41 protein-coding genes (1 of these 41 running past the window's edge) are annotated in these 57,671 nt (G+C 47.0%); 21 read left to right on the forward strand and 20 right to left on the reverse strand.

The window, feature by feature from the left end; translation table 11 throughout:
• The first annotated feature begins 164 nt into the window (after positions 1 to 164).
• Complete coding sequence (locus tag ACEW9O_RS02780; RefSeq protein WP_373548594.1) at positions 165 to 1,058, forward strand: hypothetical protein; 894 nt, start codon at positions 165 to 167, stop codon at positions 1,056 to 1,058.
• A 120-nt stretch (positions 1,059 to 1,178) separates the two neighbouring features.
• Complete coding sequence (locus tag ACEW9O_RS02785; RefSeq protein WP_373548595.1) at positions 1,179 to 2,723, forward strand: long-chain fatty acid--CoA ligase; 1,545 nt, start codon at positions 1,179 to 1,181, stop codon at positions 2,721 to 2,723.
• A gap of 132 nt (positions 2,724 to 2,855) precedes the next feature.
• Here the strand turns inward: ACEW9O_RS02785 and ACEW9O_RS02790 are convergent, their stop codons facing one another.
• Both ACEW9O_RS02790 and ACEW9O_RS02795 read right to left on the reverse strand, forming a co-directional pair.
• A complete protein-coding gene (locus ACEW9O_RS02790) occupies positions 2,856 to 3,071 on the reverse strand; it encodes a PspC domain-containing protein (protein WP_320030447.1) in 216 nt (71 codons plus the stop codon).
• Positions 3,072 to 3,427: 356 nt separating this feature from the next.
• Positions 3,428 to 3,973, reverse strand: a complete 546-nt coding sequence (locus tag ACEW9O_RS02795; protein WP_373548596.1) for an RNA polymerase sigma-70 factor — start codon at positions 3,971 to 3,973, stop codon at positions 3,428 to 3,430.
• A 220-nt stretch (positions 3,974 to 4,193) separates the two neighbouring features.
• On the opposite strand from ACEW9O_RS02795, the gene ACEW9O_RS02800 reads away from it, so the two are divergent.
• Positions 4,194 to 5,201: a LacI family DNA-binding transcriptional regulator gene (locus ACEW9O_RS02800; protein WP_373548597.1), complete on the forward strand. Its 1,008-nt coding sequence runs from the start codon at positions 4,194 to 4,196 to the stop codon at positions 5,199 to 5,201.
• A 94-nt stretch (positions 5,202 to 5,295) separates the two neighbouring features.
• Here ACEW9O_RS02800 and ACEW9O_RS02805 read toward each other — a convergent pair whose 3' ends face one another.
• Positions 5,296 to 6,306, reverse strand: a complete 1,011-nt coding sequence (locus tag ACEW9O_RS02805) for a glutamine synthetase beta-grasp domain-containing protein (protein WP_373548598.1) — start codon at positions 6,304 to 6,306, stop codon at positions 5,296 to 5,298.
• Between the two features lie 102 nt (positions 6,307 to 6,408).
• Positions 6,409 to 7,509, reverse strand: coding sequence for a porin (locus tag ACEW9O_RS02810; RefSeq protein WP_373548599.1), 1,101 nt, complete (start codon positions 7,507 to 7,509; stop codon positions 6,409 to 6,411).
• 151 nt (positions 7,510 to 7,660) lie between these two features.
• On the opposite strand from ACEW9O_RS02810, the gene ACEW9O_RS02815 reads away from it, so the two are divergent.
• From ACEW9O_RS02815 to ctlX, 4 genes are all read left to right on the forward strand, one after another.
• Positions 7,661 to 7,951 (forward strand): hypothetical protein, encoded by a 291-nt coding sequence (locus tag ACEW9O_RS02815; RefSeq protein ID WP_373548600.1) that lies wholly within the window; start codon positions 7,661 to 7,663, stop codon positions 7,949 to 7,951.
• Between the two features lie 398 nt (positions 7,952 to 8,349).
• Positions 8,350 to 10,428, forward strand: a complete 2,079-nt coding sequence (locus ACEW9O_RS02820) for a ComEA family DNA-binding protein (protein WP_373548601.1) — start codon at positions 8,350 to 8,352, stop codon at positions 10,426 to 10,428.
• A gap of 113 nt (positions 10,429 to 10,541) precedes the next feature.
• A complete protein-coding gene (gene queD / locus ACEW9O_RS02825) occupies positions 10,542 to 10,898 on the forward strand; it encodes a 6-carboxytetrahydropterin synthase QueD (RefSeq protein WP_373548602.1) in 357 nt (118 codons plus the stop codon).
• 60 nt (positions 10,899 to 10,958) lie between these two features.
• Positions 10,959 to 11,894: a citrulline utilization hydrolase CtlX gene (gene ctlX / locus ACEW9O_RS02830; RefSeq protein WP_373548603.1), complete on the forward strand. Its 936-nt coding sequence runs from the start codon at positions 10,959 to 10,961 to the stop codon at positions 11,892 to 11,894.
• 91 nt (positions 11,895 to 11,985) lie between these two features.
• Here ctlX and ACEW9O_RS02835 read toward each other — a convergent pair whose 3' ends face one another.
• From ACEW9O_RS02835 to ACEW9O_RS02850, 4 genes are all read right to left on the reverse strand, one after another.
• A complete protein-coding gene (locus tag ACEW9O_RS02835; RefSeq protein WP_373548604.1) occupies positions 11,986 to 15,291 on the reverse strand; it encodes a carboxypeptidase regulatory-like domain-containing protein in 3,306 nt (1,101 codons plus the stop codon).
• Positions 15,292 to 15,664: 373 nt separating this feature from the next.
• On the reverse strand, positions 15,665 to 16,807 hold the full coding sequence (locus ACEW9O_RS02840) for a LysM peptidoglycan-binding domain-containing protein (protein ID WP_373548605.1): 1,143 nt from the start codon (positions 16,805 to 16,807) through the stop codon (positions 15,665 to 15,667).
• Positions 16,808 to 16,901: 94 nt separating this feature from the next.
• Entirely contained in the window at positions 16,902 to 17,555 is a 654-nt protein-coding gene (locus ACEW9O_RS02845) for a LuxR C-terminal-related transcriptional regulator (RefSeq protein ID WP_373548606.1), read from the reverse strand.
• 103 nt (positions 17,556 to 17,658) lie between these two features.
• Positions 17,659 to 18,867 carry a DUF4230 domain-containing protein gene (locus ACEW9O_RS02850; protein WP_373548607.1) on the reverse strand — a complete coding sequence of 403 codons (1,209 nt, stop codon included), beginning with the start codon at positions 18,865 to 18,867 and terminating at the stop codon, positions 17,659 to 17,661.
• A 75-nt stretch (positions 18,868 to 18,942) separates the two neighbouring features.
• On the opposite strand from ACEW9O_RS02850, the gene folP reads away from it, so the two are divergent.
• The gene (gene folP, locus ACEW9O_RS02855; RefSeq protein WP_373548608.1) at positions 18,943 to 19,785 is read left to right on the forward strand and encodes a dihydropteroate synthase; all 843 of its coding nucleotides are present in this window, start codon (positions 18,943 to 18,945) and stop codon (positions 19,783 to 19,785) included.
• 174 nt (positions 19,786 to 19,959) lie between these two features.
• Positions 19,960 to 26,808: a PKD-like domain-containing protein gene (locus tag ACEW9O_RS02860; RefSeq protein ID WP_373548609.1), complete on the forward strand. Its 6,849-nt coding sequence runs from the start codon at positions 19,960 to 19,962 to the stop codon at positions 26,806 to 26,808.
• Between the two features lie 459 nt (positions 26,809 to 27,267).
• Here the strand turns inward: ACEW9O_RS02860 and ACEW9O_RS02865 are convergent, their stop codons facing one another.
• Complete coding sequence (locus ACEW9O_RS02865) at positions 27,268 to 27,864, reverse strand: L-threonylcarbamoyladenylate synthase (protein WP_373548610.1); 597 nt, start codon at positions 27,862 to 27,864, stop codon at positions 27,268 to 27,270.
• A 50-nt stretch (positions 27,865 to 27,914) separates the two neighbouring features.
• Here ACEW9O_RS02865 and ACEW9O_RS02870 point away from each other — a divergent pair, with 50 nt between their 5' ends.
• The 3 genes from ACEW9O_RS02870 to rplS all read left to right on the forward strand — a co-directional run bounded on the left by ACEW9O_RS02870 (position 27,915) and on the right by rplS (position 33,149).
• Positions 27,915 to 30,260 carry a PKD domain-containing protein gene (locus tag ACEW9O_RS02870; protein WP_373548611.1) on the forward strand — a complete coding sequence of 782 codons (2,346 nt, stop codon included), beginning with the start codon at positions 27,915 to 27,917 and terminating at the stop codon, positions 30,258 to 30,260.
• Between the two features lie 89 nt (positions 30,261 to 30,349).
• Positions 30,350 to 32,617, forward strand: coding sequence for a PKD domain-containing protein (locus ACEW9O_RS02875; RefSeq protein ID WP_373548612.1), 2,268 nt, complete (start codon positions 30,350 to 30,352; stop codon positions 32,615 to 32,617).
• Between the two features lie 151 nt (positions 32,618 to 32,768).
• Complete coding sequence (gene rplS / locus ACEW9O_RS02880; RefSeq protein WP_373548613.1) at positions 32,769 to 33,149, forward strand: 50S ribosomal protein L19; 381 nt, start codon at positions 32,769 to 32,771, stop codon at positions 33,147 to 33,149.
• A 464-nt stretch (positions 33,150 to 33,613) separates the two neighbouring features.
• Here rplS and alaS read toward each other — a convergent pair whose 3' ends face one another.
• The gene (gene alaS / locus ACEW9O_RS02885; RefSeq protein ID WP_373548642.1) at positions 33,614 to 36,241 is read right to left on the reverse strand and encodes an alanine--tRNA ligase; all 2,628 of its coding nucleotides are present in this window, start codon (positions 36,239 to 36,241) and stop codon (positions 33,614 to 33,616) included.
• A gap of 441 nt (positions 36,242 to 36,682) precedes the next feature.
• Here alaS and ACEW9O_RS02890 point away from each other — a divergent pair, with 441 nt between their 5' ends.
• Both ACEW9O_RS02890 and ACEW9O_RS02895 read left to right on the forward strand, forming a co-directional pair.
• A complete protein-coding gene (locus ACEW9O_RS02890) occupies positions 36,683 to 37,666 on the forward strand; it encodes a M23 family metallopeptidase (protein ID WP_373548614.1) in 984 nt (327 codons plus the stop codon).
• Between the two features lie 163 nt (positions 37,667 to 37,829).
• A complete protein-coding gene (locus ACEW9O_RS02895; protein WP_373548615.1) occupies positions 37,830 to 38,573 on the forward strand; it encodes a LytR/AlgR family response regulator transcription factor in 744 nt (247 codons plus the stop codon).
• A gap of 4 nt (positions 38,574 to 38,577) precedes the next feature.
• Here the strand turns inward: ACEW9O_RS02895 and ACEW9O_RS02900 are convergent, their stop codons facing one another.
• Both ACEW9O_RS02900 and ACEW9O_RS02905 read right to left on the reverse strand, forming a co-directional pair.
• Complete coding sequence (locus ACEW9O_RS02900; protein ID WP_373548616.1) at positions 38,578 to 40,611, reverse strand: tetratricopeptide repeat protein; 2,034 nt, start codon at positions 40,609 to 40,611, stop codon at positions 38,578 to 38,580.
• 39 nt (positions 40,612 to 40,650) lie between these two features.
• The gene (locus ACEW9O_RS02905) at positions 40,651 to 42,678 is read right to left on the reverse strand and encodes an ATP-binding protein (RefSeq protein WP_373548617.1); all 2,028 of its coding nucleotides are present in this window, start codon (positions 42,676 to 42,678) and stop codon (positions 40,651 to 40,653) included.
• 403 nt (positions 42,679 to 43,081) lie between these two features.
• Between ACEW9O_RS02905 and gatB the strand changes: the two genes are divergently transcribed.
• The gene (gene gatB / locus ACEW9O_RS02910) at positions 43,082 to 44,530 is read left to right on the forward strand and encodes an Asp-tRNA(Asn)/Glu-tRNA(Gln) amidotransferase subunit GatB (RefSeq protein ID WP_373548618.1); all 1,449 of its coding nucleotides are present in this window, start codon (positions 43,082 to 43,084) and stop codon (positions 44,528 to 44,530) included.
• Between the two features lie 155 nt (positions 44,531 to 44,685).
• On the opposite strand, the gene ACEW9O_RS02915 is transcribed toward gatB, so the two are convergent.
• The 4 genes from ACEW9O_RS02915 to lpxD all read right to left on the reverse strand — a co-directional run bounded on the left by ACEW9O_RS02915 (position 44,686) and on the right by lpxD (position 48,619).
• On the reverse strand, positions 44,686 to 45,306 hold the full coding sequence (locus ACEW9O_RS02915; RefSeq protein WP_373548619.1) for an ATP-binding cassette domain-containing protein: 621 nt from the start codon (positions 45,304 to 45,306) through the stop codon (positions 44,686 to 44,688).
• Positions 45,296 to 46,105, reverse strand: coding sequence for an acyl-ACP--UDP-N-acetylglucosamine O-acyltransferase (lpxA, locus tag ACEW9O_RS02920; protein WP_373548620.1), 810 nt, complete (start codon positions 46,103 to 46,105; stop codon positions 45,296 to 45,298). Before lpxA ends, ACEW9O_RS02915 begins: the two co-directional genes overlap by 11 nt.
• Positions 46,106 to 46,107: 2 nt before the next feature.
• Entirely contained in the window at positions 46,108 to 47,499 is a 1,392-nt protein-coding gene (locus ACEW9O_RS02925; protein ID WP_373548621.1) for a bifunctional UDP-3-O-[3-hydroxymyristoyl] N-acetylglucosamine deacetylase/3-hydroxyacyl-ACP dehydratase, read from the reverse strand.
• Between the two features lie 85 nt (positions 47,500 to 47,584).
• The gene (gene lpxD / locus ACEW9O_RS02930; protein WP_373548622.1) at positions 47,585 to 48,619 is read right to left on the reverse strand and encodes a UDP-3-O-(3-hydroxymyristoyl)glucosamine N-acyltransferase; all 1,035 of its coding nucleotides are present in this window, start codon (positions 48,617 to 48,619) and stop codon (positions 47,585 to 47,587) included.
• Between the two features lie 88 nt (positions 48,620 to 48,707).
• Between lpxD and hemC the strand changes: the two genes are divergently transcribed.
• From hemC to ACEW9O_RS02955, 5 genes are all read left to right on the forward strand, one after another.
• Positions 48,708 to 49,610: a hydroxymethylbilane synthase gene (gene hemC, locus ACEW9O_RS02935; RefSeq protein WP_373548623.1), complete on the forward strand. Its 903-nt coding sequence runs from the start codon at positions 48,708 to 48,710 to the stop codon at positions 49,608 to 49,610.
• Positions 49,611 to 49,838: 228 nt separating this feature from the next.
• Positions 49,839 to 50,516, forward strand: a complete 678-nt coding sequence (locus tag ACEW9O_RS02940) for a uroporphyrinogen-III synthase (RefSeq protein ID WP_373548624.1) — start codon at positions 49,839 to 49,841, stop codon at positions 50,514 to 50,516.
• Positions 50,513 to 50,938 (forward strand): hypothetical protein, encoded by a 426-nt coding sequence (locus ACEW9O_RS02945; protein WP_373548625.1) that lies wholly within the window; start codon positions 50,513 to 50,515, stop codon positions 50,936 to 50,938. The genes ACEW9O_RS02940 and ACEW9O_RS02945 overlap by 4 nt, the downstream gene beginning before the upstream one ends.
• A gap of 38 nt (positions 50,939 to 50,976) precedes the next feature.
• Positions 50,977 to 51,918, forward strand: coding sequence for an aldose 1-epimerase (locus ACEW9O_RS02950; RefSeq protein WP_373548626.1), 942 nt, complete (start codon positions 50,977 to 50,979; stop codon positions 51,916 to 51,918).
• A gap of 14 nt (positions 51,919 to 51,932) precedes the next feature.
• Entirely contained in the window at positions 51,933 to 52,208 is a 276-nt protein-coding gene (locus ACEW9O_RS02955; RefSeq protein ID WP_373548627.1) for a hypothetical protein, read from the forward strand.
• Positions 52,209 to 52,315: 107 nt separating this feature from the next.
• Here the strand turns inward: ACEW9O_RS02955 and ACEW9O_RS02960 are convergent, their stop codons facing one another.
• The 3 genes from ACEW9O_RS02960 to ACEW9O_RS02970 all read right to left on the reverse strand — a co-directional run bounded on the left by ACEW9O_RS02960 (position 52,316) and on the right by ACEW9O_RS02970 (position 55,499).
• Entirely contained in the window at positions 52,316 to 53,239 is a 924-nt protein-coding gene (locus tag ACEW9O_RS02960; protein ID WP_373548628.1) for a tetratricopeptide repeat protein, read from the reverse strand.
• Positions 53,240 to 53,637: 398 nt separating this feature from the next.
• Positions 53,638 to 54,822: a sigma-54-dependent transcriptional regulator gene (locus ACEW9O_RS02965; protein ID WP_373548629.1), complete on the reverse strand. Its 1,185-nt coding sequence runs from the start codon at positions 54,820 to 54,822 to the stop codon at positions 53,638 to 53,640.
• A gap of 206 nt (positions 54,823 to 55,028) precedes the next feature.
• On the reverse strand, positions 55,029 to 55,499 hold the full coding sequence (locus ACEW9O_RS02970; protein WP_373548630.1) for a ribonuclease H-like YkuK family protein: 471 nt from the start codon (positions 55,497 to 55,499) through the stop codon (positions 55,029 to 55,031).
• 195 nt (positions 55,500 to 55,694) lie between these two features.
• On the opposite strand from ACEW9O_RS02970, the gene ACEW9O_RS02975 reads away from it, so the two are divergent.
• Positions 55,695 to 56,135 (forward strand): gamma-glutamylcyclotransferase, encoded by a 441-nt coding sequence (locus ACEW9O_RS02975; RefSeq protein ID WP_373548631.1) that lies wholly within the window; start codon positions 55,695 to 55,697, stop codon positions 56,133 to 56,135.
• An 82-nt stretch (positions 56,136 to 56,217) separates the two neighbouring features.
• Here ACEW9O_RS02975 and ACEW9O_RS02980 read toward each other — a convergent pair whose 3' ends face one another.
• Positions 56,218 to 57,671, reverse strand: partial view of a SusD/RagB family nutrient-binding outer membrane lipoprotein gene (locus ACEW9O_RS02980; protein WP_373548632.1) — the 3' portion only. Its footprint extends 112 nt past the window's final position; the window shows 1,454 of its 1,566 coding nt (coding positions 113–1,566); its start codon lies beyond the right edge, outside the window; the stop codon is at positions 56,218 to 56,220.

The following is a 57,671-nucleotide window of genomic DNA, read 5'->3' on the forward strand; positions in this document are numbered from 1 at the left end:
ATCCTTGATTTCATTGAGCTTATTAAGCGCTTCGTAACGTGAGGCCGCTAGGGCCAGAAATTCTTCCTTGCTCATCTTAATTGGCTTTGTACTCAAGATAAGCCTTTTTCAAATTGTCTGCGACAATTTGAATTACACCCACTCGACATAACGCATACCTAAAGGTGAGTGATTCAGAAGAAGTCCAACAAGAAAACGCCTTTATGAGATTTGTGTCTAATGACTTGATAATGAAAAGTGGCTATGATTTTGATTTTGTGTATTTTGAATATATGTTTTGTCTTATTAATAACGCATCATTTGATGAAGATCAATTGAGCTTGGAAAACCAAAGTTGGGAAAATTACAAAAGGAAAATCCAAGAATCAGAATTTCTGAAAATTGTCAATAAACTTCGCGGGTATATCTGGATGACGAATGAGGAGTTCAATGGATATTTCTCTAAGTTTAAATTACTCGCATTAGAAAATCAGCTTTTAGTAGAAGAGGTTATTCTAGGGATTAGCTTGATTTGTTATTTAGACGAAAGAATAGACTTAGTAATCAATAAAAGGCACCTCATTGATGAAATTTTAGATTTCCAGCTTTTGAATACTACTAAATTTGATTCAATAGAACAACTCCGTTTCGAAGATACTTTGGAGACTATCGGAAAGAAATATCCTGATGTTCAGAAGATACTTTATGATAAATTTAAAGCAGCGACAGGAGAACAGTACCGTACCAAGCTTTTAGAAAAAATAGATGACCTTGACACATGGAAAGACGAGAATATAATACGTTCATATGTTGGCCTACTTTCGGCTAATGAACTCATTGAGATTATTGAATCTAAAATTAAAGATCGTCATTTTCTAGATGTGTTTGATAGAAGTGTCAAGAATGCATATTCTTTCAAAGACCTGAACAAAATGTATTTTAGTGCACACATGGAAAAATTAGCCGAAATTAAAAGTTATTTGGAGCGCAATCTTGGAAGTAAGCAGTTAATTGACCTTAGTTGGTTCAAACTGCTCATAGAATCATTGAATACAGCATTATCAAACTTCACAAACTAAACCAACTGTCTCGTCCTAAAATAGCTTTACATAGAATATCCATACCTCCCCCACATCCCATTCCCCAATTTCCTCGTATATTCACCCAAACGATTCTGCCTACATCAAACTCTAGATCGCATGCTCAACCTATCTGTCCTGCTTGAAGACAGCGCGCGGCGCTATCCACAAAAAACAGCCTATATTTTTGGCGAAGTTCAACTCAGTTTTGCCCAGGTCAACGGGGCGGCCAACCAAGTGGCCAATGGCCTGCGGGCGCAAGGCATTCAGCCGGGTGACAAAGTAGCCCTTAGTTGTTTCAACTTGCCCTATTTTCCGATCATCTATTTTGGGATTTTGAAAGCAGGTGCGGTAGTGGTGCCGCTCAGTGTACTGCTCAAAAAAGACGAAATTGTCTACCACCTCAGCGACAGTGAGGCCAAAGCATACTTTTGTTTTGTGGGCACACCCGATTTACCGATTGGCCAGATGGGGCACCAGGCCTTTGGCGAAGTGCCCAGCTGCGATCATTTTTTCCTCATCATGCCGCAGCCAACGGACGCACCAGCGATACCAGGCGTGGCCACCCTGGGCAGTTTGATGGCCGGGCAATCCCCCGCTGGACAAGCTTATGCCACTGGTGCTGAAGATACCGCCATCATCATTTACACTTCGGGTACTACGGGCCGCCCTAAAGGTGCTGAGCTGAGCCATAATAACCTCCTGCAAAACGCCATCCTTTCAGCCGATTTGGTGGGCATTCAGCCTGCGGATACTTTGTTGATTGTGCTGCCGCTTTTCCACATCTTTGCGATGACGGTACTGATGAATGCGGGTTTGTACCGTGGTGCCAGCAGTGTGCTGTTGCCACGTTTTGATGCTGAGGCAGTATTCGGGCTCATGGCCAAACACAAGGTCAGTGTTTTTGCCGGGGTGCCTACTATGTACTGGGGTTTGCTGAACTACCGGGAAGAGAAATTCGACTACCCGAGCATCTCGGCCCAGCTGCGCATTGCGGTGTCGGGTGGTGCTTCACTGCCTGTACAAGTACTCAATGATTTTGAAGCCCGCTTCAATGTGCCGATTATTGAAGGTTACGGCATGTCGGAAGGCTCACCAGTAGTGACCTTTAACCATCCGGATCGCCCGCGTAAGCCGGGGAGCATTGGTACTCCCGTTTGGGGTGTCGAAGTGAAACTGTTAGACGACAAAGGTCAAACCGTGCCAGTAGGGGAGAAGGGGCAATTGCTTTACCGGGGCCACAATGTGATGAAAGGGTATTACCGCAAGCCAGATGCTACCGCCGAATCCCTGCAAGATGGCTGGCTACACTCGGGTGATGTGGCGATTCAGGACGAAGACGGCTATTTTTACATTGTTGATCGCACCAAGGACATGATCATTCGGGGCGGCTTTAATGTGTATCCACGCGAGGTAGAAGAGGTGATGATTCAACACCCGGCCATTTCGCTAGTAGCAGTGATCGGGATACCCAACGATGAATACGGAGAAGAAATCAAGGCCTGTGTGGTATTGAAAGACGGAGCCAGTGCCAGCCCGGAGGAAATCATACAATGGACCGGCGAACGGATCGCGGCCTATAAATATCCCCGGGTGGTAGAGTTGTTGGATGCGCTGCCGATGAGTGCTACGGGTAAAATTTTGAAAAAGGAATTGCGAAAATAAGGGGCGATAAAAAATAAGTGATCATTTTGCCAGAGGATTAGATGAGTAAACGTTTCATTTTAAGTGTCTTATCTAATCCTTTGGCTCAGAAAAAATGATAACTTATTTTTGCCCACTACTAAGGTGTTTGGGCTAAGACCAGAGCATATTCCGGCCCGCCTTGATGTACTTTTTGACATTCAACCAAAAAGCCATCACCAGGTATACGATGATTGGTGACCCTAAGGTAACGAAGGAAGCGTAGATGAAATACAAACGCACCCGATCAGGAGATAGGCCCATTTTTTGACCAACGTAACTGCAAACGCCAAAGGCGGAGCGGGCCAGGAGGGATTTGACTTCTTTCATAGCTGTTGCTTAAAACATGGTTAACCAAAAGAACATGCAAATTAACGCAATATCGGTAAAAAGGTTGTACAAGCCGGGTATTTTCAAGTGCAACAAGAAAGAAGTATTTTAACCAGAGCGACATTTTTTAGCAAAAAGAACACAAAGACAGCACAAAGGGCCCAAAGTTAGACGTTGACTAGGGGCGATAAAAAAATAAATGTTCATTTTGCCATAGGATTAGATAAGAAAACGGTTCAATTTAAGTGTCTTATCTAATCCTATGGCTTAGGAAAAATGAACATTTATTTTTGCCCCACTACCTAGGCTTTGTATCCTTTGTGCTGCTTTGTGCTGAAAATCAAAAAAGATGTAAGCTACAACATTTCAACTCGCAGTTGTTTGAGTGCTCGGGTCATTTGGGTTTCTACCGTTTTGATGGAAATGCCAAGGCGATTGGCTATTTCCTGGTACTTGAGGCCCTCGTGGCGACTCAATTGGAATACGGTACGACATTGTGGCGGCAAACGTAAAATTGCAGAGTCAATTTTTTGCTGGGTTTCTCGTCCGATTAGGGTATCGTAGGCATCAGGCCCGGGGCAGGCCTGATCGTAAAGACAGTCGTCGGAATTGTGTTGTTGTTTTTTGGACTGGCGCTGCATATCGATGGCCATATTGCGCACACTGGCGTAGAGGTAATATTTTGCGGAAGTTTTGATGTTGATTTGAGCGCGATTTTTCCAAATTTTGTAAAATACTTCCGATACGGCCTCTTCGGCAGCTTGCGGACTGTGCAGGTAGCGGGTCGCGAAGCTGCACAATAGTACGTATTGGTTTTTAAAAAGGGCCTCAAAACTGGCCGAATCGCCTTGTTCCAGGGTTTGCTTGAACAACGTTTCGATGTGGTGGTTTTGTGCAGCCATAATGAAGTCCGTTTAGGAATTCCGAAGTTTATTTGGAAAATATCCCCATTCCCTGAAGAATACTCGAAATTAGTTCAATTCGTGGTATTTGTTTTGGTAAATGGCGATAAAATGCCTCAAAAATGTATGTAAACGTTTACGGAACTTTTTAGACGGGTAGATAAATCCCCTTCCTTTTTCTGAATTTGAGTAATATTGTAGGATCAACAAAAGCCAAGCCATGCCGCAAGTCAGCATAAAGGACATCGCCCGGATGCTCAACATCTCGGTTGCCACGGTATCGCGGGCCTTGCACAATCGGTATGATGTAAAACCTGAAACCAAACAAAAGGTCTTGGAACTGGCTGAGCGCTTGAATTACCGGCCGAGCTCACACGCCATTGGGTTGTTGAAAAAACGTACCCACACGATTGGTTTGGTCGTACCTGAGATTGACAACCAGTTTTTTTCGGAAATCATCAATGGACTGGAAAATGTAGCGTACCAGCAAGGCTACAACGTGATGATTTTCCAATCCCAAAACATCTACGAGCGGGAAGTAAAAATAATCGATCAATTGATTGGTGCAAGGGTAGACGGGATAGCCATCTCGATTGGTAGTTCTACCCTGGATTTTAAACACCTTAACATGCTCAAAGACCTAGATATTCCCCTCGCGATGTTCGATCGGGCCAATGATCAGGTGTATGGCCATAAAATCATCAACGACAATTTTGAAGGTGGGTACAAAGCGGGTGAGTTTTTGATCAAAAGTGGTCGGAAGCGGATTGCCCATATTGCTGGACCCTCTACGCTGAAGTTGACCCGCTTGCGCATGCAAGGGTTTAAAGCCGCACTGCGGGATGCCCAGATGGAGCTGCGCCCGGAATACCTAGTGCATACTACTTTTCGGATGGAAGATAGTCATCAAACGGCGCTGGACTTGTTGCATCTGCCTGAGCCCCCCGATGCCATTTTTGCGGTAAGTGATTATGTTGCCTTGGGTGTGCTCAAGGCTGCGCGGGAGTTGAACTTGCATGTCCCAAATGATTTGGCGCTAATTGGATTCACCAATCTTGCAGTAGGCCCTTTATTAGAACCTCCGCTTACCACCATCAGCCAACAATCTTATGAAATGGGAGAAGAAACGGCCCGCATCCTCCTCGAAAACATCGAATCTCCAGACAAAGACTTCAAATTACAAACACGGATTTTTAAACCGGAATTGGTTATTCGCAATTCTGTGTGAGCTGACAGCTGATTGCTCATAGCTGATCGCTTAAAAAAAAGAAACCCGCTCCGGCGAACCAAAGCGGGCTAGTTGGCATATGTCTATGCAGGAACTAGAGCGAAGCAGATTTGACCGTCTTGATGATCACTGCAGCCACTTTGTAGGGGTCAGCAGCGGAGTTTGGACGACGATCTTCCAAATAACCTTTCCAGCCTTTTTCAACGGTAACGACAGGGATGCGGATTGAAGCACCACGGTCAGATACACCATAGCTGAAGGCATCAATGGATTGAGTCTCGTGCTTACCCGTCAGGCGTAAGTGGTTATCTGGGCCGTAAACAGCGATGTGCTCGGCGATAACCGGACGGAAAGATTCGAGAACTTTTTCGTATGTTTCTTTACTTCCTGCAGTACGCAAGAGGGTATTTGAGAAGTTAGCGTGCATACCGGAGCCATTCCAGTCACCTTTTACAGGTTTGCAATGCCACTCGATGGAAAGGCCATGTTGTTCACCAACGCGCTCAAGCAAATAACGAGCAACCCAAATTTGGTCACCAGCAGATTTAGCACCTTTGGCAAAAATCTGGAATTCCCATTGGCCAGTAGCGACTTCTGCGTTGATCCCTTCAACGTTCAGGCCAGCCTCGAGGCAAATATCCAGGTGCTCTTCAATGATGTCGCGGCCATAAGCCTTGCCGTAACCAACGGAGCAATAGTATGGACCTTGTGGTGCCGGATAACCGTTTTCTGGGAAGCCCAGTGGTTTGCTGGTTGCAGGATCCCAAAGGAAATATTCTTGTTCAAAACCGAACCAAAAGTCGTCATCGTCATCTTCGATCATTGCACGACCATTGGATGGGTGTGCAGCACCATCGGCGCTCAGTACTTCGGTCATTACCAACCAGCCATTTTTGCGAGCTGGGTCTTGATACAAGGCAACAGGTTTCAGCAGACAGTCGGAGGAGTTACCTGGAGCTTGCTCCGTAGAGCTACCATCGAAAGACCACATTGGGCAATCTTCCAGTTTTCCGCTAAAATCTTCAACAATTTTTGTTTTACTGCGCAAGCTTTGCATAGGTTGATAGCCATCCAACCAAATGTACTCTAGTTTTGCTTTTGCCATGACTGCTTTTAGTTTAAAAATTTTGTGTTTAAGGTGAAAGGCAGAGTGCCCAAATACTGCAGAAGGCAGGTTTGAGCACTCTATCTCTATCTCATGTTTGAGTTAGAAGCTATACACAGCAGCCAAGAGGAATACTGAATTTGCCTTCAGTGCCTCATCGCTGTATGAGGTAAAGGTGCCAGTGGCTTTAGCGGAATCAAAACGCAATTCTGGGATGAAACGCAAGTTGCTCCCTACGGTAATGTTGCCAGAAATAGTCAGCGCAAAAATGTTATTGTCTTCTTCTCCAAAGAGGAAGCCATCTTTATCGCTGATGGTTTCAGCGCGCAACCCCATGAGGAAAGAATCGCTGAAAGCATACTTGGCATACAAAGCCGCACCTGACCAACTGGCATCGCCATCATCTGAGCTTAACATACGTGTAGAAGCGTTGAAACCCAATCCGAATTTTTCCGTTGCCTGAAAAGAAGCGGTAATGTCAAACTGATTGCTCATGATTTCAGGCGTATCTTCGGTTTCTTCGGCAAAGCGACCACCCAGATAGTTCAAGTAAGCGGAAAAATTGCCACCAGCGTAGGAAAGCTGGCCACCAATGTGTTGGCCTTTTACCACATCAATTTTGGTATCGGTATCGCTAAACATGCCCAACATCACTCCAAAGTTATCCGAAAGCGCAAGATTCGCTTTGATACCCGTATGGAAGAATGGGCCGTAAGAAAACTGGTATGAAGTACTGTAGTTCACATTGACGTTCGCATCAATGACCTCATAACCATAATAAGTACTGAAGTTACCCACTGTAAACTTCAACGCGTCGGTTGGCGAATAAGTGACAAACAATTGTTTGATGGCAGTCAGGGTAGTTACCTTCCCGTCTGCATCAAATCCACCATTGGCAGCTTCAGCACGAGGGCCGAATGCAATGTCAGCCACAAAACCTACTTTACCTTCTTTGGAGAAGATCACGTTGGCCATGCCCAAATTGAACGAGTTGTTGGATCCACCAGTAAAGCTAGTGGGGAGTGGTGCTTTTCCCGCCAGGAAATAGGCATCCACTGCACCTTTGATTTCAAATGGAGATTCTGGAATGGAGTCTCCTTCGTTCTGAATTCCTGCCGTTGCAAGATCAGTGTTACTAGCAAAAGAAATGTTTGCGAGAGAAGCAAACACAAATAGACATACTGCACTGTAAAAAATTCTCATGTTCAGATATTTGAGGGTTAGAGAAAGAACAAACCAACATTTGGGCACAACTTGAGATTGTGCTAACCCATTAATGCTCACCACGAATAGAGTGAATCTTAGTGGGTATGATGATAATCCATTCTCATCCTCTCAAAAATCATTTGAGAAAATGCGCAAGATGTTATACCTTTGCTCAGCTTTAGTTGAAAATGGATTACCGTTTTCTTTCGCAGGCTTCCAGATTCCCACAAATCTCGGAGGCCTTTTTTGTTTTTGTGCTCGACCTGATGGGGTCAACAATCAAAAAAAAATTGCTTTAGTTGAAAATCCAGCCTTGATACTCAAAGCCATTGCTGACGATGAGCCACTTCTTCCAGCCGGAATTGAAGTGAAACTTCATTGCTTGAATTGGTATCACTCGCCCACACAAGTGAAAGTTCAATCAATGGTTGTTCTTTAAAGTGGTAATTTGGCTAAGGGCAGGCGGGGTTTGTTGAGTAGCGCTTATTCGCTTGTTTGGTTATGGTCAGTTGACCTTGGCTTCATTTGATAATGTAAAAGTAGTTGCTGAGTTTGGCCCAAACTATTTATTTTTTGCTTTCAATGTGATGGCTAGCGCACTATTCTGTGTCTATAAACCATGTTAATTATTTGATTCGCAATTGTTTAAATAAGTTTTGTGCCTTTACGTCCAAGTCCACTTAATGGCTTGTTTTTTTATTAAAAATAAGTGAATTCAGCGTAAAAAATTTGCTTTTTCCCCCACATTGGACTAAAAATCTCTTTTCATTCGGATTATCACCAGAACTTAAATAGCTTACTTTATCTTCGCATGATAGCTCACTATCGCCATTCATTATGCGCAGTATACTCATTTTATCTTTTTTGCTGATTGTATCGCTGCCTTTGTTCGCCCAGCGACCCGATAGCCTTATCGTAGACCCAGTGCCAACGGATTTGCTGGAAGATTTTTTGCAAAATAGTGGTGCTGAATCAGGGGATTTTGATTTAAATGGCCAATTTGACCTTTTGGCTACTTTCCGAAAACGCCCGCTCAACATCAATCGTTGCGAGGAAGCTGACTTGCGTGAAATGGGCTTATTGAACGATATTCAAATCAACAACTTGCTACAATACCGCAAGACTGCCGGGCCGCTCTTGGCTTTATATGAGTTGCAGGTGATTCCTGGTTTTGACTTGGCACTCATTCGCCGCATTATACCTTATCTGACCACAGGTGGTGATTTGGATGATTTTCAGGCTTCCATTTTGGAAATGATCGGTGATGGCCGCAATGAGGTTCAGATGCGTTGGTCACGCGTAATGGAAGAACAGGCAGGATACGCCAATCCAGAATCCGAACAATCTTACCTAGGCGATCCCAATCAGTTGTTTGTCCGTTGGCGGCACACCTATTACAATCGTTTGAGTTTTGGCATTACGGCGGAGAAGGATCGGGGGGAAGCTTTTTTTACAGGAAACAACCGCCAGGGTTTTGACTTTTATTCAGCGCATTTTTTCCTGAACAATTACCGCAAAAAACTAAAAGCACTCGCACTGGGGGATTTTAATGCCAGTTTTGGCCAGGGTTTGATTTTATTTTCGGGTTTCAGCACAGGTAAAAATGCGGCGTCTACTTTGGTCAAACGCAATGCGCGTAACCTTCGCCCTTATGCTTCAGCCAACGAAGCCAACTATTTGCGTGGCGCAGGTGTCAGCTATGCCTTGAGCAACCAATTAGAGGTAACCGCTTTTTATTCTAGTCGCTTGCGGGATGGCAATGTCAATGGAGTGGACACGCTAGATGAAGAAGTAGCCAGCTTCAGTTCTTTTATTGACGCCGGATTTCACCGGACAGCGCGTGAAATTGAAGATAAAAACAGTGTGCGTCAGAACATCAGTGGCCTGTCGCTACAGTACCACAGTGGGGCTTACCGATTGGGCCTCAATAGTGTTTACCATCGTTTTGACCGGGCATTGACCCTCAATCCACAACCCTACAACCGCTTTTATTTCCAAGGGCAATCCCTGCTCAACACCAGTTTAGATTACTCTGCGCGTTGGGGCAATCTGAATGCGTTTGGCGAAACGGCCTGGAGCGACAATGGCGCCGTCGCCACCGTTAACGGACTGCTGATGACCCTGGATCGGAAAATGGATGCAGCGCTGGTTTACCGCCGTTATCCACGCAATTTCCAGGCGCTGGGCGCGGCTGCTTTTGGCGAAACCGATGGAGGTCGCAACGAGGAAGGGGTGTACATGGGCTTAGAAATTCGGCCTCGCACTGGCTGGACTGTTAATGCCTATTATGACGTGTGGCGGCACCCTTGGCTGCGCTTTCAGGTGGATGCACCCTCTCGAGGTACCGAATGGCGCCTGCGGCTCACTTATGAAAAACGCCGTCGAATGCGGGCTTTCATCGAGTTGCGCCAGGAAAACAAAGAAGAAAATGCTTTTGGAAACGAAACTGCTTACAACATACTTGCGCCCACCCGTTTGCTGCAACTGCGCACTTATGTCAGCAACCAGGTAAGTAAAGCAGTAGAGCTGCGCACCCGCGCCGATTGGGGGTATTGGGATGGGGGAGTTGGGGCGAGGGAGTTTGGTTTTGCGGTATTGCAGGATGTAATTGTCCATCCCATCGGCTTTCCATTGTCTTTTTCGACTCGTTTCGCCTTGTTTGATACGGACAGTTACAATGTGCGGTTTTATTATTACGAAAACGACCTACTCAATACCTTCTCCATTCCGCCTTATTACAACCGGGGCTCACGGGTATATCTGAATTTGCGTTATCGACCAGTCTCTGCTTTAACGATAGAAGCCCGTTTTGCCCAAACTTTTTGGTCCAATCAAACCCAGATCGGAAGCGGCCTGGAGCTGATCGAAGGGCAACGGAGAACCCAGTTGAGTGCTCAAATTAAGTATGTGTTTTAGGGCGATCAGCTATCAGCCATCAGCAATGAGCAATCAGCTCTCAGTAAAACGGATAGCTGATTGCTGAAAGCTGACTGCTGATTGCTTATCTTTGCGCCTCAAAAAACCCAAACATGGAATTGTACAAGGAATTCAGCTTTGACTCTGCCCATTTTTTGCCCAATGTACCAGCAGGCCACAAGTGTGCACACATGCATGGGCACACCTATTATGTGAAGATACTTTTGGAGGGGCCGCTGGATCCACATTTGGGCTGGGTAGTAGACTTTGCAGAGGTGAAAAATGCCTGGGAACCGCTGGAAAAAATCCTGGATCACAAAATGCTCAATGACATCCCCGGACTGGAAAACCCAACCGCAGAGGTCATCGCGGTGTGGATATGGGATCGCCTCAAACCTAAATTGGCTCAACTCAAATCTATTGAAGTAAAGGAGACGCCAAATACAGGTGTGATTTATGATGGTAAATAGTAAAATTTGTTGATTTTTGTTGCCAGACGATTTTAGCCTTACCAGATACCTAATATACTTATGCAAAGCATCCAGCAAACTACCGATACCATCCTGATGGTCCGTCCAGCTCATTTTGGATTCAATGAGGAAACGGCATCCAACAATGCCTTCCAAGTCAATGACCAAAGCCTGAGTGTGATAGAAATTCAAGAAAAGGCCAAAGCTGAATTTGACACCTTTGTTGTAAAGCTTCGTGCGGCTGGAGTCAATGTAATCATCGTGGAAGATACGGCTGAGCCCATTACTCCGGATGCAGTTTTCCCCAATAACTGGGTTACTTTTCATCAGGATGGGCTGATCATTACTTATCCCATGTACGCGACCAAGCGCCGCCTGGAACGCCGCGAAGATGTACTCAATAACCTGTCTGGGCAGTTCGCCATTACCAATCACGTGCGGATGGAGGGCCACGAAGCCCAAGATAAATTCCTGGAAGGCACTGGAAGTATGATTTTGGATCGCCCCAATCGACTGGTGTACGCGTGCTTGAGTCCGCGTACTGATCCCGAATTGTTGGAGGAGTTTTCCCGAATCACCGGATATACACCCGTGCTTTTTCATGCGGTGGATGGCCAGGGGCAGGATATTTACCATACCAATGTGATGATGGCCCTGGGTGAGACTTTTGTGGTGATTGTGATGGATAGCATTCGGGATGCCGAGGATAAGTCAGATTTGTTGTCCTATTTTGATGCCACGGGCAAAGAAGTCATCGACCTGAGTCTTGAACAAATGATGTCTTTTGCGGGCAATATGTTGCAGGTGCGCAATACGAGTGGTGAGACCTATTTGGTCATGTCGACCCAAGCTTACGAATCCTTAAAGCCAGATCAAATTGCCAAAATTGAAAAACATACCCGGATTTTGCACAGTCCGATTAAAACCATTGAAACTTATGGTGGTGGAAGTGCGCGGTGTATGATGGCGGAGGTGTTTTTGCCACATAGGTCATAGCCACACTAATCGTTGCCATTTCAAAAAATTAGGGCTGCCTCCATTGGAAGCAGCCCCTTTTTTATCCTAAAAATGGAGATTAGTCCATGTCTTAATTGAAGATGTAACGTACACCCAATTGGGCTTGCCAAACGCTGTTCACGTTGATGGTTTTTACAAATGGAGTATCGAGCAGAATAGTCTGACCACCTACAACTCTGGTTGCCATACGCAAATTAGGTGTTCCATCTGCAGCAACACTGGCCACTGAAAGTGGGTTAGCATTGTTAAAGTTACCAGCAGTAAGTTGATTGCCTATACCCCAGGCATCATTGATCATGTTGCCAAAGTTCAGGATGTCCGCACGGAACTGGAAGGTGTTTTTTGTCCCACCAATTTTGATGTATACTTCCTGCATCACAGTAAGGTCAAAACGAGTTAACCAGGGCAAGAAACCTCCGTTGCGCTCTGCATACTGACCCCGACGGGTTTTGAGGTAGTCATCTGCTTCAATGAAGGCATTAAAGGCAGTTTGTTGCTCGGCAGGGGAAAAAGTTTTGCCCCCAGAGGTAAAGCTCGCGAAAGTAAGCTCAGAAGCATTGTTGGGAATATAGATCAGGTCGTTGGTTTGACCATCGCCGTTCAGGTCATTACCATAAATGTAGTTGATTTTAGAGCCGCTTGCCGCAACACCACCTAAGGTAATTTCCGTGGCACCACCAAATTTACCACCATAGTTGATGCGATAATTGACAAAACCTACAAAACGGTGACGCAAATCGTTGTCAGAGAAAGAAGCTTCCAAGTAGTTTTGGCCACCTACAGTTGGTGCATTGGCTTGTACTGTGCTACCTACCGACTGGAGGTCAGTTGATCTAGCATAGGTATAACCAATCATCCCTCCAAAGCCTTTAACTGCTGGTTTTTCCAACTTCGCAGTGAAGGAGTACGAATACCCATCCTGGGTATTGGACAGGATGAAAGCGTTGTTAATGGCTTTATTGATAAAACGACCCGCCGATGCAGGGAAACGATCGCGGGTATCAGCACCGGCAAGGCTACGGTCTGGCCCATTCAGGTTAGCATCGATGTAACGCAGGCCCTGGATTACCTTGTTGTACAAACCTTCTACGGTCAGCACTAGACCAAGTGGCAACTGCTGGTCGATGGCCAGGTTGTTTTTCCACAAGGTAGGGTACTTCAAATCTTCTTTTGAAGCGTTGATTACGTAAGGTGGCAACTTGGTAATGTCGGTATTATCAGGAGCAAAATCACTAGGATCAGTAGTAAACGGATACGCAGTGGTACTCGTTTGGTTGATTATCGCAGTGTTCACCCCGTTGTTACCCAATTGGTTGGATACCAATACTTGTGGAATGCGAGAAACGAAGATACCCGTTCCACCACGTACCTGGGTTTTTTGATTGCCCTTTACATCCAGGTTGAAACCTACTCGTGGAGACAACTGCAAGTTGGCCTTAGGGAAAGCGCCGGTATTAATGGTCAGGTTTTCGTTGTTCTCATCTTTGAATGTCAGCGCCCCTACAACTGGGTTGAAGAAGTCTTCAGCCGTACCGTTGTCGTATTTGAACAAGTCAGCTCGCAAGCCCATCGTCAATTTGAAACGTTTGGACACTTGCAGTTCATCCTGTACATATCCGGTAAAAGTAGACACCTTCAAAACCTGTAGTGGCTCGCCACCTCCAGGCAACAAGGAATAACGCAAGTTGTAACGGTTGACGGTAACTGGTGATACCGGGTTGCTTGGATCATTTTTGAACTGCAGTGCTGCAGTTTTGAAATCATCGATCGAGTTGTACACGTACACCCCGTTAGAAGCTGGGAAAAATACGTTGTTGGATTGGAAGTACTCATAACCCAAACCGAGGGTAAAATAGTGCTTCTTCACCGAAATGTTGTAGTTGTTGATCAGGTTGAGCGTACTATAGTTCAACTGGTTGTTCGGCGTAAAGGGGTCGAAACCTACGGAAGTGTAGGTAGTTCCATCCTTCAGAATGTCTACCGTTGGGAAGAGGTTGGCGTTGCGATACTTGCGGTCTTCATTTTGTTTGTTGAAGGTCGCCACAAAGTTGTTCGACGTTTTGTTGCTCAACACAGAGTTCAACTCGAAGGCAACCGAACGGGTGTTGTCCTTGATGATGTAGCCAGTGTTTTCACCAGAAATAGCCAATGCAGAGTTCTGGCGGTTACCATTACCTGCGGTGTTGCTACTGTTGGAGCCACTGATTAGCGATTCTGACTCCGAGTTGTGGTGAGAATAACGCAATGAGGCTTTGTGCTTCTGGCTGATGTTGTAATCCAAACGCACGATGCCTTTGCGGCTGGTTACGTCATTGTTGAAGTTGTCCAACTGGCCTAAATCATAATTGAAGTTGGTCTGCAAAAAGCTGCTCAAATCCTGTAAGTCGGATTCAGTTACCCGAGATACGTTGCCGGTTGCACCTGGACGGTTCAATTGCCAGGTCAAAGCAGGGTTGGAGCTTTTGAACTGCTCACCGTTTATGAAGAAAAACAGTTTGTTTTTCACGATTGGTCCACCCAGGCGGAAACCAGTCGTTTTTTCATCAATGGTAACCGCAGGAATGGTCAGACCATCAGCTTTTTCTCCTACCAAGTCCTGGGTACGCCAGATGTGGTAAGCTGAACCCGAGAATTCATTGGTACCAGAGCGAGTAACAGCATTGATGCCTGCACCTGCAAAGCCCGACTGCCGAACGTCAAAAGGCGCAATGTTTACTTGCAATTCTTCCAATGCATCCAGAGAAATTGCAGTAGTACCCGTACGACCACCAGCCTGAGCCGAAGAACCCAAACCAAAACCGTTGTTGAACACCGAACCGTCGATGGTAAAGTTGTTGAAACGGCTGTCCTGGCCAGCAAAAGAGCGACCATTGCTATAAGCATTGTATTTGGTAATGTCGTCTATGGTACGGCCAATGGTAGGCAAGCTGTTGATGGCTTTGGTGTCGTATTGAACTGCAGCACCAGTACGATCGCTCGAGAAGATAGCGTTCTTACCCGCGCTGATCACAACGTCGTCCAGGGTCACTGATTGTTCCGCCAACTCAACGTTGATGGTTGCAGCAGTACCGAGGCTGATGTAAATGTTTTCTTTTACTTGGTCGGCGAATCCGGTGTAAGTCACCGTAATTTTGTAGGGCCCCCCTACACGCATACCTGGCATGCGGTAAGAACCGTCCAGGTCAGTAGCGGTACCGTACGATGTACCCGAAGGAACGTGTACTGCAACCACGTTGGCACCAATCAGGGCTTCTCCTTTGGTGTCGGTAATGATACCGGTCATCGCGGAAGAAGTCACCTGAGCAAAAGCGCCCAATTGCGCAGCCAGAATAACAACTACTGTGCAAAGCGCTTTAAACAGGTTAGCAAGCTTCATAAACTAGTTAAATTTGGTGATGGAATGAGTAAATACTAATCACGACGCAAAATTAACTCACGGTTTTGAAATCAACATTAACTCATCGTTAGTTTTATGATTAAAAATCAATCGATTATAAAAAAAATCCCTATGTTAATTTTATTGTAAAAATATTGTTACTAAGAATAAAAGAAATTGTCACCTGAATTTCACGTGGTAAAATTTTTTGATTCGCTTGAAAACTTAGAAAAAGCTACCGAAAAAAAAGTTAACATAAATTTAACATTGAAGAGTAAACCAGAAACATTTAGAAAAAGAGAATGCTTGATTGAACGATGGACGGGACCCTGAAGCGTTCAATCAAGCATTTTTAGTCTATTTTTTAATCGAATTATTCCAACTGCAATTTTTGGTTGGGCCAAACCACATCGAACGCACCCATCTTGTTAAGTGTCCGAAGACGATCTGCCGATACTTGATATTGATCAGCAATGGTTTCCAGCGTGTCATTTGTTCCTACCAAGTGAACACGTCGACCATTTTCATAAATCAAAGCTCCTGGAGTGCCAAGATTGGTATTCGGGTTGTTCGGCACACCACCCCTAGCGCTGTAATCATAACTATTGGGTATTGCCGAGGAGTTGGCGGCATTGGGGTCGTACTGGTCTTCGCGCCGATAATTGTAGGCGCCGGGGTTATAGGTGCCAGAATTATAGGTACCAGAATTATAAGTGTCAGGATTATAAGTACCAGGGTTATAAGTACCAGGGTTATAAGTGGTGTTGCCATTATAGTCGTAGCTATTCGGCGTATTGGTGTTCGGCATATTGGTATTCACAGAACGATCCTGTGGAATGTATTTGGGCACCGCAGAGCTGTAATCCTGAGCACCACTTGTGGTATAGTTCCCCACATTGTTGGACTGCTCGAATGAATTAGGAGGTGGAGGGCCCATTGTGGTGCTGTTGAGGCAAGGATTTACATTGAGTATATAACCAGCGGGAACAGGGTCTTGTGGGCCCAGGTTGTTCATCGAACGCAAACGCGCTTCGGTCAAACCATAATAATTGGCGATGCTAGCAAGGGCCTCACCAGATAAGAGGGTATGATTTTGAAGCCCAGTTTGCCAACCCTGAACGGAGCGCTCAGTCATTTGACCGTATTGTGGAGGCACATTATTGCTGGCCACATACGGTGCTGGTGTACCAATGCTGAGGCTGGTACCTACTGCAATCAAATCAGATTGCAGGTAGTTCCACGCCTTGATGTCGTCAACGGTGACGTTGTACAACTTCGCGATGCGGTAAAGACTTTCTCCCTTTTTTACGGAGTGGGTTCTGCTACTCTGGTTAAGCGCAGCGGTATTGTTGAGATTGCTGTTGGTCTCCGGCGCATAAACGGGTTCCCTATTGGGGTTGTTGTTGGCATTGTAACCTGGATTGGGTAACAAGGGGGGAGGAGCAACGTAGGTTTGTGCCATTACCCAAAGCGGAGTGCACATCAGCAAGTACAGCGTAATTGAATTTTTTTTCATATTGATTGCCTTTGAATATCAAGGCAATTTGGGAGTTTTTATTCAAAAAAACAACAATTCTGAAAAGAAAGGAGTAAGACTGATAGGAAATAGTTCAAATTTCATTTTGCACCAAACCCTTACTCACTGCGTAAAGCACTAGCTCCGAAGAAGAGCTGATTTGCAATTTCTTCATGATGTTTTTGCGGTGGGTGTAAACGGTGTGCGTACTCAGGTTGAGTGTATCGGCAATTTCTTTGGCAATCAGGCCTTTGGCAGAGAGTTGTACAATTTGAATTTCACGGGCGGAAAGAGGGGTAGGAGCACAATTGACCTCGGTTTCCTTGGCAAAGGATTTCTCCAGTAAAAAATCAATTACCCGACTGCAAAAAAACTTATCTCCTTTGAGCGTAGCCTGAGCTGCTTCGAGGATTTCGCCAAGGCCGCATGTTTTGGTCAAAAAACTGGTGACCCCTAACTCCAGTACCTGTGCAATACTGTCTTTGCGGGTATCCGCACTGATGACCAATACCTGTGTATGTGGCGAAACGGTTTTGATTTTGGCGATCGAGCTGGGACGGAAACTTTCGGATTGGCTGTAATCAATGAGGACCAAATCGGCTTTATTGACCCGTAGGGAGGCAATCATTTCCTCTTCATTGCACACTTCCGCTACAATCAGGTATTGTTCCTTCTGGCCTAGTAGCTGGCGCAAGGCCAGTCGGACCAAAGGTTGTTCATCTGCCAGTAATACGGAATATTGCTTCATGGTTGATATAACTATATCCACGAAGGTACGGTTTTTTTTTGCGGATGCAAAATTTATTTAGACTACGTTTAAATAGCGTGTCAGATGCCCTATAAATGCTGGATTATTGTTCTGGAGACAAGTCCTTGAACTGGTCTTTAGGTTTAAATTCTTCAGGAGTGGGATCTCCTTCTTCAAACATCACCCGCAGTTTGTATTTGGAGCCCAAAGAACTGATCAATGGACCCATCATGGTATTGAGCACTTCACGGGCCTGTATTTTGGCTTTGTCCATCGCATCGGCATTCAGGGCATCGCGGCGAAACTCTTGACGCAATACATTGAATGCTTTATTCAAATCGTCACTTTGGATTTCGCGCAACCAACCGATGCTCATGCGGTCCATTTTGGGGTACACCTCGTGGGAGAGAATGATTGGTTCAGGCAGGGTGACGGTGACCAGTTTACTTTTGCCATTGAGTTTGATGTCGAAATAATCGTCGAGTTTGAAACCAATTTTGAGGATGCTGATGGCAGTGATTTCCAGGTCGGTAGAGGACACGGCAAAGCCCCATACTTTGGTCTGGAATTGTTTGGTTAAGCCCTTTTTGTCCCGTATTTCAAAAGTGGCCAGCTCGGACACCACTTTTTCCACCCGTTCCTGCAAAAGACCTCGGGATCGACCGAAGTCTTCTACGGCAGCCCGCTCTTCGATGCGTTTCATCAAAGGTGCCAGGGCTTCAGTGAGTGCAATCCCACAAGGTGTATCTACTCTTTTACCCTTGGCATAAAAAGCACCGTCCTTCATCGGGATGAGGCCGCCCATCACGTTATTGACCAAATAGCAGGTATATTTGGCGGCTACTTCATACCAGATTTGTGCAGCGTTTTTGAAACCATTGTCGTACCAGGTTTGGTACAAACTGCTGGTGGTGTCTTTGATGGCTAAAAAATCATCGAAGTACAAGTTGCGCAAGTAGTCATGGTGCTTGTCGTATTCGTTGGGAAGTTGTTTTTTTACTGACTCACTGAGCCCCATACGATTGGCGGTGTGATTCAGGATGGCCATGTTCATGTCGTACACCAGTTGGTTGAATTCCCGGCGGTACCGTTTGGGATTGGTCAGGATGGCCAGGGCGTCTTCTTCGTCGATGTCGAAGTTGAAATCGGCAGGCAGGTAATTCAATTGAAATTCCTTAGGCACAGTAGTGACATCGCCACTCATGGCACCTTTAGGCAAATATTTATAGGCAATCAAGCCAAACAAGGCAATCACCAGGATAGCCAAAAAAGTTTGGCTGATGCGCAAACGGGAGTCACCACCTTCAGACATAACAGTAGATTTTGGTCAAAAGTAATAAATTTACATCGGTACGGGCACCCCTTGCGGGTGCCAAAAATTAAATCAATGCTCAATCCACAGACCACCCTCAATTGCGCTGGCCGCCTCCTTGATCTTTCCCGACCAGTCATTATGGGGATCATCAACGTGACAACTGACAGTTTTTATGCAGGTAGTCGGTTCACTGCATTGGACGCCATAGTACAACAAGCGGAAAAAATGCTGAGCGAAGGTGCCCAAATTTTGGACATTGGCGGCATGTCTTCCCGCCCGGGAGCGACCATCATCAGTGCTGAGGAGGAGGTGGAACGTATTGCTCCTGTCGTTGACGCACTAGCCAAACGTTTTCCCGAAGCCATTCTTTCACTTGATACCATTTATGGCCACAGTGCCAGGGTGGGGGCGGAGCTGGGGGTCGGCATCATCAACGACATTTCTGCCGGTCGACTTGATGCCAACATGTACCCGACCGTGGCCGAATTGGGATTGCCCTACGTACTCATGCACATGCAGGGGCAACCAGGGTCCATGCAAAAGAACCCTACCTACAATGATGTAATAACGGAAGTACTGGACTTTTTTATTGCCGAAGTAGGGAAATTGCGGGCATTGGGCGTAAAAGACATCGTACTCGACCCTGGTTTTGGTTTTGGCAAAAAACTTGCGCACAATTATATTTTATTAAAAAACTTGCAGGTATTCCAGATTTTGGACGCCCCCGTTTTGGCTGGCTTATCCCGAAAATCGATGATTTATCGCTTGCTGGAAATTGAACCCGTCGCGGCCCTCAATGGTACTACGGCCTTACATATGGTTGCCTTACAACAAGGCGCTAAAATCCTGCGCGTACACGATGTAAAACCTGCCGCTGAAGTGATCCGTTTGTGGGAAATGCTTGAAAATGAATAAGAAAAAAATCTATGCTTGTTATTTTTTTTCACTTACTGCTTAGATTAAATGGGTAAAAAACCATCATAACAATAGAAAAAGTTATTTTTGCCAAATGGGAATTGTACTTGTTGAAATGGCGCCATTTTTTTGAATGGCACATTAAAACGCAAGTCTATTGATAATTATACGACCATGAATACTATGATCCAAAAACTATGCATTCTCCTATCGGCATGCCTGATGGGAAATTTCCTTTCTGCCCAAGTTCCAAGCATCAGCAATTTCGCTCCAACTTCTGGGCCCATCGGTAGCACCGTTACCATCACCGGAACCAACTTCAACACCACTGCGGCCAACAATGTGGTTTATTTTGGCCCGGTAAAAGCCACTGTCAATGCTGCAACCGCTACTACACTAATGGTTACGGTGCCAGTAGGTACCAATTACCAACCCATTACTGTATTGAATACCGCCAGTGGGTTGCGCGCTCAAAGTGCACTGCCCTTTAGAGTTACATTTAGCTCGGGTTTGAGCATTAGTGCCATGTCTTTTGCGGCAAAAGTAGATTCTGTGACTGCAACACGGCCCAGTGGTCTAGCTACTGGTGACATGGACGGCAATGGTAAGCCAGATTTGGTGATTGCGCATTCCATTTCTCAATCGATCAGGATTTACCGCAACAACAGTGCCGGTAATGCGGTGTCTTTTAGTCCACGCGTCAATTTAGCACTGAATGCCGGGGCAACCGGAGTTGCAGTGGACGATTTGAACGGTGATGGCAAATTGGATATTGCGGCAACCAGCTCGACAGCAAGTAGAGTGTTTTTATTCAGAAATACCTCAAGTGGGAATGAAATGAGTTTTGCTACTCGGGTAGATTCCAGTGCTGGCGGTGCGGCACAAGGTATAGCCATTGGTGATTTGGATGGAGACGGTAAACCTGATTTAGCCATTGTCAATTCATCCGCCGGAACGGTATCCGTACTGCGCAACATGAGTACAGTGGATACACTTTCCTTTGCCAGCCGGATTACTTTTCCAGTAGGAAGTCAACCTTTTACCCTCGCCATTGGAGATGTTGATGGCGATGGGAAGTTAGATATTGTTACAGGGAATGCGCAGACAGGCACCATTTCAGTCCTACGCAATAACAGCACTAGTGGCAATATATCATTTGTTGCCAAGGCCGATTTTGAAGCAGGTAGTTTTCCTTTTGGAACAACTTTGGGTGACATTGACGGAGATGGAAAACTAGATGCCCTGGTAGTTGACCAAGGCGTAAAACTCACCATCTTGCGCAATACCAGTAAGGTTGATACCGTCAGATTTGCCACTAAAGTAGAGTTTACCACGGGTACCACTCCAATTCGCATCGCAATTGGTGATTTAGATGGCGATGGGAAGCCTGAAGTTGCTGTTTCTAATAATGCCATTTCTACAACGACTCCATCCACTGTATCTATTTTCAAAAATAACAGCACCAACGGAAACATCAGTCTGGCAACCAAAGTGGATTTGGCTACTGGTACAGCACCTTTCGCCAGCTCCATTGTAGATTTAACGGGGGACAACATACCCGATTTTGCGGTGGTGAACCAAAATGCGAATACGGTCTCGGTCTTCCGCACTGCCTTTGACCTCCCGCCCTCCCTTGCGTCGTTTAGCCCCATGATGGGTGGCCCTGGCGATACCATTGTGATCACTGGAAACAACCTCCTTGGCGCAAGCAAAGTCACTTTTGGTGATTCGCTGGCCAGCTTTTTTCAAATCGTAACGCCCTTGCAAATTAAAGCAGTGGTAGGCAATGGCACTTCTGGCGAAGTAGCGGTATTCATCGAAGGCGATACCTTGACTTTGCCTGGATTCGTGTTTACGAATTGCCCCAGTACTTCAGTCGTCATCGAGGCGATGCCTGGCGATACCATTTGCCCTGGCGATACAGTTACCTTCAAAGCCATTGCCGTTGTGGCGGATACCACCGCAACCTTTGAGTGGTATTTGAATGGAGATTTTCTCAAAAAAGGCAAAACAATCACCATCGACACCCTGGCGCATCTCGATACCATCATTTGTATCGTGCGGGATACCTGCAGCATGCCGGTAAGTGACCGGGATACCATCATCGTGCGTTTTAAAACCTTGCCATTGCTGACCAGCACGCTGACTCCACCGGCAGTGTGTAGTGGAACCAGTTTTGGGTACATGCCAACCACCAATGTGCCGGGCACAACCTTCCAATGGCGGCGCAAAGCAGTGCCGGGAATTAGTAACCCAGCTGCAACGGGCATGGGTGCCATCAGCGAAACCCTTAATGATACTACCACCAATCCAGTAATGGTCACCTACGAGTTTTTTAATTTAAGCGCTGGCGGCTGCCTCCAACCGGATACCTTCCGGGTGGCGGTAACGGTTAACCCCATTCCCAAACTAAGTAGCTCCACCGCTGCGGCCATGCAATGCAGTGGGATACCTTTCACTTATACGCCTACTAGCAGCACTGCTGGAACGACCATTACCTGGAGCCGAACCTTTGTAAATGGAGTCAGCAACTCCAGTAGCATGGGCACCGCTGCCATCAACGAAAGCCTGAACAATGCTGGAGATACCGCGGTTGTTGTGACCTACAATTTCGCACTGGTGGCCAATGGCTGTTCCAACCCCATGCCCCCCAGTCTGAAGCTGATGGTAAAACCTATCCCGCTAGTGAATAGCAGCACTACTGCACCCGCAATTTGTAGCGGGGCTGCCTTACTGTACATTCCAACTAGTAATCTGACAGGCTCAACCTTCAACTGGACTCGTGCTGCAGTAATGGGTATTAGCAATGGTGCGCGGATCGATACGGGTAGGATCAACGAAATTCTGTTCAATACCACGCCCAATCCAGTGAATGTTGTGTATCAATATACGGCTACCCGGAACGGCTGCACCAGCCCCACTCTAGTGAATGTTACGGTTGCGGTGAACCCCAGCCCGCTGCTCAGCAGTACCCTGACGCCTGCGGCAATTTGTAGCGGTACGCCCTTTGTGTACACGCCTACCAGCAACAACAACAATGTCACTTTTACCTGGACTAGAGCGGTTGTCAATGGCATCAGCAATGTCGCAAAAAATGGAACCGGACCTGCTAGTGACACCCTAATCAATACAACTACCGATACTGTAGTAGTGGTGTATGCTTATACGGTAAGTGCCAGTGGTTGTTCGGACCCCAACCCTAAAAATGTGACAGTACGGGTGAAACCTATTCCTACGCTGAGCAGTACCCTTACACCACCAGCGATTTGTAGCGGGACAACCTTTAGTTATACCCCTACCAGTGCTACCGAAGGCACAACGTTTAGCTGGTCGCGGACCGCAGTGGCGGGCATCAGCAACGCGACGGCCAGTGGCACTGGGAATCCCAATGAAAACCTAGTCAATACGACCTCGGGGCCACTCAACGCCATTTATGTTTATACCTTGAGTGCTGCAGGCTGTGCCAATCCTGCTACTTCAAACGTTACCGTTTCGGTCAATCAGCCGCCATCCTTGAGCAGCAGTTCAACCCCGCCAGCTATCTGTAGTGGGGCAGTGTTTAGTTATACCCCTACCAGCGCTGTAGAAGGTACCACCTTTAGCTGGACCCGCGCAGCGGTAAGCGGCATCAGCAACATCGCCGCCAATGGCAGCGGGAACCCGAATGAAGCATTGGTGAATACCACAGCTTTGCCAGTCAATGTCACCTATGTTTACACCCTGAATGCCAATGGTTGTATCAATCCACAAAGCTTCAATGTGGTGGTCAGTGTAAAACCATTTCCAACGCTGATCAGTGATGCCAACCCGCCCGCCGTTTGTAGCGGGAACAAGTTTGCTTACACTCCATTGAGTGGGGCTTTCGATGCTACTTTTAGCTGGACCAGAGCAGCAGTAAACGGGATTTCCAATGCAGCAAGTAGCGGCACTGGTGAGCAGTTGGTCGAAGTTTTAGAAAATACTACCATTGCCGCAATCAATGTCGTCTATGCATTTACGATCAGCTCAGGTGGGTGCAGCAACCCCAATCCGGTGAATGTAACGGTGAGTGTAAAACCCAGCCCACAGATGACCAGCACGGTCAATGTGCCCGCTATTTGTAGCGGCACTGCCTTTACGTACACACCGACCAGCAATGTAGCCAACACCACCTTTTCCTGGACTCGGGCCGTTGTCACTGGCATCAGCAATACGGCTGGCAGTGGGAATGGCAGCATCAATGAAACTTTGACCAATACGACAGAATTGCCATTGAGTGCCATTTACCGGTATACCCTTACGGCAAATGGTTGTGCTTCCGCCTTGCCCAGTGTCATTGAAGTGACCGTGAATCCTTTGCCAACCTTGATCAGTGAGGCTCAGGCACCAGCTATTTGTAGCGGTGCTCTCTTCAGCTATTTGCCCAAAAGTTCAACTCAAGGCACCAGTTTTACCTGGACGCGTGCCGCCGTGCAAGGCATCAGCAATGCTGCTGCAAATGGGACGGGTAACCCGGCTGAAGTTTTGACCAACACAACCACTGGATCCATTACTGTGGTATACGTTTACCGCTTGAGTGCCAACACTTGTGACAACCCACTTGGGTTCAATGTGGAGGTAGAGGTGAGTCCACTCCCGGTTTTGACCAGTGAGACTAATGCTCCGGTCATGTGTAGTGGCCAGATATTTACTTACACCCCCACTAGTTCGATGCCCAATACCACGTTTAGTTGGACTCGGGACAGTATCGTAGGCATCAGCAATGCAGCGGGTAGTGGTACTGGTAATCCGAATGAAATCCTGAACAATACGACCTCTGCACCAATCAATGTAACCTATGTTTATACGCTGAATGTAGATGGTTGTGTCAATACAACGACTTACAATGTGAGGGTGACGGTGAATCCAAAACCAACACTGAGCAGTACTGTAAATCCGCCCGCCATTTGTAGTGGAGCTACTTTTGCTTACAACCCGACCAGCAGTACCAGCGGCGCTACTTTCTCTTGGCGACGGGCTGCAGTGGATGGCATCAGCAATACTTTATCCGAGGGCACGGGCAACCCCAATGAAGCCTTGGTCAATACCACTGCTGGCCCCATCAATGTGACCTATGTGTACCTGATTAGCGCCAATACTTGTGTTAATTCCATCAGCAACAGTGTCGTGGTGACGGTTAATCCCTTACCTACGCTCAGCTCTGGTTTGGCATTGGAGGGTAGTTGTAGCGGCACGAGTTTTACCTATACCCCGTCCAGCGCAACCACGGGAACCAGTTTCACTTGGACTCGGGCGGCGGTAAATGGGATCAGCAATGCTGCTGCCAATGGTACGGGAGCAATCACCGAAATCTTGACCAACACCACCAATGCAGCGATCACTGTATCCTACGTGTATACCCTGAGCGCCAATGGCTGTAGCAATCCCGCTACCTTCACGGTGAACAAGTCGATCAACCCGATTCCAACGTTGAACAGTGACCTCAATCCTGCCGCCATTTGTAGTGGCACGGCTTTTACGTATACGCCAAGCAGCAATGTGACCGGGGTTCAATTCAACTGGGCTCGTGCAGCAGTCAATGGCATCAGCAATGGGGCGATCAGTGGCACTGGAAACATCAATGAAAGTTTACTCAATACCACCGCTGGTAGCTTGAATGTCATTTATCAATATACCCTGAGCGCCAATGGTTGCAACAACCCCAACAACGCTCAGGTGAGTGTAACCGTAAATGCCAAACCAGTGCTGATGACCAACAATCCCGCGCCCCGTTGCACGACCTTGATCGATTTGCGCGAGGCTGCCATTACGGCGGGCTCTAGCACAGGATTGACTTTCACATACTGGACGGATGCCGCTACAACCTTGCCTTTGGCGGCACCCCAAAGCGCCGACGCCGGGGTGTATTACATCAAAGGTACGGTTGCCAGTACAGGCTGCTTCGATGTAAAACCCGTCACCGTAGTGATTGGCCGCATCCCTGATGCAACGGCTACCGGGAAAACCATTTGTAGTGGCATTCCAGCGGATATCACGGTACTCAACCCGAATGCTGCACCCGGCGCGACCTTCAATTGGACGGCGACCTACGGCAAAGCCCGCCTGGGCCTCGGCAGTGGCAGTGGCGTACCATTTGGCGTCAATGCCATCGACGAACTAGTGATCAACCTGACTCGTAAACGCACCGAAGTAGTGTACACGATCACCCCAGTAGGCTCCCAGGCGGCGGGTTGTATTGGCGAGCCCATCACTGTGCGGGTAAAGGTCAATAGCATGGGCAAACGTTGCCCCGAGGCGGAACCAACGGCTTTCCGCGAAACCATCCCGCACAATACCGCACCTCAAATCAAAGTCAACCAAATCAAGCCCAAAAAACGGAAAAAATACCTGGTACAAGCGATCAGCAATCCCGATAGTGTGGAAGGTGTGAGTGAAGCGCCGTATACTCGCCCACGTGGCTCGGTGTTCGAAGAAAATGTACTGCAAAACCGCACGCGTCAACCTGTCGTGGTTGTGTACACCATTGTACCCTATACCAATGGATCCAACTGGCGCGACAATAACGGCACGGGCGATGATGTGCTGGGTGCTTCTTTCGACGTAGTCGTTACGGTGCAAGGAGCCCCTGGGTTTACTGAACCTGCCTTGCCAGAAATTGCGGCCCAGCCAAAGGAGTTGGAACAAAAACAAGGCAGCCTGGACAAACCGCTCCAGCTTCAAAAGCCGATCGCTCCTGCACTGCTGGACTATATGGTAGAAGCGGCTCAACAACCCGCAGCGGGAAAAGTAGTCTTGCTGCAAAACGTGCCCAACCCCTTCCAGGGCAATACCCAAATTGGCTTCTACTTGCCCGAAGCCACCCAAACCAAGCTGACGGTAAGGGATGTGAAGGGTGCGGTGCTTTACCAAATTCAGGGCGAGTACAACAAAGGTTGGAATCTGCTGAACGTAGAGGCGGCGACGCTGCGTAGCTCCGGGGTGTTGTACTACAGCCTGGAAACGGCAAAATTTGTGGAGACGAAGCGGATGGTGGTACTGAAATAAGTGACGAATGAAGGAATGACGAGTGACGAATGGTCGCCTTGGGTTTGGGGCGGGGTTCGTCACTTGTTGTTTTATAAAGAATTAAATTTGAAGTCGATTTTAAATTTTAGGATAAGAAATAATAACTAATGAATATTTAGATAGGCTATTTCAAAAGGATGAAGGAAGCCTTTAGCAATGCCTTAAATTGTGCGAATTTCTAATCGCGGAGCGATTGAATTTAGAATAGCCCCGGTCGTCCGGGGTCAAAATTGCAGGCGAGGTTTTTGCAACCGCGGTAGCGGTTGAACTAGGAATCGCACTCGTTCAACCACTGCCGTGGTTGCCGAACACCCCGGGCAACGAAAATCCCCGGACGACCGGGGCTATTCTAAATTCAACCGCTGCCGCGGTTCGAGTTGGGTTAAAATTTGCACGATTATTGTATTTTGCAAGGAGGATAAATCAGAAAAGACAAGCTCACTCCCGCACAAACTCCAGCTCCTCCTGATCCTCCAACAACTTCACCATCACCGGCAATTCATCCATATTCTTATCATTTTGGCGGTATTTCACCACATAATCCACGCCCTGAATGATTTCGGAGCTGATGGCGCCAAAATTGATTGGAGGTGCTGCATCACGGGTATGTGCATAGGTGCTGATGAGGGGTTCATTGAGTTGTTCCAGCAGCCCGGCGCAGAAAGGATCCTGCACGATCCGAATATGGATTTGCCCGGAGGCACTCAAAGCTAGGGTAGCTAAATTGGATGGATTGTCAAAAATCATCGTCAACGGGCGCAGGTGATAGGCCAGCAGGGTTTCCAGGCGCGGATGCAAATGGTCGACATAATGTTTGAGCATGGAGATAGAATTGACCATGAGCTCAAAATTATCCGCGTAATTTTGGCGTTTGAGTTGAATGAGCCGATTGAGTGAAGCGGTTTGACTTGGCAAACAAGCAATGCTCCACAGCGTATCTGTCGGCAACAGTACAAGTCCTCCAGAAGACAAAATTTTTTCTGCCCCTTCAAAATCGTAATGCTGCGCCATGTGTTTTACGTTGGTATAGGTCATCTTCATCTAGTTCATTCCAGGTTTGTTCCCTGTTTTTCAAAATCAGACGCATGAGTAAAATGAGTGCTAATTTTTGTACAAGGCTAATTTTCAAAACCTCATTAACGGTTCGACCTACCCGCTTATTGCTTGCTATATACCTGATTTTGGCTGGTATGGTAAGCTCCACGACGTTAAGGGCCAGTCACATCATCGGGGGGGAAATCAATTATGAGTTTGTTGGCTTTAAAGGTGGGCGGGTTGGCAGTGATACTTTGTTGTACCGGGTGGTGTTGGTGTTGGTACGAGACTGCAATGGCGGCGCGTCTTTTGACCGCTCGGTGCCCATTGCGATTTATTTGGGGAACAATACCCGGCCCTTGCGCAATTTGCGCATCAGCAATCCCAAAATAACCAAGGTGCTACCGGACCAAAGCAATCCCTGCTTGATCGTTCCGCCTGGTTTTTGTGAAGAGGAAGCGGTGTACAGCGACACCCTGGAATTGGTTCGTTCGGATCAAGCATACACCTTAACCTACCAAGTATGTTGCCGCAATGCAGCCATTGGCAACATTCCCAATAGCGCAGGTACTTTGGGCATTACCTTGACGGTAGAAATCAGTCCACAGGCGCAAAACAACCTCAGTAGCAGCCCACGGTTTACTGCGGCACCGAAAAGTGAATTGTGTGTCGGCATTTCATCGGCCATCCAACTACAAGTAGTCGACAAAGACGGCGACCGTTTGACCTATCACCTCTGCGCACCTTTGCTTGGTGGAGGCCCATTGGGTGGTGGCCAAAATGACATGCACCTGGCCAGCAGTGCTCAGGGCATCAAACCCGATCCTGCTACGTCCGGCCCCTACGAGGAATTGCCTTTTTCGCCTACTTTTTCCTTCAATCGCCCTTTGGGGAATGCCGGAACCTTGAGCATTGATTCCACGACCGGAATTTTAAGGGCCCTGCCCCGTGCCCTGGGCCAATACACCATGGGGATTTGTGTGAAAGAATACCGCAATGGCGTATTGATCGGAATGATTCGCCGCGACATTCAAATCAAAGTCAGCAATTGTAATTTTACCATTGATGCCATCGTCAAATCGGACAGCAGCAATGGACAAGGGAGCTTTTGGGTCAAATCCTGCAACAAACCCAACCTGAACTTCAGCAACAGCAGCACAGGCCTGGATAAAGTATTTGCCTACCGTTGGGAATTCAACATCAACGGCAAAACGGAAGTGCGGGATACCAAAGACGCCAGTTTTGATTTTGGCACCCCGGGTAGTTATTCGGGGTTGATGATCCTCAATCCCGGCACCGTTTGTACGGATACCGCCAGGGTTTTTGTGCAGGTTTTTCCTTCGGTCACAGCGCAGTTTGACGCCGTTCTGCCTGGTTGCGACATTGGCCCCATTCAATTCAACAACACCTCCCAATTGAACCAGGGCGCCGCTTACCGCAGCGTGGAATGGAATTTTGGCGACAATATGCGCTCCGCCGAAACCTCGCCCCAGCACAATTATGCCCTGGCTGGAACCTACCCGGTGAGTTTGGCCATTTTGACCAATACGGGTTGCCGCGATACCGCCCGACAAAACATCAACTACTTCCCTGCCCCCGCCAATGCCGTCCGTTTACAGGTCTCAGCTCGGGAAATCTGCACCCAAACCGGGCAATTGAACCTTTCGCTGGAAGTGCCTCCCGTAATGAACCATCCCCGTTATTTGGTGGAATGGGATTTTGGCGACGGGACCAAAGGCACTGGATTTAGGGTGAATAAAACTTACCCAAACGCTGGTACGTATGTGGTTTCCTACCGTTTATCTGCTCCGGGTACCTGTAGTGCACAAGGAGACAATGCAAATGCGCCAATTGGAGTTGTGGAAAAACCGAGTGTCGATTTTACTTTTACCCCAGAACAACCTAGTGCGCGTAACCCCGAGGTGACTTTTAGCGAAACATCTACTCAAACGGACAACTGGAACTGGGACTTTGGCGGAAAAGGCCAGTCCACCGAACGCAACCCCGTTTTTACCTTTCCTTTTGAAGGGGAATACCCGGTAAAACTAGTGGTCGGCAATGGCCAATTTTGTCGGGATTCAGTGACCAAAGTGGTGAAAATTAAAGCAGTGGATGCCTTATACATTCCCAACGCCTTTGCACCCAACGGAAATGCCACAAATGCAGTCTTTAAACCATTGGGGCTGCTACCTGGATTTAGCGGTTACGAGTTCAGGATTTATTCGCGTTGGGGACACTTGTTGTACCAAACCAATGATCCCGAAGCAGCCTGGAACGGCAAAGTGAACAACGAGGGTGAAAATTGTGCGCAGGGTGTATACCTTTATCAGCTGGTTTTTCAGTCTGCTGCTGGCAAAACAGTTACTAAACAAGGTACTATCACCCTTTTGCGGTAGAATTTAAGGAAAAAAATTGTGACTTTCGTAGACTCTATGGCCAAGCGACCTTGTGTGCATAGCGTCTAATCCAAGATACGACACCGGATATGAAGAATACTATGAGATGGAGCCGAATTGTGCTTTTTTGGTTTGCCCTGATTCCTGCTGCTTTGTATGGCCGCCACATCATTGGTGGTTCGATGACTTACCGCTGTTTGGGGAATGGCGATTATGAATTTACCCTCAAAGTGTACCGCGATTGTTTTTGTACCCGTTGTGCCGAGATTGATCCTGTGGCCTTCATTGGGATCTATCGTTGTGGGCCAACTGCGCTTTGTAATGGACAAAATAGTGCCCTTGCCAAACTAGATGTACCCTTAACGCAGCGCAGAAATATTGACCGTCCGGATTATCCCTGCTTGGAACCGCCCGCAGTTTGTACCGAAGAGGGCATCTACATCTTTCGCCTGAGTCGTTACGGGATTCGTTTGCCCAATAGCCCGGACAACAGTTATTTCATCAGCTACCAACGCTGCTGTCGCAATGAAACCATCACTAATATTGTAAACCCCGACACCTGGGGCGCGACTTATATGGTGGAAATCACCCCCGAGGCACAACGCTTGTGCAACAATAGCCCAGAGTTCAATACTTTTCCACCTACTGTAGTTTGTGCCAATTTCAACCTCAATTACGACCACTCGGCTCGCGATGCTGACGGAGATCAACTGGTGTATGAATTTTGCCCACCTTTTGATGGCGGTGCCAATAACCTGGAGCCTTTTGTGTACAATACCTGTGATGGTGCCTATCCTGATCCCGGCTGCCCTCCACCTTACAAGTTTATTCCTTTTCGCCCACCTTTGTATTCCGCAACTAGCCCCATTGGTGGCGACCCCGCATTGAGCATCAACTCACAAACCGGACTGATCACCGGGAAACCCAACCCCATTGGGCAATATGTGGTAGGGGTATGCGTATCCGAATACCGCAATGGGGTATTGTTGAGTCGAATTTTTCGAGACTTTCAGTTCAACGTGGCCAAATGTGATCCCAAATTGCTAGCAGACATCAAGGAGGACATCAAAATCAAAGACAAGGAATACCTCGTCAACTCTTGTGGGCCGACCGAAGTCAAGTTCATCAACGAAAGTACCCCACGTTCTTTTATCCGAACCTTCGACTGGGAATTTGACCTGAGCAACCGCAAGATCACTTCTTCCGAATGGGAACCTTCGATCCTTTTTCCTGGAATCGGCACCTACAATGGGCGACTCATTCTGAACAAAGGCACAGAATGTGGGGATACCGCCAAAATTTTTGTCAACATCTTCCCGGCTTTAGATGCCGATTTTGAATACGAATACGATACCTGTGTGGCCGGGCCAGTCAAGTTTACCGATAAGTCGGTTTCAGGTGGGAAATTTCTCACCAGTTGGAATTGGGATTTGGGGGACAAAAATACCAGTAGGCGACAAAACCCGGAACACCAATACCGAAGTCCGGGCAAAATCCCGGTGACACTCACCGTTCGGGACACCAACAAGTGTGTTGAAAAGGTCACCAAAACCATCAATTATTTCCCGGTGCCAGCCTTGCTCGTGATTTCGCCAAGCGCCTCAGAGGGCTGCGCTCCACTGAGGGTCAAGTTTAACAATTTGTCCTTCCCGATCGATTCCACGTATAAAATCGACTGGGATTTTGGCGATGGGGGCAGTTCGAGAGTCATAAGTCCTACTTATACTTATGAAGACGCTGGAGTGTTTACCGTTTCTTTGGACATCACTTCGCCGATCGGGTGTAAAACCGATACGGTGTTTCCCAATTTGATCAAGGTGCGACCTTCACCAACGGCAGGCTTTATGATCGATCCGCCCATCGCTTCCAATTTAACGCCTACCATCAACCTCTTCGATGAATCACAAGGGGCCATTCGCTGGAATTGGCAACTCAGCAATGGCCGAAACTTTACGGAGCGAAGTCCCAGTTTTTCACCCCCGGATACTGGGCGAATCATTGTCCGGCAGATTGTGGTCAATTCGGTCAATTGCCTGGATACCCTGGACAAACTTCTGGACATCCGACCAGAAGTGCGCTATTTTTTGCCCAATGCTTTTACGCCCAACGGCGACTCGGTCAACGATGAATTTAAAGGGGTAGGGGTGATGGCTGGTGCCAAATCCTTCAATTTTACCATCTGGAACCGCTGGGGCGAAATGGTGTACCAAACCGATCAACCCAATCAAGGCTGGAACGGCCGCAAGTTCAATACAGGGGTAGAATCGCCACCGGGCGTCTACGTGGTGTTGGTGACTTATCGTGATCCCCGAGGGAACCCTTATGAACTCAAGGGCTTTGTGACCCTTGTGCGGTAGAGACGCACAGCCGTGCGTCCCAACGGGGCGGTTTGTTTAAAGACCGAGCCATATGCCATCTTAATTTAAAAACTTTTTAGTAAAAAACCTTTTCATTTCTAAAAAACATTTACCTTTGCACGGCTAAAGAAAAAAGTAAAATTTTTGCGTGATGGATGCGATAAAGTTTGTTCATGAGCAGTTGACTCCGGTTAGAGGAGCAGAGATTCCAGCCTTCCGCGCTGGGGATAATGTAGTGGTGAACTATAAGATTATCGAGGGAGACAAGGAGCGTATCCAGTCTTTCCGTGGTGATGTGATCCAGGTTAAAGGTACTGGAGCAACTAAAACTTTCACCGTAAGAAAAATTTCCAATGGCGTTGGGGTAGAGCGTATTTTCCCATTCGCTTCTCCAAATATCGTTGATGTTCAAGTAACCAAGCGTGGTAAAGTACGCCGTGCTCGTTTGTTCTATCTGCGTGACCTCATTGGTAAGAAAGCCCGCATTAAGGAACGTAAATTCCAAAAGAACGTTACCCAAGTTCAGGGGTAATCGTTTTTTGGTTCCACATAAAAGAGGATTTCGGCTGTATGGCTGGAATCCTCTTTTTGTTTTTGTACTATTGTAAGATCTGAATTAATGATTTTTTTACCGCAGAGTTTCGCAGAGTAGACACAGAGTTTCGCGGAGGTTTATTAGTTTTTAGGAGTTTCGCCACCTCTGGCGGCTGGAGGTCGATTACGATTAAAATTTGATTGTTTGGCATTTAGTGTTCATTCAATGCGCCTCTGAGTACTCTTAGCCACCGTAGGTGGCCCAAACTCTGAGAAACTCTGTGTCTACTCTGAGAAACTCTGCGGTAAAAAATGTTGTGGATGGCTTGTTTTTTTTGCCAAAAAAAACAAGCCAATTCATTGACATTCAAGACAAATAAATCCAAATCTACGTTAAAATAAGAAGCCCAAATGCAGAGACGTACATTTGGGCTTTCCTTGTTTATAGCTCAAAGCTCGATTTTAAACACCAGCCACCAGCTCCTTCGCCTTCGCTACTGCCTGATCCAGCCCAGCCGCATTTTTTCCACCAGCAGAAGCAAAATTGGCTTGACCGCCGCCGCCGCCGTCGATTTCTTTGGCCAGTTCGCGCACCATATTGCCCGCGTGTAATTTTTTGCTCTCTACCAGCGATTTGCTGATGGTGACCATCACCATGGGTTTGTCGTTGATCACGGCACCAAATACAATCACGGCGTTGCCCAACTCATTGTCGATTTGGGCAGCCAGGTTTTTCAGCGCAGCCTGGTCGTTGATCGACAAGCGGGCACTGATGAACTGGACTCCATTTACCGTTTCTGCTTTGGCAATCAGGCCATCCTTGAGCGCATAGGCTTGAGCCGCCACGAGGCGCTCAATTTCTTTGCGCAGTTCCTTGTTTTCATCTTGCAGGGTAGCCACGGCTCTGGCCGCTTCGCCCTTACTTTTCAGGATGCTGCGGATGGCGTCCAGTTCGCGCAATTCACTGCGTACAAAAGCTTCGGCATGTGTGGCGGTGATGGCCTCGATGCGGCGTACTCCAGCAGCTACAGCGCCTTCGGAGAGAATTTTGAACAAACCAATTTGGCCCGTGGACTGAACATGCGTTCCACCGCACAATTCGCGGCTGAAAGTGGGATCAAAAGTGATCATGCGCACGACATCGCCGTATTTTTCCCCAAAAAGCATCATCGCGCCCGAATTGCGGGCTTCTTCGATGGGCATATTGCGGTTTTCATCGAGGGGGATGTTGGCACGGATTTTTTCGTTGACCATGTCCTCAATTTGCCGCATTTCACTGTCGCTCACTTTTTGGAAGTGGTTGAAGTCGAAGCGCAAACGCTGGTCATCCACATTTTGCCCCTTCTGGGTCGCGTGGTGACCGAGGATGCGGTGCAGCGCGGCGTGCATGAGGTGAACAGCCGTGTGGTTGGTAGAGATCGCCTGGCGCAGCTCAGCATCCACTACTGCTTTGACGGGCAATTGCAGGTTGGCCGGGAACTCGTCCACGATATGGATGATTAGGTCATTCTCCTTTTGGGTATCCAGTACATTGATGCGGTCGGCACCTACGATGAGGTAACCCTGGTCGCCCGCCTGACCGCCACTTTCGGCGTAGAAAGGGGTCGCCTGCAGCACCAATTGGTACTGATCCTGGTTTTTGACGTTGACGGTGCGGTATTTCAGCACTTTGGTGTTTTCGACCACCAGAGTGTCGTAACCTTCAAATTTTACCTCGCCGTCATTCACACTCAGCCAGTCGCCGACCACTTTGGCCGCATCGGCCCGGGAGCGTTCCTTTTGTTTTTGCAGGGCAGCTTCAAAGCCTACCATGTCGACCGGGATGTTTCCTTCCTGAGCCAATAGTTGAGTCAGGTCGATCGGGAAACCGAAGGTATCATAGAGGTCAAAAGCATCTTCACCTTTGATTTGGCCAGAAGATTTGTCCAAATCTGCAAAACGTTTTAAGCCTTTCTCCAGTGTATTCAAAAACGCCGTTTCTTCACTCTCAATGATGCGGGCTACCTGCGTTTGTTGGGCTTTCAATTCCGGAAAAGCACCGGCGAAAGCATCCGCCAACATCGGGATGAGCGTATGCAAGAAAGGCTGCTTGATGTCCAAAAAAGAATAATAATACCGTACAGCACGACGCAAGATGCGGCGAATCACGTACCCGGCGCCAGAACTACTGGGCAATTGCCCATCAGCAATGGTAAACGCAATGGCGCGGATGTGGTCGGAAATGACCCGCATGGCGATGTCCGACTTGGCGTCGCGCTCGTAACTAAAGGTGTATTTTTTACCCGATACCTTTTCGATGTATTGAATAAAAGGGGTAAAGACATCCGTATCGTAAGTCGCTTTTTTGCCCTGCATGACCATACAGAGGCGCTCGAAGCCCATCCCGGTATCCACGTGTTGCTCGGGCAGTACTTCCAGCGACTTGTCGGCTTTGCGGTTGAACTGGATGAATACGTTGTTCCAGATTTCTACTACACCAGAGCCATCTACATTCACGAGGCCAGCGCCGTGCGTCTTGGCCACCTCTTCGTCGCTGCGGGTGTCATAGTGGATTTCGGTACAAGGGCCACAGGGGCCAGTGTCGCCCATTTCCCAGAAGTTGTCTTTTTTGTTGCCGTACAAGATGCGTTCCTTGGGCAAGACGCGCAACCAGAATTCCAGGGCTTCGTCGTCAGCAGGGATGCCTGCCGCGGGGTCACCTTCAAATACGGTAGCGTAGAGGCGCTCTTTGTCCAGACCCATTTTATCGGTTAGCAATTCCCAACTCCAGGCAATGGCTTCTTCTTTGAAATAATCTCCAAAAGACCAGTTGCCCAACATCTCGAACATGGTATGGTGGGTGCCGTCGTAGCCTACGTCTTCGAGGTCGTTGTGCTTGCCGGATACCCTCAGGCATTTTTGGGTATCGGCGATGCGCCGCACTTCCGGGGTTTGGTTGCCCAGGAAGTAGTCTTTAAACTGGTTCATCCCCGCATTGGTGAACATCAAAGTAGGGTCATCCTTGTTCACCAGTGGGGCGGAGGGAACAATCTTATGTGCTTTAGAAGCGAAAAAATCGAGAAAAGCCTGGCGAATTTCGCGTGCGGTCATCATAAGTCTTTGTATTTAAAAGCAAAAAACATGGAGCATTATCAGATATAAAATCCTTTAAATTTGATTTTTGGTTAAAAAACTGTTAAAAAAAATTTAAAGGATGCCACAATCTGGAAATCTGTTTCGATATTTGCTGCTGCTTGCCCCAAAAGTGAGGCAAAACAAAGCAATTTTTTTTGAAAAACGGTCAATTTTCCTTCATAAGTTCCCCAGAAAGCAGGAAAAAAAGAGTGTGAACCAAAGGGCGTATGTTGATAATGTGGAAAAAAAAAGATGTAAATTTTTGGATGAATCAACACACTGAACTAATTTGGTCGCAGCTTATACTATTTCCACGCCAGTAAGAACCACGAAGGAAGCTATTTTACGGTCCCATCTCAGCAACATATCAAGAGAAAAAATCCGCAAATTCAGTCACATTGACCAATAACTAGCGTCATGGGAAAAAGAGAAAAGTTCATCTACAACATTCAAACACTTCGATTTGAAAAAGTAGAGATCAGTTGGCTTACCATAGCATCAAGAGCTTTAACATTTTTATGTTCAGCAGTTTTTACTGCATTTTTGTTGTCGATCGTACTGTACAAGTACTTTCCATCCCCTAAAGAAAAACTCCTCTTGCAAGAAATAGAGGTGATGAAAACCCACTACGAAAAACTGGAGGGTGACCTACAAGCCATCAACGATGAAATGAAGCACCTCAACGATCGAGATTCCTATGCTTACCGCACCATTTTTGGGATGAACCCAATCGACCAAAACATCTGGGAAGGTGGGGTTGGTGGTCACGATGAATTCCTGAGTTTCCGCGATCTCAAACACGGCGGCGCTTCGATCATCAATGCCCTAGACAAAGTCCGCAGTTTGAAGCAAAAAATGGTGATTCAATCCAAATCTCTCGACACGATCATCAACATGGCCAACGCCAAAGAAAAAATGTTGGCTTCCATTCCTTCCATCAAACCGGTGCGTTCGGACAAATTGGCCAAAATGGTCGGCTTGCTTTCAGGTTTTGGATACCGGATTCACCCGGTGTACAAAGTGCCCCGGATGCACTATGGGCTTGATTTCACCGCGCCCAAAGGCACTCCCATCCAGGCTACTGGAGATGGAGTGGTCAAAAAAGCGGAATACCACAGTGGTTACGGCAAATGTGTGATCATTTCGCATGGCTACGGCTACGAAACCTTGTACGCCCACATGAATTCCATCGAAGTACGAGCCGGACAAAGGGTGAAACGGGGCCAACCGCTGGGTAAAGTGGGGAGTACTGGCACCTCTACCGCACCACACTGTCATTACGAAGTGCACCTCAAAGGGAAACAGGTTAACCCGATTCATTATGTGTTGGACGGCCTTTCACCAAAAGAATATCAAACTTTGGTAAAAGCTGCAGAGGGTGCCAATCAATCTATGGACTGATTCTGAATATTTTATGATATTTTACTATGCAAGCCTCTTCAGTCATCTGGAGAGGCTTGCTGCATTTTACAAATAAGATGCGTATTTTCGCCTAAGCAATGTTAAACTTTCGTTTCCATTGCTGTTCCACGCCTGATTTAAAGATTTGAAGTAAACACATTTGATGAAAACGGTTATTGTAGATGATGAGCCGCTGTATACCGAATTGTTGTCACGCAAGTTGCAACAAGTCGCTCCTGATGTAGAAATCGCCGCTATTTTTAATAAACCCATTGATGCACTGGTGTTTTTGCGCCAAAATCCGGTTGATTTGCTTTTTCTGGATGTAGAGATGCCGGAAATTGATGGATTCGCTTTTTTGGATTTGTTGCGTCCCAACGATACACCGGTTATTTTTGTAACCAGCCACGAAGGATACGCGCTAAAAGCTTTTCGCTACGCAGCAGTGGACTACCTGCTCAAGCCTGTACAAGCCAACGAATTGAGCGAGGCCATCAACAAAATCAACCGCTCCAAAAAAGAAGACCTTTTTTCACAAATGGACGTGTTGCGCAGCGCCATGAAGGAAATTCAGTCCGAAAATTCACGTTTCAATCGCCTGGTTTTGAATACCCAAGACAAGGTAGTGGTATTGGACGTAGAAGAGATTGTCAACATCGAAGCTTCCGGGCCCTACTCGCAGTTTTATACCATCGATAAGAAGCAGTACATCACCAGTAAGCCGCTCGGCCACTATGAAGACTTGCTGCGCGCCAACAACTTTTTTCGCATACACCGCTCCCATTTGATCAACCTCCTGCACGTCAATTCGATCATGAAAGATGATGGCGTGGTGCTGATGCGCAATGGGACGCAGTTGCCGTTTACAAAGGACAATGTGTCGAAGTTGTTGGAGCAGTTGAAATAGGGGGTTACGCCCCTTGCGCATCCAACAGCACCAAATCGTACCCCTTCCCCTCCGGGCACTCCCGCAACTCCCCACCATAACCCTCCACAAAAGTGCGGATGAGTTGCATGTCCCAGTAGGGTTTATGGCTGGAAGCGTTAACCGGATGCGGGTATGGATCCGGCTGACGGTCTACTTCTTCCACATCGGCAATTCTAATGTTAACCGAGTCCCCTTCACGCCAAGCACTCAAGGTGACGGGGACTTCTTTTTTGCCGGGGCGTTGCGCCACGATCAGGAGCAGGTTCCGCAGGATCATTTTGAGCATCGTTGGATCGCTGTACAAATCCAGATTCGAGGGAACATGGTATAGGATCGGAACAAAGCTACCACTGCTCAACAAGCGAATGTTTTTGTGGACCTCCTCAATCAGGGATTTGAGTTGGAATTCCTGGCGCAAGGGCTGGTACTGCTGCATTTGCACCCGGGCGGTGAACAACAAATCCTCTAATAGTGTAATGGTACGTACTGTTTGTTGTTGCAATTGGCTCAAAAAATGCTCCTGGTATTGCTCCTGTGCATTTGCGCCCTGATCCAGATTAGCCAGTAGTCCTTGTATGGCTGCCAAGGGCGCTCGGAGTTCGGTAGCAAGGGCACTAAACAATTGATCTTTAACCTGATTCAGGCTATACAACTCTTTGCGTTGGGCTTCGATGGCGCTGCCCTTATCAGTCAGGATTTTATTCGCCCCCTGACGCTGCTGGTAGAGGGAATAAATACCCACCCCAATCAAGAATGCCAATCCAATCGCAATACCCGTCACCCAACGGATCGATTTAGCCTGACTGATGCGATCAGCATAAAAGCTATCCATGCTTTGTTGGGTCTCCAGGATTGAAAAAGCTTCCAGGCGCTTCGTAGATTGGATTTTAATGTCTTCTGAAAAAATGCTATCGCTGATCAACCGGGCCTGTTGCAGGGCTTGAAGGCTGGCATCGTATTGTTTGAGTCGTTTTAGCACTTTTGCGTAGGTGCGTAAGGCCGAGGGGCGTAGGGACTGGATTCCCTTGTAAATGGTAATGTTCAACGCATATTTTGCATAATAATCAGCTGAATCCAGTTGGTTGAGGCTCAAAAAGATTTGCGCGAGGTTGCGACTCGAAATGCATTGCACTTGAGCATCGCCATGCTCGATGCTGAGCTGGCGGGCGCGGCGGGCAAAGGGCAGGGCTTTTTTGGGTTCCTGTTCACTGAGGTAGAGTTCACTGAGATTGGCACAAATGCTAGAGGTGAAATAGTTCAAGCCAAAAGGGTCAGATTCTTGAATGGCTTGTTGCAGGTAATCAATAGCCAGAATGGGCTGCGCTTTTTTACGGTAAATGATGCCTAGGTTGTTCAGGGTCATTGCCTCGACCGTTGGAGAGGTAATCGAATGCAATTCCTGGAGGTTCAGCTTTAGTAAAAATTCGGCTTTTTCAAATTGCTGAAGATTGGTATAACTTTCTGCCAAGTTGGCTCGGGTATGGCACCTTAGGTTTAAACCATCGGGGCTTTTTTTGCATAAATCGATCGCTTTATAAGCGTACTCCATTGAGGTTGCATAGTCTCCTTTGAGGGCAAAAACATTGGCGATATTGGAATAATGCAGGGCGGTGAGGATGGGTTGTTTTTCGATACTGATTAGTGCACAGGCTTTGAGGTAATTTTTAAGCGCCTGGTTGAGGTTTCCAGCATCGAAACTTTGGTTGCCTTTGTTTCCGTATGCCCTGGACAAAAGCACATCATTGTGCAATGCCTTGGCCAGGCTAAAGGCTTCATCATTGTAGGTATATCCCTGAACGGGCTCGGAATACATCAGTTGGTCGTGTAAATCCAGTAATACAGTTGCCCTTTGTTGTTTGATCTCAACTTGAGACAATTGTTGCTCCAGTTCAGCGCGTTTTTGAGGATCAAACGGAGTCAGCTGAGCGTAACCTGCCCGTGTGCAAAGCACTATCAACCCGCACAACAGGGCAGGAAGATAAATACCAGGCAAAGACAAGTAGCTTAAAATTTTCACCAAGTAATTTGTTTATCGTTTTGGGTTAAAGTAGATTAATTATGCTCTTTGTGAGGGTAAAGTGATGGTAAATACACAACCTTGGTTCACACGAGCTTGCCCATTCAGTTTTCCCCCCTGATTTTCAATGAATTGCTTCACCAGAGACAAGCCCATTCCCGAGCCCACTTCTCCTTTGGTACCAAAACGAGAAAGTTGGCCATTTAAGGCTTTATGGAGTTGTTCTTCATTCATTCCAATGCCATAATCTTTGATTTGAATAGCCCAACCATTTTTTTCCTGTTGTGCGTGTACTTCAACGTCTTGCCCAGCGTGGGAAAATTTGACGGCATTGGCAAGAAGGTTGCGCAGGGCCATCCGAATCATCCCCGGGTCGCTATACAAGGTAAACCCGGGACTAATCTCGTTTTTAATCCGAACTTCCTTTTCTGCAAAAATGAATTGGATGGATTCACTCAGGTCTTCAACAATCGGCTGTAGTTTGAATTCCTCTTTGACCGGTTGATAACTGTTCATTTGAATCCTGGCCCAGTACAAGAGATTTTCCAGCATCACACTGGTTTTTGCGGTTTGCTGGTGGAGTAATTCCAACCAATGCTTCTGCTCAGCACTGGAGAGATCGGGTTCGTTCAGGGTATCCAGCACCGCTTGAATGGCCCAGAGTGGAGCGCGCAAATCGTGTGAAATCACGGCAAAAAGCTGGTCTTTTACCTGACTGAGTTGCTCCAATTGATTCTTTTGGGATTCAATTTGGGCGTTTTGTACTTTCAGATGAAGATTGGCTTTTTGGCGAATCCGCACCTTAAACAGGTAATATAGACTAATCAGTGCAGCCAAAAACAAAGCGGAAAACATGCCATACCGAATGTAGCACTCACGGAGGAATTGCGCTTCAAAATGTTGTTGTATCTGTTTCTCCGCCCGGCGAATGGTCATTTCCTGGCGGAGTCTTTCGGCTTTTAAACGTTGGGCATTGGAGGCAATATCGTCTTCGATGCGTTGTGCGTTTTCGAGGGCCATTATGGCTGGATATGACCGGTTTTGTTTGGCTAAAATTTCTCCTTGTTGTATCCAGATTTCGCGATCTAAGGTATCCTTGCCTCGGTTTTCAGCGCCATTTAAGGCTATGGTATTGTAACTGAGTGCAGAGTCGAGTAGGTTTTCAGTCAAATAGGCTTTGGCCAATAAATAGTTGCCGCTATTGATGTAATTGGTATCCTGTATCATCTCGGCTACTTCCCTGATTTTAAACGCAAAAGCTTTAGCCTGATGAAGATTGCCTAATGCTAGACTGACCCTGCTGAGTTCATTGAGAATAGAAATTTCCAGCACTTTGAGGCCTTGCTTGTTGGCAATAGTATAAGCTTGTTTGAGTAAGTGTTTGGCGGAGTAGTAATGGCGTTGTTCTACATAGTTTTGCCCAATTAGTTGCAAAATCTTGCACAAATCGGCCTGTGAATTGGTTTTTTCTGCAAGGACTTTTCCTTGTTGCAAATAACTTAAAGAGGGCTTAAAATTGTTCCATTCCAGGTTGCAGCGGCCTAGCCGTTCATACAATTGAATTTGGAGGGACAGGTTCTCCCCAGGGTATTTATGGAGGATGTTGAGCCCCACCAGGTAATAATCAATGGCTTTTTGGTGATTCCATTGTTGATGAAAAATATCACCCAAGGCTAAATAAATTTTACTCTGTGCCGGGTAATCGCGGCTTTTTTTAAATGCCTCAGCCGCATCAAAATAACTTCTGATGGCCTTTTCAGGGTCAGGGGTTAGAAAGGCAATTTTGCCCTTCAACTCATGGTATTTCCCCCAATACAAACCATAGTTCGTCTTTTGCAACAACGGAAGCACTGCTGCTAGTTCTGTATTCGCCTGAATGGGTGCAGTATCAATCTTCGTTTCAATGGAAATAAGCAGTGTTTTGATCAATATTCCCCTGGAAGAGATGGAAAACAATTTTTCACGTAGAGATTGGGCTTGTAGAGGCATGTTAAATGCTCCACAAGCAAGTACAATAAATCCCAAAACGATGAATTTGCTGGCATTACAAAGCCGCAACCTTTTCACATTAATCCTGTTTAATGGTTTCACATAAGTCCGGAGGGAAAATCTTGCAAAAAAGCTTGCAACAAGAAGCAGAAGGCCTTTAATAAAAAATAAGCCCTTTTGATAAAGGATTTTCCTGAGTTAAGTAAAACAGGCAGGCTTATATTCATTTCCGATGTACATTTACGTTACGAAAAAGAAAATCTTCTACTAATAAAGCAAACCTCAAAAGATATTGTGCGAAGCTAAAACTTTTGCACGGAAAATTCAAGTATTACAGTGTTCTATTGTTGGCGCCCTGCTTTCGGGGCGTTTTTTTTTACTTATAATATAACAATATAAATACTATTTTAACGCATTATCCTGCTGCCAGACTGCTTTACGTTGCTTTTGTTATCTTTGCGCCGCGAAAACCAACTCAATTATGGCGAACACCGTTTACGAAACCGTTATTGGTTTAGAAGTACACGTCCAATTGGCGACGAATAGCAAAGCATTTTGTGCAGATGATGCCAGCTTTGGTGGTGAGCCCAACAGCCAGGTGAGCCCTGTTTCATTGGGACATCCAGGCACTTTGCCTAAGGCCAATCGTCGACAGATCGAATTGGCCACCCGTCTTGGTTTGGCTTTAGGTTGCAGGATCAACCCGACCAATACCTTTGACCGTAAGAACTACTTCTATGCGGATTTGCCCAAAGGTTATCAGATTACCCAGGATAAACAGCCAATTTGTATCGGAGGCGCTTTGTCGATTAAATTGGGTAATACCTGGAAATCGATACGCATCCACCATATTCACATGGAAGAAGACGCTGGGAAATCGATCCATACCCTGGCCCCTCGGCATTCTTTCATCGATTTGAACCGAGCTGGTGTACCCTTGCTGGAAATTGTAACCGAGCCCGACCTGCGTTCCGGCGAGGAGGTAGACGCCTTTATAACGGCCATGCGCCAGTTGGTGCGTTACCTGGAAGTATCCGATGGCAACATGGAGCAGGGCTCTTTGCGTTGTGACGTGAACATCTCGATTCGTGAGCAGGGCAGCACGATTTTGAATGACCGTTGTGAAGTCAAAAACGTCAATTCGATGAAATTTGCGCGACAAGCCATTGACTATGAGGTGCGACGGCAAATTGGATTGACGGAAAGTGGGCAAAAAGTCAAACAACAAACCCTCAATTTTGACCCCAATACCGGGGTGACTTCTCCACTGCGTGAAAAAGAAGACGCGCACGATTATCGCTATTTTCCGGAGCCAGATTTGCCACCCATAGTGCTTTCGGAGGCTTACCTGAGCAAGGTTAAAAACGAATTACCCCAACTTCCGGCGGCCTTGTATGAGACTTTAACCACTCAGTATCAACTTTCAGATTACGATGCGAGCATCCTGGTGGAGGAAAAAGCTACTGGCTTGTTTTACCTCAATTTGGTACAACACAGTTCAAATTACAAAGCTGCCGCCAATTTGGTGATCAACCGCATTTTGCCCTGGTGTCAGGAGCAAAAAATGTCGATTGCCCAATTTCCAATTGCTGGACCACAACTCGCTGCATTAATTCAGTTGATTGAAGAGGGGAAAGTGAGCAATACTGCGGCGTATCAAAATCTTTTTCCGGCGATGCTTGCCAAACCAACGCAAGCACCCCTGGCACTAGCAGAATCGCTCAACTTGATCCAAACTTCCGATGGTGATTTTTTGCAAAAAATAGCTGTCGAAATCCTGACTCAGTTCCCGGACAAAGTGAAGGAATACCAAAAAGGCAAAAAAGGCTTGATTGGTTTCTTTATGGGGGAACTGATGAAACGTTCGAAGGGGAAAGCTGATCCGAAGGTGGCGACGGGGATTTTGGAAGCTTTGCTGAAAAACAATTAAGCAATATGAGTAGATTTCTGAGGTGATCCCTTAGGTGTCTTAGGTTTCTTAGGTGGTGAAAGAATACCCTGCTCCGCAGGTTTTTTTATTTTCACCACCTAAGAAACCTAAGACACCTAAGGGGTCACCTCAGAAATGATATACCAAGTTTATTTTTACTTTTTATAGTCCCGAATATCCACTTTGCCTTCACAAAATGCATAATCCGCCTCCACATTGGAGGCCACCACAATACTCCGCTCACCGCCAAACTGACTAATCAAATCAGCATACCAGGCCGTGCCTTGCGCATCCAAATTGGTGGTGGGCTCATCCAGGAGTAGGAGAGGAGCTTCTGAACAAATTGCCAGTACCAGCTTGAGCCTTTGTTTCATGCCCGAAGAAAAATTGCGCACTTCATTGGTACGCGAGCGCTCAAATCCCAGTAAGCTGATGATGTCTTTGGTGCTGAGTTGGTGCTGGAAGGGTTTGAATTTGCGGTGAAAATCAATGGCTTCCTGTAGATTGAATTCCTCAATCAATTCGATGTAAGGTGCAGCATACGCCAATTGGGTGTACACCTGATCGAGCGCTATTTTTTGCCCCGCTATACTAAAATCTACTTTACCTTTAGATGGCGTCAAGTGCCCACAAATCATCTTTAATAAAGTAGACTTGCCAGAACCATTCGGGCCTGTAATGGCCACACGGCTACCTGGCTCGATGAGCAGGTTCACGCCGCGTAGTACCCAGTCGCGGCGAAAACGTTTACCCACCTGATTGAGTTCAACCTTCATTGGTCAGGGCACTGCCGTTGATGTGGCGCAAACCTTTCATGATTTCGGGCCGGTTGCGCACAAAATCCAGGATATAGCTGCGCTCTACCGTAAGTTCGACTTGTTCTTCAATGATCTCGATAGCCCGGCTCAAACGTACACCCTTTACAAAAAGAATGCGGTAAATTTCGTGGATGTGATTGATTTGCTCTTGTGAAAAATTGCGGCGTTGCAAACCAATTACGTTGACTCCGGCATAGGAAAGTGGCTCGCGAGCAGCCTTCACAAAAGGAGGAACATGCTTGCGCACCAGGGAGCCCCCCGCAATGAAACTATGCGCGCCAATGCGGGTAAATTGCTGTACGGCAACCAAGCCCTCCAAAATCGCCCACTCGTCAATTTGGACATGACCAGCCAGGTTGACATTGTTGGCTAAAATGACGTGATCGCCCAAAATACAATCGTGTGCAATGTGAGCGTAAGCCATCACCAGGCAATGTTTGCCTACTTTGGTACTTCCCGCAGCAGCAGTACCCCGATTGATTGTAACGAATTCTCGAATCGTGGAGTTGTCGCCAATGGTAGCTGTCGTGACTTCACCCTGAAATTTCAGGTCCTGTGGAATCCCTGAAATAACGGCTCCCGGAAAAATGCGGACATTGCTGCCAATACGAGCCCCTTCAAAGATGGTTACGTTTGGCCCGATCCAGGTATTGTCACCAATGACGACGTCTTTGTCGATATAACAAAACGGGCTTATCGTCACATTGGACCCGATTTTGGCATCGGGGTGTACAGAAGAAAGGTGCAGCTGGTTCATCTTCAAGAGCGCTTGACGATTTGGGCGGTTAGACCCGCTTCCGAAACAATTTTGTTGCCTACATAGATCGTTCCTTGCATTTGGCAAATCCCGCGACGGATGGGCGCTAAAAGCTCCATTTTGATCAACAGGGTATCACCGGGTACCACTTTAGACTTGAACTTGGCTTCTTCAATTTTGAGGAAGTAGGTGTCCCAGTTGCCAGGGTCTGCTACAGTCGACAAGGCCAATATTCCGCCCGTTTGGGCCATTGCCTCAATTTGTAGTACACCAGGGAAAACGGGGTTGCCCGGAAAATGCCCTTGGAAAAATCCTTCGTTAAAAGTAACATTTTTTACACCAACAACGTGGCTTTCGGATAATTCAGTGATTTTGTCCACCAACAAGAAGGGATAGCGGTGTGGCAACCAGCTGGCTACTTTGACCGTATCAAACAAAGGTTCTTTATCTGGATCGTACTTGGGCTTTCCCTTGAGTTTACGGTCTTCGATGTATTGCTTTTTAAGCAATTTAGTGAATTCGTAATTGGCGGTATGCCCCGGTTTGGTAGCTACAATTTTGCCTTTGATGGGTTTGCCCAGTAGTGAAACATCCCCAATTACATCGAGTAATTTATGGCGGGCAGGTTCATTTTTGAACTGGAGCTGGACGGTATTGAGAATCCCTTCCTTGTCCACCTTGATGCTGGGTTTGCCCAGTTTGGTGGCCATATCGTCCAATTCTTCCTGGGTAACTGGGCGGTCGGCAATGACGATGGCATTGTCCAGATCGCCACCTTTGATTAGGTTTTGGCTAAACAAATTGTCCAGTTCGTGTAGGAAAACAAAGGTACGACAGGGCGCAATTTCCTTTTCATAATCCTCCAGGCTGTACAGTTGGGCGTATTGCTGGCCCAATACTTTGGAATTGAAATCGATCATGGTGATCACTTCAAATCCATCGTGGGGCAAGGCCATAAGTTCTGCTCCCGTGGCTTCGTCACGGTAAGTGATGGGCTCGGTGATTTCAAAATACTCCCGGTCGGCTTCCTGATCTTCGACGCCCGCTTCGCGGAGCGCTTTGACAAATTGAAAGGCACTGCCATCGAGGATGGGGACTTCTGGCCCATCTATACCCATTAAAACGTTGTCGATACCAAGACCCACCAATGCGGATAGTACGTGCTCAATGGTACTTACCTGGGCCTCATCAGACTTGATGGTCGTGCCTCGCGTAGTGGAAATAACCCGGCTCACGTCCGCATTGACAAGGGGCTGACCAACTAAGTCAACTCTTTGAAATTTGTGCCCGTGGTTCTCCGGAGCTGGGTTAAAGGTCAAAGTCACAACTTTACCCGTGTGCAAGCCTACTCCACTGAGGGAGACGGCTTTTTGAATGGTACGTTGTTTTTTCATAATAAGTGTCTGCTGAGACGATTATGCAAAAAAAATAATCGAATGATTTGCGATGATCTGCTGAACGGAAAACAAGTCCCTTCAGTTAATCCTCCTTTTGAGCCGAACGTTTTTCCAATTCATACAAACGTTTGGCCAAATCTGGGAGTTGCTTGAATATGGTATGTGCGCGAATGAACAGGTGATAGTCAATGGCTGGATACCCAAACAAGGCTTGATTGGGTTCTTTGACGTTGGACGCCACCCCACTGTTGCCCTGTACGCGGGTACCATCAGCTATTTTTAAATGCCCTGCGACCGCAACCTGGCCACCAATTTGGCAGTTTTTTCCAATTTTGGTACTTCCGGCTACCCCTGCCTGAGCGGCAATGACGGTGTTTTCACCAATCTCTACATTGTGGGCAATTTGGACCAGGTTATCCAATTTGACACCCTGATGGATGATCGTTGAACCTATCGAACCACGGTCAATGGTTGTATTTGACCCAATTTCTACCTCGTTTTTAATGACTACATTGCCTACATGGTGGATTTTTTTGTAAGAACCATCTTCCTGTGGGGCGTAACCAAAGCCGTCGGCACCAATGACCACTCCGGGGAAAAAAATACAGCGATCCCCAATAACCGAGCCATACAGGATTTTTACCCCAGAATGAAGTTGGCAATTGTCGCCAATTTTGGCACCTCGACCAATAAAGACGTGAGAATCAATCCGCACATTGTCGCCAATGATCACATCTTCTTCAATGACAACAAACGGGCCAATGGAAATATTTTGGCCAAAGTGGGTGTTCGTGCCAATTAAACTTTGTGGATGGATTCCATTTGATTTGGGTTGAGCCGAGCCAAATTTTTCCAGCAATAGTGCAATGCTGGCGTAGACGTCATCGACCCGAATCAAGGTAGCGTTGATGGGGGATTTAAGTTGAAAATCCCGACTGATCAGCACTGCACTGGCAGTGGTTGTGTATAAATAAGACTCGTATTTGGCATTACCTAAAAAAGTAATGGCCCCTTCACCTCCTTCTTCAATTTTACCAGGACGGTTTACCCTAACCTCAGGGTCTCCTTCGATCGTTCCGTTGAGTACGTGAGCTAAATCCTTTACTGTAATTTCCATGGCCGCAAAGATAGAAATTTATCGTTTATCCGTTCATCCCATAAACAATCATAACTTTGCTATCTTTGTTCGCAAAAAGTATCTTCCATTGGACCGTATCATACGTATAGGCACCCGCGGCAGCAAATTGGCGCTGTGGCAAGCCGAATTTACTCAAGAAAAACTGCGCAAAGCTGGTTATGACTCCGAACTGGTGATCATCAAAACCACTGGCGACAATACCCAAGCACTCAATTTGAGTTTCGACAAAATTGAAGGCAAGGGCTTTTTCACCAAAGAAATTGAAGAGGCACTCCTGCGGGGTGATGTGGACATGGCGGTGCATTCCATGAAGGACATGCCGACCAGTTCTCCCGAAGGATTGGTGCTCACTGCCGTTTCTTACCGCGAAGATCCTGCCGATTGGCTCTTGATTCGCAAAGAAAGCATCGAGGCAGGTCAATTGTTTCAGTTGAAACAAAACCCGGTGGTCGGTACCTCTTCAGCGCGCCGCAAGGCCCAGATTCTCGATTTGCGCCCCGATGCGCAGCTCAAAGACATTCGGGGCAACGTACCTACCCGCGTCGATAAGTTGATGCAAGGTGAATTTGATGCCATCATGCTGGCTGCCGCCGGATTGAGCCGCTTGGAACTGGATCTTTCGGGTGTAGTTGTGGTCAAATTTGATCCCCGCGAATTTATTCCAGCGCCAGCGCAGGGTGTTTTGGCTTATCAGACTTGTACCGAAGACAAAGCCATGCGTAAAATATTGCAACACTTGCACCACTCCGAAGTAAGCACCGTCACCAATATCGAGCGCCGCATCTTACAATTGATGGAAGGTGGCTGCCAAATGCCACTGGGCATCTATTGCGAACAGGACAAGGCGGGCAACTTCCATGTGTGGGGCGCTAAAGCCGATGCCTGGAACGGACCTGTAAAAAAAGTACGGATGTCGTCAAGTACGAGTTATTTGCTGGCTGAAAAGGTGGCGGAGGAATTGAACAAATAGGGTTCTAGGATACTCTAGAGGATATTTTGCTCGGAGGGCATGAATAGCCCCAGGCTTCAGCCTGGGGCTATTCATGCCCTCCGAGCAGAATGTCCAGTAGAATGGTACTAAATAGTGCCGCTGGTCGATTCAGCCTGAAATATTACCTAAGTACAACTTTTGTTTCTTCAAATTGAACAGACTTAGTGTCGATCGATATACCCTGGAACCCAGGAACCTTGTACCACCATGCTCATTTTCATCTCCCGCGAGTTAGCCGCAGACAGTCCCTTCTTCCATATTTTGCCTACGGATCAGGTCGAGATCATCGGGGAATCACTGGTGGCATTCGAGCGTGTAGCATTTGCAGCACTGCCGGATATAGACTGGTGTTTTTTTTCCAGCCGGAATGCCGTCAAATTTTTTTTTCAGGGACTAAAGGCTGCTGGATTACAGGTGCCCACCGGATTGAAATGGGGTGTACTGGGCGAAGGGACCGCCAAAAGTCTGAAAGAACAGGGCTATGTAGCCGATTTTGCAGGCAACGGCGAACCGCAAAGTGTGGGCGCTGCTTTTGGTATTGTAGCTGAAGGCCAACGCGTTTTGTTTCCCCGGGCGGCTCAATCGCGGGAGAGCATCCAAAAAATACTGGTTGGACTTGTAACCATTGTGGATTTGGTGGTTTATACTAATGCGCCACGTACCGATTTTGAATTGCCTCATGCAGATTTGTTGGTGTTCACCAGTCCGCTCAATGCGCAAGCCTATTTTGCCAAATATCCTTTGTCAAAGGGACAAAAGCTGGTGGCCATTGGGCAAAGCACCGAGCAGGCATTGAGAGACTTAGGCTGCATTGAAATAACAACCGCCCCAATCCCCTCAGAAGAAGTACTGGCCGAAATTTGTAAAACTCAATTGGCTTTATGAACAGCAAATTCAACCTGCTTTTTTGCACTGTAGCGATCCTGGTATTGGCAATGGGCTGCCGACCAAAGAAGGCCGACTACAGCGATTTCAACAAATTTTACGACCAATTTTTCCAGGACTCGCTTTTTCAGGTACAACACATTAACTTTCCCATTGAGGGATTGCCGGATAATGCCGTTGCTTATGGGGACACCTTGGGTGACTTTCGCTGGACGGCAGAAAACTGGCGCATGCACCACCCAATTGATTTTGAGCAAACAAAATTTGAACAAAATTTCCAAACTTTGGGCGATGAATTGATCATTGAAAACATCATTGACCCTACGGTCGGCTATGGCATGATGCGTCGCTGGGCGAAAATTGGTGGTGAATGGTCTTTGATTTATTATGTGGGCTTAAATCCTGTTCAAGAAAAACAGTAGAGACGTAGAACCCTACGTCTTTACCAAACATCAGACCCATGTACAAGCACAGCACCGAGGCTTTTGGGGCCTTTACCAAACACGTTTTGCGCAATGAATCAACGGGCCACCAACTGGCCATCTTGCCTGAATACGGCGCCATTGTCCTCGATTTACAATTGCATGGAATTTCGATCTTGGATACGTACCAAACCCCACCGGAGGTCATCAACAACAGTTGGGCCAAGAATACTGTTTTGTACCCTTTTCCCAATCGCTTGAAGGACGGGATCTATAAAAGTGGAGGGCAAACCTATCGTTTCTTCGCTAATGAATCCCATACCAATACAGCGATCCATGGCTTTGGACAAAACAAACCCATGAAGGTGACCTTTTTGGAGGTGGATGAAACAAGTGCTGCCATTACCTGCTTGTACACTGATTATGGCACCCACGAGGCCTATCCTTTTCGGTTTAGTGTAGAAATGGCCTTTACGCTTTCTGATGAAAAGGGGTTCGAGCTTCAACTCACGATGCGCAACCACGATGAGCAGGTCATTCCCGCGGGTTTGGGTTGGCATCCTTACTTTGCACTTGGACCTAAGGCAGATACCTATCGTTTACAAATGCCGGAATGCCGCCTGGTGGGAAACGATGAACGGATGTTGCCTACCGGGAAAACCTACGAATACGATGATTTTAGTACCCTGAAGCCAGTTGGCATCACGGTATTGGACAATTGTTTTGAACTACCTGTACAAGAGGGCCGTGCCGAGACATTGGTACAAGCTGAAGCGGGCACCTTGCATTATTGGCAAGAGACTGGAGCAGGTAAATACAATTTCCTGCAAGTATTTATTCCTCCGCTGCGCCATTGTATTGCCCTGGAACCGATGACCTGTGCCCCAGACGCCTTTAACAACGGGATGGGCCTGGCGCAACTGGAACCGGGGGAGAAACTAAGCGGGCGTTTTGGTGTTTGGTTAGAAAAACAAGTGTAAAACACAAGAAGCATATGCGACAAATCCGCGCCATTGAAGTATTGCTCATCGAGGTGATTTTTTACCTGGGGCTATGGTTGCTCAACGATTATGTGGCCATGTACCTCAGTATGATCTTTGGCAGTATTTGTTTTTTCATCTTGCTGTTTACGGGTATTGCTGAATTGCTGGAGCGCTCCAAAGTGTCGCGGAAGTATTTCTGGTTTATGGCGATGTCCGCATTGGCACCGGTTGTGGCTGCGGCGATTTTCTTTTTGTTGGGTGGGGAAATGACTTGGAACAAACTCTAAAGGGTTCCAGGGTTCCAAGTTCCATAGTTAGGGACCTCCTAGTCTTGGAGTTTGCCTCTAAGTATTTGAAATGACAAAAAGCTAACTGTAGGCTTGATTACTCAAATTTATCGACAATATTTCTTGATCAAGTCATAAGCCTCTACAACACCTAGTTCACCAGCTTTTCTCCAGTCTGTGCAAGCTGCTTCGAGGTTATTTGTATTCTTATAAAGGAAGCCACGATTCCAATAAGCGTCAAGGCTTTTAGGATTAATTTCAATAGCTTTGTTGTAGTCTTGCATTGCTCCTTCCTTATCACCCAAATATTGCTTTAATAAACCACGATTATTGTAAGCTTTAGCTATGTTAGAATCAAGTTCGATAGCTTTGTCGTAATCTTGTATTGCTCCTTGTTGATCACCTAGTTTTTCTTTTAGAGTGCCACGATTATAATAAGTATTCCCATCATTAGGGTTAATTTCTATAGCTTTATTGTAATCTTGCATTGCTCCTTGTTGATCACCTAAATTTTGCTTTAATAAACCACGATTATTATAGGCTGTATGATAATTAGGATCAAGTTCGATAGCTTTGTTGAAGTCTTGCATTGCGCCTTGTTTATCACCTAAAGCTTTCTTTAGACTAGCACGGTTGTTATAAGCTAAATCATAATTAGGATCAAGTTCGATAGCTTTATTATAGTCTTGCATTGCTCCTTGTTGATCACCTAGCTCTTCCTTTAGACCGCCACGGTTATAATAATTCTTTCCATGATTAGGGGCAAGTTCGATGGCTTTGTTATAGTCTTGCATGGCTCCCTGTTGGTCACCTAAATCTTCCTTTAATAAACCACGGTTATTATAAGCTACATCAATATTAGGATCAAGTTCGATAGCCTCGTTGTAATCCTGCATTGCCCCTTGCAGGTTGCCCTCTGCCGTTTTTTTACCTGCAGATTGAAATAATTTTTCTATTTTCTCTTCGGTATTTTGACAAGCAAAAATGAAAAAGAGGCCAAGAATAATGGCGAGGTTAAATTTCAGCAACATGGTCTTTAGTTTGTTCTAATTCGAAGGTACCAATTTGTATGATTTTTTGTTGCAGACATTGGTGAAAATTTAATACCAAGCAACAAATCCTCATATTGGGCAGGGCTGTTAACTTCTATTTCTGAGGGGTAAAAGCCCCGCTAGGGGCGTGATGTGGGTAGAAAACAATTGCAGCAGGCCTTCTCAAAGTCCCGTAGGGACGTGATATGGGTATCCTTCGAGACAAAATACCCACATTTCGTCCCTACGGGACTCGGAAAATCATGGATATCGCAATAAACTACCCATATTTCGCCCCTAGCGGGGCTTATCGCCATGTTCCAGAACTTAACAGCCCTGTCTATATTGGGGTTTCCATAACCCTGGAACTATGGAACGTGGAACCCTGGAACTTACGATTACACCCCCACCGGCGCACTTAAAGGCGCCACATAGCGCCCTACATCCTCGGCACTGATCTCCTGCCCACCCAGAATCACCAGCCGCTCCACCACATTCCTCAATTCCCGGATATTTCCAGTCCAGTTCAGGGATTGTAATTGGGTGATCGCTTCTTCGCTGATGCCTTTGATGGGTGTACCATATTCGGTGCAAACGAGGTGGAGAAAATGTTCGACCAGGAGTGGAATGTCTTCGCGGCGGTCATTCAGCGCGGGTACATCGATGACGATTACGGCCAGGCGGTGGTAAAGGTCTTCACGGAAATTGCCCTGGGCGATTTCCCGGCGCAAGTCCTTATTGGTAGCGGCTACCACCCGGACATTGACCGAAATTTCTTTTTCCCCACCTACACGGGTGACGCGGTTTTCTTGCAAGGCGCGCAGCACTTTGGCTTGGGCGGACAGACTCATGTCGCCAATTTCATCCAAAAACAGGGTGCCATTGTTGGCTTGTTCAAACTTGCCCAACTTTTGTTTGTGCGCCGAGGTGAAAGAGCCTTTTTCATGGCCGAATAGCTCACTTTCGATGAGTTCAGAAGGGATGGCGGCGCAGTTGACCTCCACGATGGGGCCACTGGCGCGTTGGCTCAGTTCGTGCATCCAGCGGGCTACCAGTTCCTTGCCTGTGCCATTGGGTCCGGTGACCAATACGCGGGCTTCGGTAGGTGCTACTCTTTGGATGGTATCTTTGATGAATTGAATGCGTTCAGAACCGCCAATGATGTCCTGGACCTGGCGGCCCGCTACTTTGCGGCGCAAGGTTTTGGTTTCGGTGACCAAATTGGACTTATCGAGGGCATTGCGGAGAGTGATGAGCAAGCGATTGAGATCGGGTGGCTTGCTGATGAAGTCGAAAGCGCCCCGTTTGACGGCCTCTACTGCGGTGTCGATGGTGGCGTGACCGGAGATCATGATCACTGGTGTATCAGGCACCAGCTCCTGCACCCGTTCGAGTGTTTCCATGCCATCCAGGTTGGGCATTTTGATGTCCATCAGGATGGCGTCGTAGGTTTGCTCTTTGAGCTTGGCCAGGCAGTCTAGCCCATCGACAGCTTCGCTAACCTTGAATTTTTCAAATTCAAGAATCTCGCGTAAAGCCCGGCGGATGCTGGCTTCGTCGTCTACAATCAGTATTTGGGTCATTAGTGAGCTACTGGTTTTTGATCAAAAACGTTTTCAGTAGCTCTATACGGATTGTAGCGAAAAAGGTTACGCGGAGAGGGAAAAAAGTTGAGAAGGTTGAGGGATGTTGAGAAGGTTTAGGCTGCCGCAGCAACTTTGACAAGGGCTCTGTCCAAGTCGCTCGCGGTAGCCTAAACCTTCTCAACCTCCTCAACCTCCTCAACTTTTTAAGCTACTTTATCTGCGCAACTCGAACTTGCGAAAGCGTCCGGCTTGGCTTTGAACACAAAGCCCATCGAGAGAATGTAGCCCATGGCTTCTTTTAAAGCCATATTGGATTCGAAGTGCGGATCGGTATTGATGTCCGCGTGTACTTCCAGCTCTACGTCGTACTTGTCCAGCAAGTCGCAGAGGGCGTAAGCCACTTCAATCGATTTGGAAACTTCAAAAATCATCCGCTCGCGTAAGCTCATTTTGCGGTTTTCGCGGCTGTTTTGGATGAACATGAAACCGCCTTTTTTTTCCCGCAGGAAAACGATGACCGTTGCATATTCCACATTACCACCGCGTACTTGCGAATCGGAACCGATGCACACTTTAAGTTTATGACCCAGTTCTTTTTCCCGGATGATCGTCTTTTCAACGGCATCCTTAATCGGAAGTTCGATTCGTTGACCATCTAATCTACGCCAACTCATGGTTTGTTGTATTTATTGGGTAATTTAGTAAATCATTGTTGTACAAAAGGATTCGTGCCAAAATTTAATCCTTTCTTCACGCAGAATTAACAAATCTTTGCTCCGAAAGGTTACCTCTAAAGCAGGATTTTAGAGCAATTGGTTCCCGTCTTTTGATCTTTTTTATTTATTTTGCTTTTTCTAATGAAAAAATCAATGGAAGCGCAGCTTTTTGTCTACGGAACCCTGATGATTGGGGTGGAGTCCAGAATGGCTGGTTTGTTGCAGCGCAACAGCAAGTGGTTGGGATCAGCGTACATCTCCGGTGAGTTGTTCGACCTGGGCCGTTACCCTGGTGCGCAATGGATTCCCGAGCACCCTGCCAAGGTTTATGGACAAGTTTTTACGCTGGAAGACCCTGGGTTTTTAATGCCGTATCTGGACGAATACGAAGGAATTGATCCCCTGTTTCCCGAGGCTGGAGAATATGTGCGAAAGTTGGTTCCCACCTTTTTGGAAGACACAGGACAAACCATTGATACCTGGCTGTACCACTACAATTTCCCCACCGACCAACTGGTTCGCATCGAATCGGGTCGCTATCTGGATTATTATCGGCAGCAGCCAGCGCATTTGGAGTTTATCCGGACGGGGTAAACAAAAAAAACGCCGCAGGCAAAAGGCCCACGGCGTTGTTATATTCAATGGTATGATAAGGTTTTAGGGGTTTTTTATAGGCTTATTGGATGATCCACATTTTGCCGAAGAGGTCGTCATTGGTAAAGCTTTGACGAGTAACGGCTGCTTCTACGTTGGCTTTGTTGGTGTTGTATTCTGCGTTGGGGTACTTAAAGCGGAGTGGAATTTTGCCTTGGTTGCCAATCCCTACACCAGTCAAGAACGCAGGAATACCCGTGCGGCGCCAGTTGTAATAAGCTTGCAAACCAGAGCTTTGAGCCATGGCGAGGTAGTTCTGCTTCAGGATTTGAGCCAGACCATCGGCATTGTTACCCGCATACTTTACCTTTGGCTGAGCCAGATAAGCTGTGAAATCAACGTTTACAGGGTAAGAGTTGAATTCGCCCAATTTTCCGCCCAATTTCAAGAAATCTACGTTGTTGACACCATCCTTCAATCCGTAAAAACTCATTGAAGCCAGGATACCTTTGTTGTACCAGTCTTCAGCACTGCCAGTTGTGGCCCAACCACGGTTCAAACCTTCCGCGATGTTGAAACACATTTCCTGATACCCTACTTGAGTTACAGGCTCACCAGCATAAGTAGCATAGAAACGTTTGCGACTGATCAGCGAATATTCACCTTTTTGAGCATTAAAAGCCATGTCATCGAGGCCTTCACCAGTACTGGCACCTGCAAATGCATCGAAAGAAGTTGGATTAACGCCTGCCTTTACTTTCGCTTCAGCTGGTTCAGCAACGATGAATAGACGTGGGTCCTGGAATTCCTTCAGCAAGTCGATGTACAATTTGGAAGTATTTTCGCGCAAGGCGTCAAAACCGTAGTTGTTTGGGTTCTTGCGGTAGTAGAAACTAGGAATAGAACTACTTGGAATAAATACCAGGTTGTCGGCCATTCCGGTGAAAATTGGAAACTTGCTTGGGTTGCCTAGAATTTCAGCGAAACGTGCTTTGACTTTTAAATCAGCATCCGCTTCTTTTTTACTCAAGCTAAGCAGTACACGCAACTTGTAGCTGTTCACCAGTTTTTGCCATTTGGCCAAGTCTCCAGAATAGAACCAGTCTCCATCGGCTTTTTGACCACCTTTGGCAATCAATGAGGCCAAATCAGTGTTTGCTTCATCCAACCAATTCAATACTTGTACATAGATTTCCTTTTGAGTATTGTACACAGGAGCTTGGATGTCCAAACCTTGTAGTGCTTCGCTCAAAGGCAAGTCACCAAATTTTTGGGTCATGTTTACAAAATGGTACGCACGGAAAAACTTTCCAAGTGCAGAATAAGGGTTGACCGCAGCACCACCTGCTCTGGTTGCCTCTTCTTCCATTTTGATCACGTTCTTCAAACGCGTGTAATCGGTAGAGGCTGCACCAGACCAATATTCGTTGGTTCCGTAATAGTTGTAGTTGATGCACCAGTACTGGTTGTAGCGTTGTTCTTGCGTCCAGGCATTTTCCCACATGTTGTTCAGAACACCGTTCAGAATCAGGTTGG

Origin of the sequence: Haliscomenobacter sp., assembly GCF_041740695.1 — a bacterium.
GTDB lineage: Bacteria > Bacteroidota > Bacteroidia > Chitinophagales > Saprospiraceae > Haliscomenobacter.

Bases quoted from the DNA above. Each gene is read 5' to 3' on its own strand.
- ACEW9O_RS02925 (WP_373548621.1), bottom strand. From the start codon at position 47,499: ATGAAAAAACAACGTACCATTCAAAAAGCCGTCTCCCTCAGTGGAGTA.
- ACEW9O_RS02795 (WP_373548596.1), bottom strand. From the start codon at position 3,973: ATGGCTGCACAAAACCACCACATCGAAACGTTGTTCAAGCAAACCCTG.
- alaS (WP_373548642.1), bottom strand. From the start codon at position 36,241: ATGACCGCACGCGAAATTCGCCAGGCTTTTCTCGATTTTTTCGCTTCT.
- folP (WP_373548608.1), top strand. From the start codon at position 18,943: ATGCTCAATCCACAGACCACCCTCAATTGCGCTGGCCGCCTCCTTGAT.
- ACEW9O_RS02815 (WP_373548600.1), top strand. From the start codon at position 7,661: ATGCGCAAGATGTTATACCTTTGCTCAGCTTTAGTTGAAAATGGATTA.
- queD (WP_373548602.1), top strand. From the start codon at position 10,542: ATGGAATTGTACAAGGAATTCAGCTTTGACTCTGCCCATTTTTTGCCC.
- ACEW9O_RS02860 (WP_373548609.1), top strand. From the start codon at position 19,960: ATGAATACTATGATCCAAAAACTATGCATTCTCCTATCGGCATGCCTG.
- gatB (WP_373548618.1), top strand. From the start codon at position 43,082: ATGGCGAACACCGTTTACGAAACCGTTATTGGTTTAGAAGTACACGTC.
- ACEW9O_RS02875 (WP_373548612.1), top strand. From the start codon at position 30,350: ATGAAGAATACTATGAGATGGAGCCGAATTGTGCTTTTTTGGTTTGCC.
- ACEW9O_RS02870 (WP_373548611.1), top strand. From the start codon at position 27,915: ATGAGTAAAATGAGTGCTAATTTTTGTACAAGGCTAATTTTCAAAACC.
- ctlX (WP_373548603.1), top strand. From the start codon at position 10,959: ATGCAAAGCATCCAGCAAACTACCGATACCATCCTGATGGTCCGTCCA.
- ACEW9O_RS02955 (WP_373548627.1), top strand. From the start codon at position 51,933: ATGCGACAAATCCGCGCCATTGAAGTATTGCTCATCGAGGTGATTTTT.
- ACEW9O_RS02820 (WP_373548601.1), top strand. From the start codon at position 8,350: ATGCGCAGTATACTCATTTTATCTTTTTTGCTGATTGTATCGCTGCCT.
- ACEW9O_RS02850 (WP_373548607.1), bottom strand. From the start codon at position 18,867: ATGTCTGAAGGTGGTGACTCCCGTTTGCGCATCAGCCAAACTTTTTTG.
- ACEW9O_RS02950 (WP_373548626.1), top strand. From the start codon at position 50,977: ATGTACAAGCACAGCACCGAGGCTTTTGGGGCCTTTACCAAACACGTT.
- lpxD (WP_373548622.1), bottom strand. From the start codon at position 48,619: ATGGAAATTACAGTAAAGGATTTAGCTCACGTACTCAACGGAACGATC.
- ACEW9O_RS02785 (WP_373548595.1), top strand. From the start codon at position 1,179: ATGCTCAACCTATCTGTCCTGCTTGAAGACAGCGCGCGGCGCTATCCA.
- ACEW9O_RS02895 (WP_373548615.1), top strand. From the start codon at position 37,830: ATGAAAACGGTTATTGTAGATGATGAGCCGCTGTATACCGAATTGTTG.
- ACEW9O_RS02960 (WP_373548628.1), bottom strand. From the start codon at position 53,239: ATGTTGCTGAAATTTAACCTCGCCATTATTCTTGGCCTCTTTTTCATT.
- ACEW9O_RS02810 (WP_373548599.1), bottom strand. From the start codon at position 7,509: ATGAGAATTTTTTACAGTGCAGTATGTCTATTTGTGTTTGCTTCTCTC.
- ACEW9O_RS02965 (WP_373548629.1), bottom strand. From the start codon at position 54,822: ATGACCCAAATACTGATTGTAGACGACGAAGCCAGCATCCGCCGGGCT.
- ACEW9O_RS02800 (WP_373548597.1), top strand. From the start codon at position 4,194: ATGCCGCAAGTCAGCATAAAGGACATCGCCCGGATGCTCAACATCTCG.
- rplS (WP_373548613.1), top strand. From the start codon at position 32,769: ATGGATGCGATAAAGTTTGTTCATGAGCAGTTGACTCCGGTTAGAGGA.
- ACEW9O_RS02865 (WP_373548610.1), bottom strand. From the start codon at position 27,864: ATGACCTATACCAACGTAAAACACATGGCGCAGCATTACGATTTTGAA.
- ACEW9O_RS02890 (WP_373548614.1), top strand. From the start codon at position 36,683: ATGGGAAAAAGAGAAAAGTTCATCTACAACATTCAAACACTTCGATTT.
- ACEW9O_RS02975 (WP_373548631.1), top strand. From the start codon at position 55,695: ATGGAAGCGCAGCTTTTTGTCTACGGAACCCTGATGATTGGGGTGGAG.
- lpxA (WP_373548620.1), bottom strand. From the start codon at position 46,105: ATGAACCAGCTGCACCTTTCTTCTGTACACCCCGATGCCAAAATCGGG.
- ACEW9O_RS02970 (WP_373548630.1), bottom strand. From the start codon at position 55,499: ATGAGTTGGCGTAGATTAGATGGTCAACGAATCGAACTTCCGATTAAG.
- ACEW9O_RS02915 (WP_373548619.1), bottom strand. From the start codon at position 45,306: ATGAAGGTTGAACTCAATCAGGTGGGTAAACGTTTTCGCCGCGACTGG.
- ACEW9O_RS02840 (WP_373548605.1), bottom strand. From the start codon at position 16,807: ATGAAAAAAAATTCAATTACGCTGTACTTGCTGATGTGCACTCCGCTT.
- ACEW9O_RS02805 (WP_373548598.1), bottom strand. From the start codon at position 6,306: ATGGCAAAAGCAAAACTAGAGTACATTTGGTTGGATGGCTATCAACCT.
- ACEW9O_RS02945 (WP_373548625.1), top strand. From the start codon at position 50,513: ATGAACAGCAAATTCAACCTGCTTTTTTGCACTGTAGCGATCCTGGTA.
- ACEW9O_RS02940 (WP_373548624.1), top strand. From the start codon at position 49,839: ATGCTCATTTTCATCTCCCGCGAGTTAGCCGCAGACAGTCCCTTCTTC.
- ACEW9O_RS02835 (WP_373548604.1), bottom strand. From the start codon at position 15,291: ATGAAGCTTGCTAACCTGTTTAAAGCGCTTTGCACAGTAGTTGTTATT.
- ACEW9O_RS02845 (WP_373548606.1), bottom strand. From the start codon at position 17,555: ATGAAGCAATATTCCGTATTACTGGCAGATGAACAACCTTTGGTCCGA.
- ACEW9O_RS02790 (WP_320030447.1), bottom strand. From the start codon at position 3,071: ATGAAAGAAGTCAAATCCCTCCTGGCCCGCTCCGCCTTTGGCGTTTGC.